We start from the raw sequence: 57671 nt of genomic DNA, 5'->3' as shown, positions 1-57671 counted from the left end.
ATGGGCAGAACGCTTTGGAAATGACCATCCAATCCATATCGAAATTGGAATGGGAAAAGGACAATTTATTACTGGAATGGCGAAGGCTCATCCTGAAATCAACTATATTGGAATCGACATGCAAGTTAGCGTGGTTTCATTTGCACTTGATAAGGTATTAGAGCAAGAACTGCCAAACGTACAACTTTTACACGTAGATGGGTCTGCATTGACGAATTATTTTGCTAAAGGAGAAGTGGATCAGATTTATTTGAATTTTTCAGATCCTTGGCCTAAAACACGTCACGAAAAACGTCGCTTAACTTCCAAAGAATTTTTAGCTGTAGATGAAGTGATTTTAAAACCCAATGGTGAAATCCATTTTAAAACAGATAATAGAGGGTTATTTGAATACTCACTAGCTAGTTTTTCTCAATATGGCATGATCTTGAAAAAAGTATGGCTAGATTTACATGCTTCGACTTATGAAGGAAATGTTATGACAGAATACGAGCAAAAGTTTTCAGCAAAAGGGCAACCGATTTATCGTGTAGAAGCTTACTTTAAAACTAAAGAAGAAAAATAGGATGAGGAATTTTCCTCGTCCTATTTTTTTGCGTATCTAGTAAGAAAGGAGGTTAGCTAGTGGAAGTAGAGGAAATCTCAAATGAATGGATTCGCTATGGATATCAACAGGGGGTTCAGGATCTTTATGTTTATCTTAGTCCTAAAGAAGGCATAGTCAAAATTCGAATGCATCAACAGGTTACGCAATACGCGACATATTCCACTCAAATCACCCAACAGTTGATTGCACGGTTTAAATATCTGGGTGCAATGGATATTGGCGAAACGCGTAAAGCACAGTTGGGTGCGATCAGTTACTTAGTGGATCAACAAGTCATTCGTTTACGATTATCCACAGTAGGTGATTATCAAGGTTTAGAATCATTAGTCATTCGTTTTTTGACCCCGCAAAAATCAGTTAGTTACAGTCAGCACGCGGCATATCATCAGCTTTTAGAACAAGTTCAACAGCAAACAGGGCTTTTTTTATTCAGTGGGGCAACTGGTTCAGGGAAAACTACACTGATGTACCATTTAGCTCAACAAGTTAGAGGTCAAGTGATCACGATTGAAGATCCAGTAGAAATTGAACACGCGACATTTTTACAACTACAAATTAATGAAAAAATTGATCAAACATATGATGAATTAATCAAGTTGGCTTTGCGTCATCGTCCAGATCTATTGATTATTGGTGAGATTAGAGACTATCTAACGGCTAAAGCCGCGATTCGTGCTGCATTAACGGGACATCAAGTTTTTGCGACGATTCATGCTAAAAGTACGACCGAAACCATCACACGATTGCTTGAATTAGGATGTAGTCAATGGGAAATCGACAATACTGTAGTTGGGATCGTGTATCAGCAATTTAAAGGAACAGATTTAAAACTAGATTATGCGATAGTAAAGCCGGATCGATTATGAAACAGCCGAAACAATCTCAAATCAAACGATTTTTATTTTCATTGACGTTATTGCTTGAGAATGGATTTGAACTCAAAGAGAGTATTCAAATTATGCAACGAAGCCAGCAAATTTCAAATGCGATCTTTATTCAATTTACGAAAGGTTTAAGTAAAGGGGCTTCTATTGCAGAAGCGTTCCGTCAATTAGGATGTAGTGAAAAAGAAGTCACACAGATCGAATTTGCTCTGATGCATGGAAATCTAGCTTCGACGTTACGCACGGTGGTCAATCAACGAACCCAACGTGAAAAACAACTGGTTCTCTTTCGTAAGGCTAGTGTGTACCCTACATTTTTATTGATTATTATTTGTTTTGTTCTTCTTGTATTGCGCCAGTATTTACTCCCTCAATTACTCGCTGCAGGATTATTGGAATCGGGATATTGGGGGGTGAGATTTATTTTACAACTCCCGATTTATTTGGGGATAAGCACATTGATAATAGGAATGATTGTTTTGGGACTTCGCTATAGCAAACGGGTGCATAGTCCACTGCAACAAGCAGTTTGGTTCAGTAAACTCCCTATTTTTGGGACATTCTATCGCTTGTACCAAACGAGTTATTTTACATTAGAGTGGGGGAATTTATATAAACAAGGACTAGAAAGCAAGCAAATTGTCGCTTGTATGTTGCGTTTATCCAATAGGACATTGATGTATGAAATTGCAAAACAAATGGAGCAACGCTTTACCAAAGGAGAGAGTTTTGCTCAAATGATCGATCAGTATCCTTTTTTAGCCCCAGAGTTAGCCGTCATTATTTATCAAGGTGAACAAGCAGGACGCTTAGGCGATGAGTTACTCCTTTATAGTCGCTTATCTTTACAAAATTTTTCGGAGCGCTTGGAACGTTTTTTTCATTGGCTACAACCAATTTTATTTTTATTAGTTGCAGCGTTAGTCATTAGTATCTATGCGGCGATGTTTATCCCGCTTTACCAAAATATGGGAGGAGATTTTTTATGAAAAAAAAGAAAAAAGCATTTACGTTGATTGAGATCTTAATTGTACTAGTAGTGATCGGTGCATTAATGATGGTGTTATTACCTGGGATGATTACAAGAGCAAAAGACGCAAATGAAAACAAAACTACGATCTCATCTGAATTGGATAAAAGTTATAAAGAAATTGGGACGTTTCCTTTGAAAAAAGGAGAATGAAAAAAACTGGCTTTACGATAGTTGAAGTCTGTATAAGTCTAGTTTTGATTTTATTATTTTTGATACTACCAATCCATGCGGCGAAGGAAGCCAAAGAAATGATCGACGCGTACCGTTTTTTGACTGAATTTGAAAAAATAGTGAAACTACATCATCAACGAGCCGTATTGTCTAGCGATGAAGCGAAATTTACAGTGAGTAAGCAGTATGTTCATTTTTATTATCAAAAAGAGAGTTTCTTAGTATATCCTAAAGGTGTTTCCTATGCAGTTAGTGAACAAATTTCGATAAAGTTTATTCAGCGTACTGGAACCAGTAATAGCACGTCGACGATTCGTTTTTTACTGCCTTCTAATCAATATGTATCGTATACCTTTAAATTAGGGAGAGGAGATTATGAAAAATCGATCAACTAAACAAGCTTTCTTCTTTTTAGAGGCCTGCGTGGCATTATTTATTTTAACGAGTTGTCTCTTGCTTTTATTAGAAGGCTATCACACGATTTTTTTATATCAAGAACAGATGTCGGAAAAACAAGCCCTGAGTCAAACGCTTTATAGAATTTGCGGGCGAGAAAACCCACTATTTTAATGGTGGGATGATAGCCCGTAGACGTACTGTAAGAATGTAGGGAAACTTGCATTTAGAGGCAATACAAATACTCGTATTGTCCAATGAAGAAACTGAATTGCTGGGAACTCGTAAAGCTAACGAAACGACAACGTAGGGATAATAAACCCAAGCGTGAACGTGGTGAAAACAGAAAAAATTCGTTAGATAGCATAAGGTTAAATCCTACGTGCCCATACAATCGAAAATCAGCAGCCAAGCCTAGAAATAGGAAGGTTCAACGACTATTCCTCTTGAGGGAAGTACACACAAGCGTGTGGAAGTGGTTTCGCCTGAACAAGTAAAGTTGAAGGATAAGATATAGTCTGTGCTTGCATGAAAGTGCAAGAAGTTCATCAGAGAACTGCATGGGGATTAGCGAACCTGTGTGAACAAACTCTACATGATAAAGTCAAAATAAGGGTTAATATTTATGCTTACATTTAGGATTCTCACACCGATTTTAGTATACTTAGGGTATACAGCAAGGAGGTGTACAGATATGAAAAAAGCCCATAAAATCAGAATCTATCCGAATTCAAGACAGGAAATCCAAATTCAAAAAACTTTTGGTTGTGTCCGATTCTACTGGAATTTTTTACTCGACCAGCGAATTACCAACTACAAGCAGAAAAAAGAAAATCCTGAATATATTGAAAACAAACTGACCTATGCTGGACTGAAAAAGCAAGAAGAATTTGCTTGGTTGAAAGAAATTGAAGCACAACCTCTAAGTCAAGTAAATATGGATTTGAATAAAGCGTACAAAAATACGTTCAACTCTAAATTTGGATTTCCTAAATTCAAGAGTAAAAAATATTCTAAGAAGTCCTATCGAACTGCCGTAGGCATGAAAGTCAACGGTCGTTACTTTTATGTGTCTAAAGTAGGTTGGGTCAAGATGGCAGAAGAATTACGTTTCAAAGGTAAATTAATGAACGTCACGATCAGTCAATCAAAATCAGGGAAATACTTTGCGACATTCTTAGTGGAAACAGAGAATGTTTTAAAAGAACCTGTAACAGATAGTATTGGATTAGATTTAGGCTTAACTCATTTCTGTATCACATCCGCAGGAGAAAAAATCGACAGTAAACGATTTTATCGTTCTCTTGAACAACGGTTGATACGTGAACAACGAAAACTTTCTAAACGTTTAGAAGTTGCGAAACAGCACAATCGAAAATTAGATGAGTGTCGTAACTACCAAAAACAAAAAGTAAAAGTGGCACGTATCCATGAGAAAATTGCCAACCAACGTATGGATTTTTTACATAAACTTTCTTCACGACTAACTGATGAGAACCAAATCATTTGTGTTGAAGAGTTGAATGTAAAAGGGTTGGTTAAAAATCATAAATTAGCGAAGTCAATTTCAGATGTATCTTGGAGTGAATTCGTTCGACAATTAGACTATAAATGCCAGTGGAAAGGTCGTACTTTAGTTAAAGTTGACCGCTTTTTTCCAAGTTCACAGCTTTGTTCTTCTTGTGGTCACAATGACGGCAAAAAAGAGCTAAATATTCGTGAATGGATATGTTCAAATTGTGGAACACTTCATGACAGAGATATTAATGCAAGCATAAATATTAAAACCGAAGGACTTTCGGGGATAGCTTAGTCAATTTGCGCCCGTTAGGGTGTATTACCTAAGAACCCCATGACTTTAGTCGTGTGGAGTGTCAGGAGAACAGTTTACGTCGTCAAATGATTGATACAAGTGAGATGACGGTCTCAAAAACACGAGCCTATATCAAGAAGGGGGCAAATGTACTTGAAATTTACGAAAAGTAACGCCACCACGATGATTGATGTCTTGCTTACTTTATCGATCAGTTTGACTTGTGTCTTTTTGATTACGAGTGCTTTACAATATGGAAAAATCATGACACTGAAATTAGATGAAACACGTGAGCAAGAGTGGGGGATTTTTTTAGCTCAATTAGAACAGCAAATGATGTATTCCAAACGAGTACGTATCGAACAAGGCAGTTTGCGTTTTGATAGCCTAGAAGATCCCTATTCGTTTACAACGCCAATCAAAGACCAAGTCTGGAAACCGATCACGTTAAAAATTGGAAACGAGGGATGGTTGAATTATTCAATCAATGGTGGAACCAATATTATCTTAACGAGTGTGGGCAGTTGCGTATATGAAATTTTTCCAAGATATGTCAAGCTCTATATTACGTTTAAAGATGGGCAAAAGAAAATGGGAGTGGTCGCACGTGGATTCGACTAAAAAAGGATCGACTATCGTAACGGTATTGGTTGGATTGGCCTTGTTGATGAGCCTATTTATGATCATGGTTAAAAGCGTTCGTTACACATCTAGTGCAAAAGAAGAGATGACAGAATATTATACATTACGGATTATGGGAGAACTCTTTTTAAATCGGTATTTAAGTGAGATTCGTACACAACCTGTCAATCCGAATTATCAAACGATCGAGTACAATGTCGGGAAGATTCGTTATAAAATCGATTCAGAAAAGATTATCTACGAAGTGTATACATCGAAACAAAAATTATACCGAAGATATCAGGTCATGAACGAAAAATGAATACAGCTTGAAGTAAAAGATAGTACAGAAATCTGGACTATCTTCTTTTTCGTTGAAATTTAGATATCTATTTATAACACTCTTTACTTTTCTGTTCGAAGTAGGGGAAGTTGGTTGATTATTTTGGATAAATCGGCTAGAATTATACAGGGAATTGTAGTGTTATAGTGATAAAGAGAGGTGTACAATGTCTCCAGAAAAAATGGAAGAACTTTTTGAATTACAACTTCAAGCAGTTCAGCTTATGCAAAATGCGTTAAAAAGTTCCTTTTATGACGCGTATATCGAACATATCGAAAATATGATCGATTCATATCAAGTTCGGGTGATCGACGGTGTGCCAGAAAAAGAAATTGCGCAACAATTGCAAGAAATTTACGATCGTTTGGCGCAGTATGAGTTAACAGCTGAAGAAAAGCGCAAATTAGTTCAATTGTTACTATTAAAAGGAATGCAAACAGAACCTTTACAACCTAATCATCAGCTTACTCCAGATGGGATTGGATTTTTGTTTGTTTATTTGATCGAACAATTGGCACCACAAAAAGATCAATCCTTGCGTTTATTGGATTTAACGGTTGGAATGGGAAATCTATTGTTGACCGCTATTGCCAATTTACGTTTAGCAAAGTACACCAATGTTCTAGGAATTGGTGTGGATAACGATGAGACGTTACTTGAAATCGCCGCGGCTAATACCGAATGGATCGAATCTTCTGTTCAACTCTTTCATCAAGATGGATTACAAGAATTATTGATCGAACCAATGGATATCGCTTTTTCTGATTTACCAATTGGGTATTACCCGAATGATGAAAAAGCACAAAATTTCATTACTGGTGTTTCAGATGAACATTCTTATGCGCATCATCTTTTAATGGAACAAAGTATGAATTATGTGAAAGAAGCAGGCTTTGGCTTGTTTTTAATCCCATCTAACTTTTTAGAATCTGAACAAAGTGACGCATTGAAAACATGGTTTAAAGAACGTGTGTATATGCAAGGGATTATCCAGTTACCAGATGATTTGTTTAAACATGAATCTGCACGAAAAAGTATTTTACTTGTGCAAAATCATGGGGAACATGCAGTTCAAGCAAAAGAAGTCTTAGTAGCGAAATTAGCAACATTGAAAAATCCAGAAAGTGTTGCATCATTCTTTAAACAATTTGAAGAATGGAAACAAGAACAAGATATCCTCTAATTTGATACTATCAAATAGAGTGAAAATATAGAAATGAGGAAAATCGATGTCAAAAACAATTGCAATTAATGCAGGTAGTTCAAGTTTAAAATGGCAATTATATACAATGCCAGAAGAAACAGTAATCGCTAAAGGAATCGTAGAACGTATTGGAATGAACGATTCAATCTTTACAATCAAACATGGTGAAGGCGAAAAATATGAAGTGATCATTGATATTCCAGATCACGAAGTGGCTGTAAAAATGTTATTGGATCAATTGATCGACTTAAATATTTTAGGTTCTTACGATGAAATCACAGGTGTGGGACACCGCGTGGTTCATGGTGGAGAATACTTCGATCGTTCTGTTGTGATTACAGACGACGTAATGGAAAAAATTGAAGAATTAGCAGATTTTGCTCCATTACACAACCCAGCAAACTTGATGGGAATTAAAGCATTTAAACACTTATTACCAGAAATTATCAGTGTAGCCGTATTTGATACAGCTTTCCATGCTACAATGCCAAAACCAGCTTACTTATATAGCTTACCAATCGAGTATTACAATGACTACAAAGTACGTAAATATGGTGCACATGGAACAAGCCATTTATACGTTTCTCAACGTGCAGCAGAAATGCTAGGCAAACCTGTTGAAGAGTTGAAAATCATCACTTGTCATTTAGGTAATGGTGGGTCAATCACAGCGGTTGACGGTGGAAAATCTGTGGATACATCAATGGGCTTCACACCACTAGCTGGAATCACAATGGGCACTCGTTCAGGTGATCTAGATGCTGCGATCTTACCTTACTTGATGCATAAATTAGATATCGATATCGATGAAATGGTTTCTATCTTAAATAAAAAATCAGGTCTTTTAGGTCTAACAGGCGGATTATCTAGCGATATGCGTGATTTACAAGACAACAAAGACAAAGAAGATGTACGTGTAGCTCTAGATGTCTTTTATGACCGTGTACGCAAATATATCGGAAGTTACGCAGCTGTAATGAACGGTGTAGACGCGATTGTCTTCACAGCGGGAATCGGTGAGAATTCTGCTATCGTGCGCTCTGAAATTATGGACGGCTTGACTTGGTTTGGTGCTGAATTAGACCCAGAACAAAATGCCAAATTTGGTGAACACGTGATTTCAACTGAAGATTCTAAAGTCAAAGTATTATTAATTCCAACAGACGAAGAATTAATGATTGCACGTGACGTAGAAGCACTACGTTAAAGATAAAAAGATCTCCTTCCTACGTTTAGGAAGGGGATCTTTTTTCTTACAAAAATGTTCGGGATAATAGTAGGATATTCATAGGAAAAATCATCGGAATGGGCGTAAACTAAAGATATATAAAATGTAAGCGGAATCACTTTAAGGAGGAGATTTAGATGACTGAAGTCTTACAATTTTTATCGCCAGTTACTGGTCAGTTATTGCCGATGGAACAAGTGGCAGATCCTATTTTTTCACAAAAAACGATGGGAGAAGGGTATGGTGTTGTCCCAATCGATGGCAAGATCGTATCACCAGTAAGTGGTGTGATCATGTTGATTGCAGAAACCAAGCATGCAATTGGCATAAAAACCAAAGAAGGCATTGAAGTATTGATCCATATGGGGATCGATACGGTCGATCTAAACGGAATCCCATTTGAAATCAATGTGTCAAAAGGTGACGAAATCCAAGCTGGCGCGTTATTGGCGACAGTCGATTTAGAAAAAGTGAAGGCGGCAGGAAAAGATACAACGATTATTGTGGCGATTACGAATACACAAACCATGGTCGATATTTTTGGTGTTAAAACGAGTCGCGAGGCTCATGCGGGTGAAACAGTGGCCACATTAACCATGAAAGCAATTGCTGAAACAAACTCAATATCAACTGATGGATCACTTGATAAAAATCAATATGCCAAGACTGCACGAATGGTTTTAAAAGCAGTAGGCGGCAAAGAAAATATCAATCAACTCATCCACTGTATTACGAGACTGCGTTTTTATTTAAAAGACGAATCGATTCCACAGGATGAGGCTATTCGAAAAATTCCAGGTGTAATCGATGTAGCTCGAGCAGGTGGTCAATATCAAGTGGTTATTGGGCAAACAGTTGAGGATGTTTTCAATGAAGCCATTGCGCAGTTGGGAGAAGGTTTTAGCTCTGAATCTGAAACACAGTCGAAAGTGTCTTTTAAAGACCAACACGGTCTATGGGCAAAAACAAAATTTGGTGCATCCAATTTGATCGGCACCATTACCGGATCAATGATGCCAGTTGTAGGATTACTTGCCGCTAGCGGGATGTTAAAAGGGATTTTAACGATTTTAACCACGTGGGGTGGCGTATCGACCAGTTCTCAAACGTATGTCATCATTAGTGCGATGGGCGATGCAACCTTTTATTTTCTACCAGTATTAGTCGGCTTTACAGCTGCTCAAAAACTTGGATCCAATCCAGTCGTTGTCGCCATTATTGGTGCTTTTTTGATCTATCCTTCGCTTGTACAAATCTATGCAACAGGTAAATTTTCATCCCATATTTTGGGAATGGGAATCAATTCAAACTTTCTAGGTATCCCGATTCATATTCCACAGTATACGTATTCGATTTTTCCAATGATTTTTGCAGCGTGGATGGCAGCGAAACTTGAACCATGGATCAAAAGTTGGATGCCGGTCGTTTTGAGAATGATCTTTACGCCGTTAGTGGAGATCTTTTTAGTTGGAATGACCGTATTAATCGTAGTAGGTCCGATCATTACATTGATTTCAACTGGGATTTCAAATGGGTTACAAGCCCTTCTTCATTTAAGTTTGCCACTATCTGGCTTGATTATTGGTGGTTTTTATCAAGTATTAGTTATTTTTGGTTTACATTGGGCAGTGATTCCAATTATTTCGGCACAATTATCTGTTCCAGGAGGGCATTCGGTTTTAAATGGAATCGTATCTGTGACCATGATTGCTCAAGGCGCGGGCGCTCTAGCTGTATACGTGAAAACACGTCATAATGAAAATCTTAAAGGATTATCTGCTTCCGCTGCAATTTCAGCATTTTGTGGAATTACCGAGCCTGCGATGTATGGGGTCAATTTAAAATACGGCCGTGTATTTATAACTGCAAGTATCGGAGCAGCCATTGGTGGATTGGTCAATGGATTATTAAAAGTCGATATGTTTGGCTTTACAGGTTCTTTGATTGGATTCCCATCATTTGCAAGTAAAACAGATCCGAATAATTTCTTGTATTTTTGGATCGTATCTGCGATTACCATCGTAGCAGCTTTTACTTTGACTTATTTATTTGGGTATAAAGAAGAAGATGGACTACATGCTAAACAAGCACCTGAAAAACGTCATCTAGGTCAATAAAAAATCCCTGTCTGTTTGTTCGAATTTCGAGCAAACAGACGGGGATTTAGCTTTGAATGAAAAATTGAGAATAGTCAGGATGGTAATAATTTTTTGAAAAATCAAAAGGTCTCCCCGACGCAGTATAATAAAGTTCTTCGATAAATAAAACGGGATCTTTAGCCGAGAGCTCTAGAAATTCAGCAATTTCTTTTTTTACACGAGCTACTTTTAAATATTTATCTGAAAATCCAATTTGAAGATTCAGTCCTTTTTCTAAATAATCAAAAATCGAATCTTCTGCAATGGCTCGATTTAAAAACGTGACGATTTCTTGATTGTAATAAGACTGTTCAAAACAAAATACCTGTCCTCGAATAGCATGCACCCGTTCAACGAAATAAACCGGATCACCGATCGTACATTGCAAGTTCGTTGCGATCTCCTCAGTTGCCGAAATTGTCTCTAATGTAATTACTTTTGACGTCTCATCGGCAGCTTTTAAATCATCGGTAAAGCCTCTATTTTGAATTAAACTGATGTATCCTCGACGTTTTTTCCTGCGAACAAAAATTCCGCTACCTTGAACTTGATAAATACTACCACGTTCTTCTAAAAGTTGTAGTGTTTTTAAAATCGTATTTTTACTTACACTATACTGCGAAGCAAGTGCAGTGATATTTGCTAATTTCGTTCCTTGCAAGAGATCTTGCGCTTTGATACGTTGCTCGATATCTTGAGCGATTTCTACATATTTTGGCATCTCTTTTCCTCCATTTTGAATTTAATCTAAGTGTAGCAAAAAAAATAATAAAATTATACCCAAACAATATTTGACTTATTGTATGGGTATAATTTATGATATAAGTAAATCAAACGTTTACAATAAGGAGGAATAGACATGGTACAAAAAAATTTTTTATGGGGTGGCGCTCTAGCCGCACATCAATTTGAAGGTGGATGGAATGCTGATGGGAAAGGACCAAGCGTTGTCGACGTGATGACAGCAGGAGCTCATGGTGTAGCACGTGAGATTACAGAAGAAATCGAAACAGATAAATTTTATCCTAATCATGAAGCAATCGATTTTTATCATCACTATAAAGAAGATATTGCACTATTTGCTGAAATGGGATTAAAATGCTTACGTACATCGATTGCTTGGAGTCGAATTTTTCCAAAAGGTGATGAAGCCACACCAAATGAAGCAGGTCTAAAATTTTATGATGATGTTTTTGATGAATTATTAAAATACGGGATCGAACCTGTAATTACCTTGTCACATTTTGAGATGCCACTCCATTTAGCTCGCGAGTATGGCGGATTTAGAAATCGTAAAGTGATTGATTTCTTTGCAAAATTTGCTGAAGTTGTATTTGAACGTTATCAAGATAAAGTAAAATATTGGATGACATTCAATGAAATCAATAATCAAATGGATGTACACAACCCAATCTTTTTATGGACCAATTCTGGTGTAATGGTAGAAGACGATGAAAATGCTAAAGAAGTCATGTATCAAGTCGCGCATAACGAATTAGTAGCAAGTGCTAAAGCGGTCATGATTGGTCGCGCTATCAATCCAGAATTTCAAATTGGATGTATGGTATCTCATGTTCCGATTTATCCTTATTCTTGTAATCCAGCTGATATTATGGCAGCTGAAGAAGCAAATCGTCAACGATTCTTCTTTGCTGATGTTCATGTTCGTGGAGAATATCCAAACTATGCATTAAAAGAATTTGAACGTGAAGGATATGAGTTAGATATTCGTTTAGAAGATTTAGCGGTGTTAAAAGAAGGAACAGTAGATTACATCGGATTTAGTTATTATATGTCGACGGTTGTCAAAGCAGACGCTGAAAATACGGTAGATAATAATGTTGTCAATGGTGGACTACCAAATGGCGTTGAAAATCCTTATATCAAATCAAGTGATTGGGGCTGGGCGATTGATCCAGAAGGGTTACGCTATAGCTTGAACCGATTATATGATCGTTACCAGTTGCCGTTATTTATCGTAGAAAATGGCTTTGGTGCTATTGATAAATTAGAAGACGGTCAAGTTCATGATCAAGCACGTATCGATTATTTAACTGCACATATCGAAGCTTTAACGAAAGCTGTAGATTACGATGGTGTTGACTTATTAGGCTATACACCATGGGGAATTATCGATCTAGTCTCATTTACTACTGGTGAAATGAAAAAACGCTATGGTATGATCTATGTGGACCGTGATAATGAAGGAAACGGCTCTATGACACGATACAAGAAAGATTCATTTGCATGGTATAAAGACGTTATCGCATCAAATGGAGATACACTTAAGTAAAAGACGACGCGTAGAAGGAGTTTCTACGCGTTTTTTTGTCTTCAAATATATATATTAAAGTAATATTTGTAATGTAATTGCAATGAAAGTATTTACAATTAAATGGATTGTGCTAAAATAAAAAAGAAGACAACTAGAAAAGGACGTGTCAGCATGAAAAAAACAATTTTAATGGGAACATTTGCAGCGTTATTGATTGCGCCAAGTTTATTTGGACAAGTTGCAGTCGCGCAAGAAGTTCAAGGACCAGTTGCAACACCAGTTCAAGAAAGTGCTATGGCCTCACGTAGTTTACGTAGTGCAAGTGATTTTGTCATTGATCCAAATGGAAAAAAAGTAACCATCACTGTAGATCCATATACGTCGACTACAATTTATGATGAAAAAGGCAATAAATTAGTTCCTTTAGGCTATGATTCTGGCAGTACAAAAATGTACGTTTGGTTTGAATTGAATCGTAAATTACAACCGAATGAACGAATCTATGCTCAATCTGTTTCACTACAAACAGGAAAAGTGACAGATAAATTATGGGCAACATTTGAGCCAGCAGCAGAAACAACTAGCATGCCAATTTATCGTGTTTATAATCCAAATAATGGTGGTCATTTGTATACAGCGAATCAAGCTGAAGCGATGCATGTGGTATCACTTGGTTGGAACGACGAAAACATTGCTTGGGATGCCCCAACAGAAGGTCAACCAATTTATCGCTTATACAATCCAAATAGTGGCGAACATTTTTACACAGTCAATGTCGCAGAATACGATGCAGTAGGTAAAGCTGGTTGGAATCAAGAAGGACAAGTTTTCTTCTCTGATTTAGCCAAACAAGTACCTGTTTACCGTGTATTTAATCCAAATGCTAAAGGACCTGGTTCTCATCACTACACAACGAGTGCAGGAGAGCGCGATAACTTAGTAAATATCGGCTGGAAAAATGAAGGTACAGCCTTTTATGGTGTAACGAACTAAATAATGACTCAAGCTAATCTAAATGAAATGATCACAGTATCTTAGTATACCTAACGTCATGGAGTGTAGATTAGCTTTTTTGATAGTATTAGTCGTACTTTTTGACGACTTGCGCTATAATAAAGCCACTTTCAAGAAAAGAGGGGATGAAGATGAATCGACATGTGTATTGTTTAACGTATAATGATGAACGCGGTGTGTGGATCGAGTCCTTAGATATTCAAGAGATACAAGAAAAATATGTAATCTTAAGTGAAGATAGTCAGGTATTCACCCAGCATAAGCTTCCGTTACACGATCAGTATCGGGTACAACAAACAGCAGATGGCTATATTACTTGGTGTATTGATCGCGAGAATATTTTAAAAATGAAAGCAAACTTTTTACATGATCTAGCAAAAGATCTAACTTATTTCAAACGACAAGCACAAGCATTGGAACTTGCGATTTCTGATGTGGAACAATTAACAGTGACAAAATGGGAAGTTCGAGAATAAGGAGTAATCAAGATGGAATTACGTGTTTTACGCTATTTTTTATATGTAGCTGAAGAAGGCTCGATTACAAAAGCAGCTGCACGATTACATTTAACTCAACCAACACTATCAAGACAGTTGAAACAATTAGAAGAAGAGCTTCACTGTCGGTTATTTGAACGAAATACCAAAGGTTTACGCCTAACTGAAGCTGGCTTATTATTGCAACAACGCGCAGTTGAAATGTTTCGTCTAGAAGAAAAAATACGAGATGAATTCCAGCAATCTGAAGAACTTTCGGGAACCATAACAATCGGTGCTGGAGAATTTAAGAGTATGGCTGAATTTGCTGCGCTTTTCCAACAATTTCAACAACGTTATCCTAATGTTAAGCTTGAATTGGTTAGCGGAAATGCGGAATTGATCCAGCAGCAATTGGCACAAGGCCTCCTAGATTTAGGTATCATTTTAGCAATCAATAAAAAAGAAGGATATACGATGCATCCTTTTTCAAAACAAGAACGTTTTGGTGTGTATGTTGATCGATCACATGTATTGGCGCATAACCAAACGCTCGATACTAGCGATCTTGAGGAGTTTCCACTTTGGATATCGAAGAATGACACGGTACAAAACTATTTGCAAACTAAACTTGGTTCAGCTTACCATCAAGCACAAATCGCCGGAGAATATACATTATTGCATAACTGTCTATACTTTATTCACGCAACTAATGCGCTATGTGTATCTCTTGAACTTCCTTTACAGCATCCAGAACTTGTATTTATACCTTTTCAAACTGAACTTGAGCTAGCTACAGCTATTGTATACCCGACACAACAATTGCGTTCTCCTTTGGTACAAACCTTTATTGCTTATCTTAATGCTATGCTTGAAAAGCATAGTTAAGGGAAAAAAGAGGTATTCGACAACTCTCTCTTTTTTTTGCATACTAAAGACACAATGATTTATCGGAGGGGTTTTGTATGAAAACTTTGTATTTAATGCGTCATGGTCAGACACTATTTAATCAATTAGGTAAAATTCAAGGAGCGTGTGATTCACCATTAACACAATTAGGCATCACACAAGCGCAACAAGCAAAAGCTTATTTTCAAATGAATCAAATTGTATTTGATGAAGTCTATGCTTCTACACAAGAACGTGCAGTCGATACAGCGAAAATTGTGGCTGAATGTGAAGAAGTGATTTCTAAAAAAGGACTGAAAGAATGGAATTTTGGTATTTTTGAAGGTGAAAGTGAACGCTTAAATCCGAAACATCAGCCAGGAGAAACATCTTATGGGAATTTTTTTGTTCCATATGGCGGTGAGGGTGCAGATGATGTGCAATTGCGCATGTATAACACAATCAAACAGATGATGGAATCTACGCCAGGCGATACGATTTTAGCCGTTAGTCACGGTGGGGCGATGTATCGCTTTATTCAAAAAATCGTTCCAGAAGAGATCGTCTCTACATTAAAATTTAGTAACTGCTGCATTTTAGTGTTTGAGTTTGAGAAAGAAACAGTTACGTTTCGTGAAATCATCCATCCGACGACATTGATTTCTTAAATTTTTCTAAAGGAATAGTAAATGATATATCGATCTATTTCGTTATTATAATGAGCATTATAAAAAGAAAACGATTTATTTAATAAATGCATATACCAAATTGAAGCTGAAACTTATACAAAGAAACAGGTGCTGCATTGTTGTAGCATCTGTTTTTTCTTGTGTCAAAAAAGGTGTTATCTAGTTAAAAAGTGACAAAATTGTCAGTGAAATCATTTATCTTGTTCGTGGAATACCAAAGTAAAGTTCGCTACACTAACTATATAAACTTAGAAAGTAGGGTGTAGGTATGACAGATAAACGAGTAGAACCATTTAGAGATTCAGATGGTAAAGGTTGGATCGATCACGGACCACGCAATCTTATGCGTGATCAAGAAAATCCGGATATTTTAGTACCACCTGCAACAGATCACGGTACGATTGAAAATTTACGTTTTAGCTATTCAGATGCACATCAACGATTGGAAGAAGGCGGATGGACACGCGAAATTACAAATCGTGAATTACCTTCATCACGCGATGTAGCAGGAGTAAATATGAGCTTGGAACCAGGTGCGTATCGCGAAATGCATTGGCACAAAGAAGCTGAATGGGGCTTGATGTTATATGGAAATGCTCGTGTAACCGCAATCGATGAGCATGGTCGCAGTTTCATTGACGACGTTAAAGAAGGCGATATTTGGAATTTTGAAGCGGGAATTCCACATTCGATTGAAGCACTAGATCAAGGATGTGAATTTTTATTAGTCTTTAGCGAACCTGACTTCTCAGAAAACAACACCTTTTTAGTTTCAGATTGGCTTGCTCACACTCCAAAAGATATTGTAGCGGCAAATTTCAAAAAACATATTAGTGATTTAGAAAGTTTTCCAAAGTCAGAAAAATATATTTTTAAAGCAAATGTTCCAGGACCAATCTCAGAAGTGGATCGTCCAAGTAGTCAAGGGACCGTGCCGTCACCGTTTACTTTCCATATCGATACATTAGATCCAATCATGTCAGAAGCTGGAAAAGTAAAAATCGTGGACCAAAGTGTGTTCCCAGCAGCAACAACGATTTCTGCTGCTTTTGTTGAAGTAGAGCCTGGTGGAATGCGCGAACTACACTGGCATCCACAAGCTGCTGAATGGCAATACTATATTCAAGGAAAAGCCAAAATGACCGTGTTTAATTCAGCAGGATTAGCTCGGACATTCAATTTTCAAGCAGGTGATGTAGGTGTTGTGCCAATCGTTGCCGGACATTATGTTCAAAATATTGGAGATGAGCCATTGCGCTTTGTGGAAGTCTTCAAAAATCCTGATTATTCAGATATTTCACTAAACAAATGGCTTGGTACCTCACCGGCTCAAATGGTGGCCGATCACTTAAATGTGACCAAGCAATTTGCTGAGTCATTGCCTGTACCAGAAACTCCACAACCTGTCATTTGGTACAAAAAACCTGAATAATTTTAACATTGTCTGGAAAAGCCTCTTTTCTGGACAATTTTTTTATAGACTAATAAGGAGGAAATCAATATGAATAACCGGCGTGTACCGACTTTTCCAGTTATGGAATTGCCGATGATCGCATTTTTATTAGCCATTGCTGCAGGATCAATGGATGGGTATACCTATTTTATTGGAAAGGCATTTAGCACGGTTCAATCTGGAAATATTATTTTGATCGGACAAACGATTGCTACAAAAAGTTGGGACCATTTAGGAACAGTTTTGATTACGATTTTATGTTTTGGATTAGGTTCGGTTGCAACTGGAATCTTAGAAGTAATTGGTGTGAAGAAAAAAGAAATTTGGGCATTTGAAATTTTGATAATTGAAGCAATCATCTTGATTTTACTTGGATTTTCTGGGATCAATGGCCTATTTGAAACGCTACATATTTGTATGATCATTTCATTTTTAGCAGGTATGCAAGGGAATGCATTTCACAAAATCGATGGGATGCTTTATGGAAACGTTGCGGTCACGCTAGTTGTCCAATTGGCATTTAACTATATCGTTCAAGCATTTGCCGGACAGAAAGGAGCATTGAAAAATAGCTGGTTGTACTTTTCTGTATTACTTGGTTTTGCTTGCGGAGGCTTGATTGGAACTTTGTTAACGGTCCAATTTGTTGAAAAATCATTATGGTTTACAGCATTATTTTTGATCGGCATTGCGATTTATTCGAAAATCATTAAAGCAGAAAATCATGCGATTGTGATCGACCCAGATTAGGAGGAGAGAAAATGTATGATGTAATTGTTATTGGGAGTGGTTTAGCAGGATTGACTGTGGCATTTGGTTTGAAAAAAGCAGGGAAAACGGTGTTAGTGATCGAAAATCGTGATTTTGGCGGTGTCGTGAACAATGCAGGAAGTACCAAGAAAAAAGAACTCGTGGCCATGGCGAAACATTATTATCAAAATCAACGTTTCGCTGATTATGGGATTACCGAACCACAACAGTTGGATTGGCAACAAGCAATGAATCGCATCAACATGATAGAAGGAAATGAATCATTACTTCATGAGCAAGCTCTTGAAAAAGCAGGAATTGATACCGTATTTGGGCAAGCTGTTTTTCAATCGCCACAAGAAGTCGTAGTGGATGGAATCATCTACCAAGGAAAACAATTTATTTTGGCAACAGGTGGACAAGATCGAACGTTTACGTTTGAAGGGGCTGACTATACATATGACAGTCGTCACTTTTTAACACAACATACCTTGCCTAAAGACATTTTATTTATTGGTGCAGGGATTATTTCATTTGCGTTCATGTCGATTGCGACAGCCTTTGGTGCGACTGTAAATGTTTGGCAACATAACGACCAAGCGTTACGTATCTTTGATCGTTCTTTTGTTCAACAATTGATTGAGATCAATAAAAAACGTGGTGTACGATTTGAATTCAATCAGACGATCAAATCGATTGAACGTTTAGAAAATGGACGATTGAACGTAACGAGTCAAACAGGAAAACAACAAGAAGTTGATGCTGTCTATCGTGTTGCAGGTCGCGTGGCACAAATAGAAGCGCTTGAACTTGAGAAAGCGGGCGTTTACTTTGATACACACGGCATCAAAGTAAACGATCATTTACAGACATCGCAGCCACATATTTTTGCTTGTGGAGATTGCAATAATCAAGCAGTTCCGAAATTAGCCACATATGCTGTTTTACAAGCTCAATATCTAGTCGAACATTTGACAGAATATCAATTAGCGCCGATACGTTATCCGATTCCAGCGATGTCAACATTTAGCCAGCCCAAACTAGCGCAAGCAGGTGTGCTCATTCACGAGGCACAAGACGATCCAGAACACTATGACATCAAAGAACTGAACATGGATGATTGGATCGATAGTCGAAAGGTTGCTGAAGAAGGTGCACGCTTAAAAATTATCAAACGAAAAAGTGATAATCATATCGTGGGGGCAACGGCCCTTGCTCAAGAAGCCGATTTATTGATCAATTATATTACCCAAAGTCTACATGCGAATTGGACAAAAGAAGAACGGCGTCATCAACTCTATGCCTATCCTTCTTTAATTAATGAGTTGGATCGTTTCTGGAGTTAACCAAACATCATCGAGTATCTGATAAAGAGATAGTCGATGATGTTTTTTTATTTTCTATGAAACATTATTAAAAATAAAGTTAATAAATGTTGAAATTTTATTTCTTAAACGGTATACTAGCATTAGAAATGAAATTTCAAAAAAATATAAAAATTATAGATTATAAGAAACAACAATAAAGGAAGGAAGATTGAGATGACTCAAATCAATTTAGACCGATTGACGACAGAAAGACGAAATGAGCGAACAACACATTTGGATGAAATGAGTATTCATGAAGCACTGGCGATCATGAATCAAGAAGATCATCAAGTCCCAGAAGCGATTGCGCTTATTTTGCCACAAATCGAGCGTGTGATTCAGGCAGTAATCGTTGCTTTTCAACAAGGTGGTCGTTTAATTTATATGGGAGCAGGTACGAGTGGTCGTTTAGGTGTCTTGGATGCAGCAGAGTGTGTGCCAACGTTTGGTGTTTCTGCTGATATGGTCATTGGATTGATTGCCGGTGGACAGCAAGCGATGACCGTTGCAGTCGAAGGAGCAGAGGATTCGACAAATCTTGGAGCAAAAGATTTAGCTGAATTAAATTTATCAGAAAAAGATGTTGTATTAGGTATTGCTGCCAGTGGGCGTACACCTTACGTGATCGGTGGTTTAGATTACGCACAAGAAATTGGTGCGACTACAGCGAGTTTGTCATGCAATCAAGATGCTGAAATCAGTCAACATGCGATGTATCCCATCGAAGTCGACGCTGGACCAGAATTTCTAACGGGTTCAACGCGTTTAAAATCAGGTAGTGCGCAAAAAATGATTCTAAATATGATTTCAACGATCAGTATGATCGGTATCGGTAAAGTATTTGGAAATTTAATGGTCGATGTCCAACCGACTAATGAAAAATTAGTCGAACGTTCAAAACGAATTATCATGCAAGCCACCGATGTATCTTATGAAGTAGCTAGCGACTATTTTGAACAAGCTGATCAAGAAGTTAAATTAGCAATTGTTATGATTTTGACAGATACTTCAAAAGAAGAAGCCAAAGAAAAATTAGCAAACGCAAAAGGATTCATTAAAGAAACACTTTAAAAAGAATACAATTGTATTCTTTTTTTTATACATAAAATAGAATATGCTATACTAATGCAGTTGTGAAAAAGAAGGAGGAATTCAGATGACATTTGAAGAGATTTTACCAGAAGTAAAAAAAGGTGCTAAAATCATTCGTAAAGGTTGGAGTGGATTTGAACTTTATGTCACGCTAGTCAGCGATGATGTATTTGATCACTGTCCCGTCACCCCTTATTTTTTGATCAAAACAAGTGATGAAGGATTTTCAAGTTTTGCACCGACTGTATGTGATATTTTAGCCGATGATTGGGCTATCGTCGAATGAACCAATATCCTTCACTGAATCAAAAAGTGGTATTGATCACAGGTGTAGCTTCAGGTATTGGGAAGGCACAAATGGACGCTTTTTTAGCTCAAGGTGCGCGGGTTTTTGGCATCGACCGTCAATCTTTAGTCATAGATCCACAGTCTAACTTAAGCTATTTTCAAGGAGATATCACGCAAAACGAAGTCCTAGAAGAAGCCGTTAGATTATGTGAAGCAACATTTGGAACGATTGATATTTTAGTGAATACTGCTGGTGTTTTAGATGCGTATAAACCCTTACTTGAAACAGATGAAACATTGTGGCAAACGATTTATGAGACGAATGTCTTGAGTTATTTTCGTCTGACGAAAACCGTATTGCCTCAGATGCTTGAAAAAAAAGCAGGTGTCATTCTCAATATGGCTTCGATTGCTGGATTAGTTGCGGGTGGCGGCGGTATCGCCTACACCACATTCAAACATGCGATTGTCGGATTTACCAAACAACTGGCACTCGATTATGCCGCTCAAGGGATATCGGTTAAAGCCATTGCACCAGGTGCCATCAAAACACCGATGAATGCGGCTGATTTTCAAGGAGATGGTGAACTGGCACAATGGGTCGCAAAAGAAACCCCAGTTCAGCGTTGGGCAGAACCTGAAGAGGTCGCAGCGTTAACCTTATTTTTGGCTAGTTCTGATTCTAATTATCTTCAAGGAGCCATCGTACCCATCGATGGTGGTTGGACATTAAAATAATTTTCCTGTATGATAGCAACTAGCGGTAAACGCCCTATAACACTTCAGTTGGAACACATTCCCGTCCTTTGGTTATAGGTAATCAGCAAGTGAAACACTTGTAAAGGAGAACTACATATGGAAAATAAACACGAAACAACAGCGAACATGTCTACAAATGAATTGGCGAAATTAGGGATTGTGACGGGATTATATGTTGCGATCACAATCGTTTTAGCCGTAATCAGCTTTGGTGCGATACAAATTCGTTTATCGGAGATGTTCAATTATTTGTCGTTATACAATAAAAAATATATTTGGGCAGTAACATTAGGTGTTTTGATCGCTAATTTATTGTCTCCTCTAGGCATGCTTGATGTTGTAGTAGGAAGTGTAAGTACATTGATCGTATTGTGGATTAATTATTATATCACGCGCCAAATCACTTCTAGAAAAATCCAAATGATCGTAACAGCCTGTGTATTTGCCTTTTCAATGTTTACGATTGCAGGACAGCTGACACTTGTTACCGGAGCACCATTCTTTTTAAACTGGTTGGTTATTGGAGTAGGTGAATTGGCTTCGATGGCAGTAGGTGGTGTGATCATCTACTGGGTAGCAAAACGCATCGATTTTACAAAATAAGTAGCTATAGGGAATGAAAAAAAGAATGACTCGCATCAGAGTTGTTCTTTTTTTGTGGATTGAGTTCGGTATAATATTCTTAGTACAGATAAAAGGAGACATTTATGAAATTTTTACATACCGCAGACTGGCACATCGGTCGCACGTTGAATGGATTTAGTTTAAAAGAAGAACAACGCTATGCATATGAACAGATCGTCGCACTTGCTAAAGCAGAAGCAGTCGATGGCATTGTGATCGCAGGAGATTTATACGATCGATCGATCCCACCTCTATCTGCTGTTGAAGAATTAAATGAGATGCTTGAGCATTTAGTCGTAGACGAACAGATTCCAGTCTATGCCATCAGCGGCAATCATGATAGTGCCAAACGACTTGGATTTGGGCAAGCTTTTTATCCAAGCCATCAATTATTTTTACATACGACACTTCTTCAAAGTATTCAGCCGATTGAAACAAAAGAGGTACAATTGTATTTGTTACCGTTTGTAGATCCAAGTGAGATACGAATCTTTTGTCAGCATGTGTTGCAAGAGACAATAGAACAAGTCAAAGAATACCGAACATTAGCACAAGGAATCACTCGGATTATTGAAGAAATGCGTCAAACCTTTGATCCAACAAAACGTCAAGTACTGGTCACGCATTTTGCAGTAACAAAAAAAGAACAAACAGAGCATGCCTTAACCAATTGGCGGACATCTGAAACAAGTTCAACAGTAGGTGGATTGGCTTCATTAACGAGTGATCTATTCCATGATTTTTCCTATGTCGCACTCGGCCATATCCATACGCATTTTGCGAGCCCGAGTAAAACGATTGTCTACAGTGGAAGTCCAGTTCATTTTGATAGTCAAGAAGCAAAAAAAGAAGATCGTAAAGGGGTCTATATCGTAGATGTGACTCAAGAGGGGATCAAAAAAAACTATCACGAACTTGATGTAAAACGTCCGATCATCACTTTAGAAGCAACTTTTGAACAATTGTGCGACCGTGAGTTTTATGCGCAGTATCCTTGTGGTGAAGCATGGTTTAGTATCAAGTTACTCGCATACGATCGCAGACAACTTGCAGGTATCAATATTCGATCGCGTCTAGAAGAGATTTATGGTACGGTCATCGAATTAACATTTGAAGAACGAGTGAAAAACGAGCGTAAAGAAGATCCGACGATTGGGCTAAAAGAAAGAGCACCAGAACAAACGATCCAAATGTTTTATGAAACGATCACGAAACAAGTACCATCTGATTATCAACGAACAGTTATCGAAGAGGTTGTAAATGAGGTATTAAAGGAGAAATAAGATGAAACCTGTACAATTAGAAATGGTCAATTTTGGTCCCTATCAACATTTGACATTAAATTTCGAATCGCTTGAAACTTCACCGTTGTTTTTGATCAGCGGAGATACAGGAGCTGGAAAAAGTACATTATTTGATGCCATGACCGTTGCGCTATTTTACCAAACAACAAATGAACGTAAAGTAGAAGAAATGCGCTCTACTTTTGCGACACTTGAAGATGAGCTTACGCAAGTGACCTTATATTTTCGACATCATGATACGTTATATAAAATCGAACGTACGATCAAGCAAATGCGAAAATCGGCTAGAGGAAAAGGTGTGACTGAGCATAAACCAACAGCAAAACTGACGATTGTCGATCAAATCGACGGAACAGAGCTTGAATTTATCGCAGGAAAACCAGTAGACGTTGCTCAGGCAATCGATGAATTATTGCAGCTCAATGCGGCTCAGTTCAAGCAGATCATGTTGTTGCCACAAAATGATGTCCAACGTTTTTTACACTCAAAAACAGAAGAAAAATTACCAATTTTAAAAACGATTTTTGGCACACAATTATTTGCGGAGTTTACGAAACAATTAGAAGCACGCTATAAAGAAGAAAAACACGCAGCAGAAAGTTTGCAACAACGTTTAGACGAACGCTATGACAGTCCAAGTTGGCCAGAAGAACTTCAAAATACATTGTCGCATACACCAACTGCAGATAAGATCACGATAATCAAAACAACGATTGGTGAATATGAGGAAAAAATCCAACAAGCAAAGGCAGAATTAAAAACTGCTGAGTCTACATATAAACTAGCAGACAAAGAGTATCAAAAAGTAGTGATTCTCGAAAACGATTTTGAAAATTTAGCACATGTGACATCGCAATATGAGAAAGAGATCGTTGGACAACACGACTACTATACGCAACTAAGTGAAAAATTAGCGAGATATCGCTTGATTCAGCCATTAGACGCTTGGCAAAAAGAACGAGAGATATTACAAGTAAAACTAAAAGAAAGCACAAAAAAACGACTACATCAGCAAGGTGTAGTCGATCAAATTCAGATAAAATGGACTGAATTTTCATCACGGTTTGATCAGCTTTCTACGTTAAAAGCATCATTAAAAAAACAGCAAGAAAAAGTTTCTCATTTTACTGAATATAGTCAACTTGCAGCTCAAATCAAAGCGGAGACCACAAAATTAGAGGTACAACATGAACTCTGTGACAGACTAACTCAAGAACAAACTACACTCACTGATCAACTCGAACAACTTGAAACATCTAAACAAGAACTTATGCTTCAACAAGCCAAGTTGCCTAATCAGGAAGAATTGACTAACCAATTAGCCATGATCACGCAAAGCTATACTAGGCTTGTGGCTTTAGCCAAAGAACTACAAAATGAAGAAGAACAAATAAATGTATGTACACAACAACTCCAACACGATCGTCAAAAAATTGAAGAATTAGAACATAAAAAACAAGAGTATGATGCAATACTTCAGGAATTAGAGTCTGATCGGCGTGCGCTTATGATTGCGCAACTTCAAACTGAATTGACGCTAGGAGAAGTCTGTATGGTTTGTGGTGAAACAGTTCATCACATTCATGAAGTACAAGCAGATGAAAAAAAATTGCTAGATAAAATGACTGCAGTCGACGAAATTCGTAGACAGTTACAAGACTGTATCGTTGAGTTGACCCAATTGAACCAGCAAAATGAATATACTACAAAACAACGTGAAGTTCATACCTCAAGATACAAAGAATATGAGCTTGAACAGCACACTCTTTATCAACAGGTTGCAACGCAATGTTCAGTAAAAACAGAGCAACTAGAAGAACTAGCTCAAGAAGTGACAAAGAAAGAGCAACACCTTGCTGAAGTTCAAGAAAAAGAAAGAAACGTGGCAGAACAGCTTGCAACACTTACAAATGAAGTTGATACTCTAACACGTAAGCAAATAAACATCCAACAAGACGATGCAACAGGCCGTGCGATTTGTCAGAGTATTAAGACACGAATCGAAGAATTGTATAAACAAGCAACTGATCTTGATACCACACAAGATTATGAAGTGCAAACAATCGAGGGTCAACAAGAGGTTCTCGCTCTTGAAACAACAATCGCAGAATTAGAAGAAACGCATCACACCCTATCAGAGGAAAAAATGAGTCATGAGTTGATGTTAAATAGCTTCATCGAGCAAGAACAAATGCAACAAAACGAATTAGCAGAAGTGGAAAGTCGTATCGAAAGCTATACGCTTGAGCATCAACTTTCGTTTACACAAGAGGAACTTTCGGTACTGTTTGAAGAAGGGTTAGCGCATGAAAGTTGGACTAAATTTATTCATGCATATGAGGAAAAATCGCGGTATTTATCCTCTGAGATCGAGCGTTTAAAGACACGCTTAGTAGATCAAACAAAACCAAATCTTATCGAAAAAGAAAGAGAAAAAGACGAAAAGTATGCCCTACAGCAAACACAAGCCGCTCATGTGACAAAGTTGGTATACACAGTTGAGCAAATGAATGAACTGACACAATCCATCGAAGCAATCCTAGAAAAACAGGGGATCAAAGGACAACAATTTAATGAGTTGAGTGAATTGTATCAAGTCATCAAGGGTGTGAAAGGAAACAAACTAAAGTTAGAGACTTATGTCATTCAAGAATATTTGATGCAAGTGTTAGACTATGCAAATCAACGCTATATTCGTCAGTTGACCAAAGGGCGCTATGAGTTTTTACTGAATACCTCACAAGAAAATGGACGTCGAGATACAGGATTAGATATCGATGTATTTGATTTTGCAACGGGAACGATTCGTTCGACTAAAACCTTATCTGGCGGCGAAACCTTTATAGCAGCCTTATCGATTGCATTATCACTATCTGATGTCGTCCAAAATACAACCAATGGTGCGATGATCGATGCATTGTTTATCGACGAAGGATTTGGTTCACTAGATAAGGATACATTAGAGCAAGCGATGGAGGCTTTAGAAAAAATTGGTGAAAATCGGATGGTTGGTGTCATCAGTCATGTGGAAGAAATGAAGGAACGAATCGGACAACAATTGATCATCAAAAAATTAGGCAATGGAAGTAGCCGATTATCCATTCGTGAAATAAAATAAAATTTAGTTATTTAATTTGTTAGTTAAGCCTATTGATGTGTAAATTTCTTCTTTTGTAAAGAGACTATATTATAGTAGAAACGATCTATAATCTTCGATAATAAAGCTAAAAAAGATCAGCTGAAATAAAGGAGTTAATCGAGTGTATGTTATAGTCTTATTCATTCGATAAGCAAGTATCTTGAAATATGTTATTTTTTGTGATAAGATAATATTAACTTAATAAAGACAAAAGGTTGAGCGTAAGCTTCAAGACATAGTTCCCAAGGGTGAGGGAACAGTCTTGTTGCGCGCTCTTTTTTTGTGTTCAAATACGAAAGGATGAGGACAGATATGCTGCATTATAAAAAAGAAAAAGAACTGATTTTAGAGGAATTCTCAGTAGATCCAAACACTGGATTATCACCAAAGCAAGTAATCAACCAACGAGAAGTATACGGAGAAAATAAATTACCGGAAGAAGCAGAAGATCCCTATTGGAAGGTCTTTTTGAAAAATTTTAAAGAACCGATCGTCATTGTATTACTTGGGGCGGTTGTGCTCTCATTTTTAAGCTCTTATTATGCCTTTCAAATTCAAAATGATCCAAAACATGGCGTTGAAGCGCTCTATGAAGCGATTGCAATCTTGATTTTGATTTTGATCAATGCTTGTTTAGGATTTTGGCAAGAGATCAGTGCGCGTAAAAGTTTAAATGCACTAAAAGAAATGAATAATCGACAAACGACCGTACTGCGAGATGGGCAGTGGCAAAAAATCGTGGCAACAGAACTCGTGGTAGGCGATATTGTTCGAGCACAAGTTGGCGATTTTGTGGAAGCAGATGTTCGTTGGATTGAAGCCAATGAATTACAAGTCATCGAATCACATTTGACTGGTGAAGCCGATGCAATCCAAAAAACAACAGAAGTCATTACAGAAACCGTTGAAGTTGGTGATCGGATCAATATGGGATTTTCTGGTTCAACCGTTTCCAATGGTCAAGGGATCGGTGTGGTTGTCGGTGTTGGAAAAGATACGGAATTAGGGAACATCGCACAATTGATTCAATCAGTTGGCTCAAAAAAATCACCGTTACAAAACACCGTTAGTCAATTAACAAAAACACTGATGTTGATTTCTGGTGGTATCGTAGTGTTAACGTTTATCGTAGGAATCATTCGTGCTGGAGAATTTAGTATCGACTCGATTACATCTGTTTTGTCGACTTCGATTGCCTTAGCTGTAGCCTCGATTCCCGATGCATTACCCGCAGTGTTGTCGATCGTGTTGACGATCGGTGCTGCGAAAATGGCGAAAAACAAAGGCTTGATCAAATCGTTAACCAGTGTGGAAACACTAGGTGGAACGTCTTATATTTGTTCTGATAAAACCGGAACCTTAACGAAAAATGAAATGACAGTAGTAAAATTTACTGCTAATGGAACTTCTTATGACGTAACGGGTCTAGGGTATGCACCAAAAGGATCGATCAAAGTATTATCTGATCAAAAAACTAATGCGCAACCGTTTTTATATGGTGCAGTTTTATGTAACGAAGCGACCGTTAAAGAAGTCGATGGCGACTATAAGCCTTTTGGTAATCCTACTGAAGTTGCCTTAACTGTATTAGGTCAAAAAGCTAACGTTCGAAAAAATGATTTATTAGAAAACGAAACGATCATACGTACGTTACCATTTACAAGTGATCGTAAAATGATGAGTGTGGTTATTCAAAACCAAGATGGCTACATGTTGTATACGAAAGGCGCTCCTGATGTAGTCCTAAATCAAAGCCAAGGCGTCTTAGTTGCAGATAAGATCGATACTCGTGATCATGCCAAACAACAATTCAATCAAACCGTTGAAGAGTATGCTGAGAAAGCATTGCGTACTTTGGCAGTGGCGTATCGTCCATTGACCAAAGAACAAGCAATGGAGGCAAGCGTTGAGGAATTAGAGCAAGAATTGATTTTAACGGGCGTAGCTGGAATTATCGATCCTGCACGCGAAGAAGTCAAAGAATCGATCAAAGTCCTTCATGAAGCAAATGTTGAAGTCGTGATGATCACAGGGGATCATGAAAAAACAGCACGTGCGATCGCTTATGAATTAGGGATCGTCAACGATAAACAAGCACCTGTTATCAAAGGTGTCGAACTTGAAGAGATGACAGACGATGAATTATTTGAAAAAGTTAAAACGACGAACGTCTATGCACGTGTATCTCCTGAGCATAAACAACGAATCGTGAAACAATTACAAGCACATGGAGAAGTTGTAGCGATGACAGGTGATGGTGTAAATGACGCACCCGCTTTACGTGTAGCAGATATCGGAATCGCGATGGGGATTGCCGGAACTGAGGTCACCAAAGATTCAGCTGATTTGATCTTACTTGATGATAAATTTACGACGATCGAAAAATCGGTTCAAAGTGGACGAACGATCTATGGCAATATCAAAAACTTTATGCGTCATGAGTTAACGACAAACGTAGCCGAGGTCTTGTCTTTACTTATTGGATTGTTCTTCTTTACGCACACGATTGGCAATGTTCCGGGATCAACGCCGGTATTAACTGCATTAATGGTGCTATGGGTCAATATGGTCAGTGATGCAGTCCCTTCATTTTCTCTAGGATATGATGTTGCAGAGTCTGATATTATGAAAGAACAACCACGTGATCCTAAAGAATCTGTTTTAGCCAATTATACGTGGTCACGTGTCTTGATTCGCGGTACTGTAATGGGATTAGTTGTATTTGCAGCTTTTTATCTTGCAGCAAAAGCTGGAATGTCATCTAATGAAGCACAAACGGTTGCCTTTTTAACTTTAGTTTACGGTCAATTGTGGCATGTATTTGATGCAAGAAGTTCAAAAACGTTGTTTAGACGAAATCCATTTGGAAATCCTCGATTGTTATTGGCAGTTGGATTTGCAGCGATTTCTTCGTTCTTAGTGACGATCATTCCATTCTTTAATACAGTCATGGGAACAGCACCATTGACATTACCAATTTATATGATGGTGATTTTTATCCCAGCATTACCAACCTTTGTCTTATCAGGAATCAAAGAAGTTTTTGGGATCAAGATTTGGTAAAATAACTTAAGAAGAAACAAGGAAACTTGTTTCTTCTTTTTTTCATCTCGTGAGTTTGGTATAGTAAGAGTATTCTAAATGACAAAGGAGTATGCTCGTGCACTCGTTACGCAAAAAACGTCGTCCCTTTCATTTTTCGCCGGCAGAGATCATTACTGGGACATTTATTGGTCTGATCTTACTTGGAACGGGTTTGCTGATGTTGCCTATTAGTAATCAACAAGATAGTCCACAATGGATCGATGCTTTATTTATTGCCACATCCGCAATTTGTGTTACCGGTCTGTCACCACTTTTAATTGATCAACAATTTAGTTTATTTGGTCAAAGCGTGATCTTGATGTTGATTGAAATAGGCGGATTAGGATTCATGTCGATTCCAATTTTTATTTATTTTGTTGGGAAAAAACGAATTCATTTAAGCACACGTCTAGTATTACGTGAATCGATGAATATGGAAAGCCGTTCTGGAGAAGTAAAGTTGGCTTTAGCGATTTTAAAGATCGCAGGTAGTATTCAATTAGTCGGGATCGGACTATTAGCGATTCGTTTTATTCCAAAGTATGGAGTTGCAACAGGTATTTGGTATAGCGTATTCCATGCTATCTCTAGTTTTTGTAATGCAGGATTTGATTTATTTGGGACAAGTATGGTGGCTTTTAAAGGAGATCCTATTATTATTTTGACCATCAGTTTCTTGATCATTTCAGGGGGGCTTGGATTTCTAGTATGGACAGATCTTTTACAAATCAGACATAAAAAATTGAGTTTACATAGTCGTTTGGCACTAAAAATGACGGGGATCTTACTGCTTGTCGGATGGGGTTTATTTTATTTGATCATGCCCAAAACATCTCTTGGAAAGAGTTTATTGGATAGTTTTTTCTTGAGTGTAACGCCTAGAACAGCTGGCTTTTTTACGTTAGACTATGCCAATATGCCACAAGCTGGATTGATGCTTACGATGATGTTGATGTTTATCGGTGGAACGTCAGGTTCGACGGCTGGAGGACTAAAAACAACGACCTTAGCCGTATTGATCGCAAAAGTTCGTTCCTTGTTCAAAGGACGAACACGTACCGAAATTTCTGGACGTACCATCCGAGAAGTTGCGGTGGCAAAGGCAATGACGTTATTTTTCTTAGCTCTAGCCATTTGTACAATCAGCTTATTTATTTTAACGATTACAGAGACAACGTCTAATGAAACACTGGTTGTGTTAGGATTTGAAGTGGTCTCAGCATTTGGAACAGTTGGATTGACAATGGGCGCAACCTCTAGTCTAAGTTTGGTTGGAAAATTGGTGATCATTAGTTTAATGTTTATTGGACGTGTCGGGATTTTGACGATTCTATATTCGTTATCTCGTAAAATTTATCAGCAAGAAGTGAAAATAAAGTATCCTGAAGAATCTGTTTTATTAGGATAGTTAGGTTTAGATTGGTAAAATTGTAAAAATTTTTTTATACTATTAGCAAGGGGTGAAAAACGATGTTAACAACTGGTGTGATTATCTTTTTTATTGGGTTATTCTTTTTAGCAGCGGCAGGAATCAGTTACCGTTGGCGGGCCTTTACCAATAAAAAAGCGTGGAACGGAATGGCTGTTCCTTTTACGGTGATTGGATTGATTGTTTTTGTTATCGGTCTTGTTATTATTTATGTGAATTATCCATAAAAAGTCGCTTAGGCGGCTTTTTTTATTTATAACCTATAAAAGTTGCGTTACATTTTATCAAAAATAATATCTAATGTTATTTTTAATTGAGACTATATTAGAATAGTTTTTACTGTTTCATTCATTAAATAAAATGAATGGAATTATTTTTTTGCTCAAATTTGTTGTTTTTAAAATGATGAATAATAGGTCTATTCTAAGAAGTATAGTATTTTTTGTTTTTTTTTATTTTTTAGCACATCGGACTTTAATTTAGAAAATTAGCACAAAATAGCTTACAAAATTGTTCGCTCATATTTATAACTTGTTCGTGTTAAGTTATTTTATTCTCTGTATACTAAAGAAAATATAACTAGATACGTTGTAGGGGATAAAAGTTAAGGAGGAACGACAATGGGAGTCAAAAAGATCGGAAAATATATGATAGCGCTATTAAGTGGAATAATCTATCTTGTACTTTCTTCAACTCCGGTTCATGCGGCAGTACAACCTTTGGGTCAGGTTTATGGTGGAGATGGTGAGCCTAAGTATGACTTTACAGTATATACACAAACTAAAAATAAACAATTACTTGATTGGGCAATTTGTGGAAACAGGTATCTAATTCCACCTGATCCAGATGATTTGGTAACTTATGACCAATACTATCTTTATGAAGGAGCTGAAAAGTTTAGGAATCGTAACGATGGTTCCAATGGTAATCCTTCATCAACGGGTAAGGGGAATAATTTATATAAAAATCTAGACCAAATTGTAGCGTCTTGGTTTGCGATTAGTGAAGATAGTGATGTGTTGATGGATTATTATCGGAATACTGTATTTAATGGAGTTACTCCAAATGATGTTATTAACCAATCTTTTTCTGATTATAAAAAAAAGAATTCAAAATTCGAAAAATATGCTGACTTGGAAGCCTTTCGATATGCAACTGCACAAAATATAGCTTGGTATTTTACAGATGGTATTACACCAGGAAAATATTATACAAATACAACATTTAGCAATAAAGTATTCGATTTTTCTAAAAATACTGCAAATAAGGCCACGCAGACTAGTGCATTTGCGTTGAATGTTCAAATTATTGATCAAAATGGGAATGCAGTCAATACGCAAAATCCATTGGTTATTGATTCAACTACACGAACTAGTGGTACCTTTGAATTGACTGGATATGATTATCCCGTTCGTGCGGATTTAACGAATATGCCTTATACACTTATTGATGCTGCAACAAATACTGAGTTAACCAATATGGCAAGTTCTGCAGATAAAAATAATGGGAAAACAATCAATTATATTTTAAAAAATAAAAAATATTATGTGAAACTAAAAGATGGAGCTTCTATTGAGAGTATTCCTAATTTAAATCTTAGTTATTTACGTTTGAAAAAGGCTTATTTTTATGTACCGGTAAAAAGTCCAACTTGGCCAGCAGCAAACTATCAGGCTCTTTTAACTTGGCAAGTAGAAAAAGTCGATCTATCGATACCTTTCAAAGTCGAAGTCAAAGAAACACAAGTCGAAGGCGAGAAAAAATGGCAAGATTACAACAACAAATTTAATACTCGACCAGATAAAATTACGATCAACTTATTAAAAGATGGTCAAGTCTACAAACAACAAGAAGTCAGTAAAGAAACCAACTGGAAATACCAATTTGATCATTTGCCATTAGGTCCTACGTATACGATTACCGAGGAACCAGTCGCAAATTATACGCCAACGATCGTAGGCAACGATATCACTAACACTTATGTCAATACCGAAAAAGTCAATAAAACGGGACATAAGATTTGGGATGACCTAGATAATCAGTACAATACGCGTCCAGATCATTTGACCTTTGTGTTGTATCAAAACAATAAGGAAATCGCTCGTCAAACAGTGAAACCAGATGAATCGGGAAATTGGAGTTATGCCTTTAACGATTTGCCTAAATATGACGAAAATGGCGATGAATACAAATACAGAGTAAGTGAAGTTCAAGTAGGTGGTTACAGTACATCTACAAAAAATGATGCGAATGGTGTCAACTTTGTCAATAAGCTAAGATTAACAGATGTAGCTGGTGAGAAAAAATGGAATGATTTAAATAACCACTATCAACTTCGTCCGGAAAAAATTACCGTTCGTTTGTATCAAAATAATAAAGAATTTGCTCATCAGGAAGTCAGTGCACAAACAAATTGGGCTTATCATTTCTCAAATCTTCCTTTACAAAATAAAAGTGGAAAAAACTACACCTATACTGTAAAAGAAGATCCAGTTCCAGGATATGAAGCTGTACTTGATGGCACAACGATCACGAATAATCTATTGCTGACTGCGATCAAAGGTGAAAAAAAGTGGGATGATCAAAATAATGCCGCTAATTTACGTCCAACACAAATCGTAGTGGAATTATTACAAAACGGTACGAAAATTCAAGAACAAGTCATCAAACCAGATAGTAACGGCAACTGGTCGTATACCTTTGATAACTTGCTAAAACAAGATCAAAATGGGAAAGATTATGTCTATACTGTAAATGAACAAAAAGTTCCTTATTATACAACAACGATCGACGGCACAACGATTACGAATACATTGAAATTAACTGAAATTAAAGGTGAAAAACAGTGGATTGACAGCGATGATCAAGCGGGAATGCGACCAAAAGAAATTACGATTTGGTTAGTTCGCGATGGAAAACGACTTGAAAAACAAGTGATCCAAGCAGGAAGTAACGGCAAATGGACGTATGCATTTACGAATCTTCCAGTAAACGATGCAGATGGAAAAGTCTATACGTACACCATTGAAGAAGAACCGGTAGACAATTATACAACGGCAATCGATGGGACAACAATCATCAATACGTTCAAACCAAATGGTGTGTTACCTGATACTGGTGGACGTTACAAACAATCGATGATCTATGTAGGACTTGCGATCGTCATTGTCGCAATTGTCAGTGGTATTGTTTATGCAATTAAATCTCGTAAAGAGTGGTAGTACAAATAAACGCAGCGGTTTGTTAACCGCTGCGTTTATTTGTACTATAAAAACGGTAAAATCCAATTTGCCCAGATCCAACTGATAGGAAAAATTAAAACCATTGCTGGAATCATATCGGCAGTAGGGAACATTTTGACTTTAATAATCCGAAAGCCTGTCGCAATCATTAACACGCCCCCGCAGGCTTTAAAATCTAAAATCATATCCGGCGTCGTCAACGGAAAAATAAATTGTGCTAACACGAATAAGATAAAAAAGATAATAAATTGCGGAATGATAATAAAAGAAACGACGATCCCTAATTGACTAGCAAAAATCGCTGCCGTAAAAAAGTCTAAAACCGATTTGGCAATCAACACCGAGTGATCACCAGACATTCCAGAATCTAAACTGCCATAAATCCCTGTACCGCTTGCACAAAATAATACAATAATCGTCACTAGGTTTTGAATGAAATCATCCTGATCTAAAGCTAGTTTATCATTTTTCATGTATTTACTGATTGGTTTTTGCATCCAGGCGGCTCCGCGATTGATTTTATCTCCAAGATGAATGGCTAAGCCAAGTGCAGTTCCAATCACTACAGCGAAAATAACAGCGGGCATGTATTTCATTGGTCCGATAGCATAGATTCCCATCGCCATTGAACAAACACCAAAAATCATAGTAAGTTCAAGTTTGAATTTTTCTGAAACCTGTTGGCCAAAAAATGCACCTAAAATACCGCCAATAAAAATTGCGGCTGAATTGATCATAATCCCTAATGGCAAATTCTTCACGTCCTTTTTCGTAGTCTTATCTATTCTAACAAGTAGATTTTAAGAAAACAATGAGTAAATATTAAGATGAGTTTTTTAGATATAGATAGTATCTAAAAATAGGTGATATCTTTTCTTGTTAAGAAGTTTTTGCTTTGTAGCGCTTAAAATATAGGCGATTATGATGGAATAGTTTTTTTATAAAGAAAACAAATGAAAGTAGTGCGAGTAAAAAGACCTGACAGAAAATTTCTGTCAGGTCTTTTAAAAGCGAATCCAGCGTGTACTCATATTGGCATCATAAGGACGTGTCACTGTGAGTTGGTCTTGGCTTAAATGACACTCCTTACAAATCAGTTCTTGTAGTTGTATTGTCGATAGAGCTACCGTTCCTTGATAGGTTGATTGATCGTAAGGTGTCCATGTTGTTAGCATTTGTAATTTTTTATTGTTTAAAAAAGTACTACTCGCTGCTTCTGAGTGAAACTTTACTAAAACATCATTGGTCGTAGTTTGATAAACGGGCGATCGATTCATTTTAAAAATAACTATAAATACAACGACTAACATTCCAATTCCAAGTAGTTGCCACATCCTGCTCACTCCTTAAGAAACCCTTTTCTTAAGTATACGCTTTTCTAACTGATTCAACAATTAATAACTGGTTTCAATTGGATAAAGCGCTAAAAATTCTTCTTCTTTTTTTGATAAAGGAACCACTTGGTAATCTAGTGTAATCCTTTTTGTAATGTAACTTTCTAATTGAGAAACAGGTACAGTAAATTGAGTTGAGATCATAAACAACACTCCTTTAGTTGGTATACAGCTAGTATAAAAGCCCAACCTTAAGTTTACCTAAACTAAATCAACACTTAACGAATAATCGGTAATTTGAAATCCTACTTTTTCATAAACATGTAAAGCACGCTGGTTATGACCAAATACATGCAATGAAAGTTTTGTAGCCCCTAACTGACTACAAAACACCTTGATTGCTTGCATGGCTTCTTGACCGTATCCTTTACCACGATAGTCTTCAACGAGTAAAAAATCATAGACAAAGGCTTCCTCTGTGTTTTCTGATTCAAAATAAATCCAAGTATAGCCAATCGCTTGATCAGCTAATGCAATAGTCAATAAATAATGTCCTTTAGTAGCTAATCCTTCCGGTAATAAAGAGCGAAAGCTAGCTTTAGAAAGCGCAAGTGCCTCTTCTTTGTTCCATGTTTTTGCTTGGACTTTATCTTCAGCAAAATCTTTGATTGCTTGTTTTAAATAAATAGGATAAATGTCTTGTGTCATTGGGAGAAGTTTCATTTGAAATCCACCTTTTTAGATGTAGTATAGCACATTGTTTATACTCAGATAACAAAATTGATAGCGTAGATCGTGATTAATCAATGGTTGAATCCCTTCGATTTTAGTAGGCTTAAAGGAAGAGTAAAGAGAAAGGACAGATCATATGCGAGTATGTAAAGAAGGGCTAAAATACGTACCAATTGTGATGATTCTCTCTTTTTTTATCGTAGCAGCGGATCGTACAGGTAAACTTGGTATTTTTGGAACATTGATTACATTGATGATCGATCCTCAAAACTTTGCTTTAAAATACGATATCCAGTTAAAAAAATCTGTACAACGAAAAGTTTATTATTTTCGTGATATCTCGCTGAGTCTCTATTGTAGTTGGTATGCAACGTATATCGTCAATCGTTTGATTCAAAATAGATATACCTTATGGATCGATTTAGTCCTTCCGAGTTGCTTTTTTCTATTGATTTGGTGGCATTTACGCTATTTGGTTCCAAAAACGATGCACTATTTAAATGAAAAAAATTAAACTGCTCTGATCTATTGATCAGAGCAGTTCTTTAGTTTTCTTTTTTCTTTTTCCCAAGTCCAAATGTTAAGAAGAAGCTTAATAACATAATGAGTGAAGAGATCCCAATTGTTTTGGCAACACTCGTTGTAAAAGTAGCATCGATCTTATCAAATACGTTTGTTTTTGTTTCTTGGGTAATCGCCAATTTTTCAGCAGGAACTTCACGTAGTCCAGGAATAGAGGAGCCTGCACTATCGATGACGGATTTCTCAACCATTGTTTGTACGGGTTGTGCAAGTTCATATTGATTTAAAGAAGAAGGGACATCGTGTTGTAGATAGCTAACAAAAATCGTACCAATGATTGCGATGCCAAGAGCGGAACCAATTTGACGAATGGTCGATTGAACAGAAGAAGCTTGACCAGATTGAGTCGTTGGCACATCTTGCAAGACGATCGAAGTCAACTGAGCTGAAGCCAATCCTAATCCAAATCCGTAAACGACTAGCCATAAAATAATGACCCATAAAGAGATTCCTGGATCAACAGTTAAAAAGAATCCTACAAAGCCTAATGTTTCAAGTAATAATCCCAATGAAACGACAAAACGTGCGGAAGTTTTTTGTACGATAAAGGAAGCTGAACCTCCAGCAAAGAACGCTCCTACACCCATCACGGCTAGAATACCACCAGATTTCATTGGAGAAAGATTTAAAATATTTTGTAAGAATAATGGAAGTAAGAACAATAAGCCAGATTCTCCGATAGCGACAACACCCGCTACAATATTTCCTAACGAGAAGCTTTGGAAAGAGAACAAACTTAAATTTAACAAAACGGACTTGTGTTGTTTACGAAGATGATTTTCCCAAAATAAGAAGATCGCCATCAAAATCAGACCGGCTGCTAATAAGAAAGGAATGATCGATAATCCTAAAAATGTTGGATGATCTCCTTTGACAGTCCACCAGCCGTAATTGCGGCCTTCGATGATTCCGAATACTAATAGCAACAAGCTAGCAGTAGATAAAAGAAATCCTAGGATATCAAAACCATTTGTCATTTTCTCACCATATGTTTCAGGTAAGACTTTAAGTGCTACTAGAATAATGAAAATCCCAATTGGCAGGTTGATATAAAAAATCCAATGCCAATTCAAATACGTTGTAAAATATCCACCTAGTAAAGGTCCTAAAGCAGCCATACCGGAAATTACAGATCCCCATACCGCAAATGCTAAGATCCGATCTTTACCGAAAAATAGAGAATTCACTGCAGATAAAGTTGTTGGCAATACAACAGCACCGCCAATTCCTTGTAAAGCACGCGCGATTAACATCGTCGTAATATCTGTTGAAAAACTAGCTAAAATAGAACCAGCAATAAAAATAATAATTCCCGTAATTAAGACTTTTTTACGTCCGACGTGGTCAGCGATTCGACCCATTGTAATCAAAAGTGCAGAAAAAATTAAAGAATAAAGAGTAATGATCCATTCTGCGTCTGTAAAATCTAAATTTAGATCTCGCATGATCACAGGTAAAGAGACATTGACGATCGTTCCATCAATGACGACTAACGAAACAGATAGTGCTAAAACCGTTAATGCCCACCACTTATGTGGAAAAGATTTCGTTGTTTTTTCCATAGTTTTCACCTCAAATTTAATGTAATTGATTGATTCGTTGTTTAGTATACCGCTAAAGTGACACTTTGTCACTTTTAAAGCAAGACAAAGACTCAAGTTTTTATTAAAAAATATTTGTTATTCGATTTTATTGATAAACGTCACTAAAATTAAGGAAAAAGCCAAGAATACAAGTGAAAGATAACGTAAAAACATACCTAGAGGAAAACACCATGCATGATGAAAAAGCATCGGTAAAGTAGGATTTAGAAGTTGATAAAGCCATTGACTACTATCTAAAAGGGTCAAAAACATTCCTATCAAAAACGAATATACAGCCAAGGCTAAATAGACAGAAAAAGAACAACGTGTACATTTTCGGTAAAGTTTTTTCATAGATATACTCCTTTATCGATTAAAGTAAGTTCTGATGTTAGTATACCTGAAATGGTGTGAATCATGTGACTAGATGACTTGAAATGAAAAAATAGCAACCGTTTTCTTTTCACATGGTATACTAAAAATAGAATTTAAGTAAAGGAGTCTCGACATGAGTGAGTTTTTAGAAATCCCAACCTGGCCGTTGTCCTTGCCTTTTCGTACATTTGAAAATGAAGGAGAAGTCGTTGTTCCTCCTCATTGGCATAAAGAAATCGAAATTATTTATGTAGTTGAAGGGACTGTTACGATTGGCTATCGTCAAAAACTATTTCAAGTACACGAAGGAGAAATTTTTGTCTTTGCTAGTGGAGAAACGCACTATTTTTTAGCTTCTCCGCACAGTAAACGCCGCGTTTTCCAATTTGATTTGAGCTTATTTCGTAATGGGATGATCCAACATTTGGAGATGCATGAGTTACCACAGCAATTTCAACAAGCACATTTTCACAGTGTGATGTGGCCAAGTCAAACACAAGAAATAATGCGTGCAACACTCGATCAATTATTCATAGAGATGATGCAGTGCCCTATTGGATATGAATATGCGATTACTAGTCTTTTATTAAAGATTGCTGTTTTGTATTATCGTGAGATTCCAAAAATCAATGAAAAGAATCAAGATAGTTTTGTTGAAGCTACAGTTAATCAAGAAGCATTAGAGCGTTTAAATGAAGTTTTTATTTATATCGAAACTCAATTTGATACGCCGATTACATTAGATGAAGTCGCCAATGTCGTTGGATTTAGTCCTTATTATTTTGCTCGTTTTTTTAAAAAACATACGGGTCAAACTTTTGTTCAATTTTTAACGGCGTACCGGATCAATCAAGCCAAATACATTCTAGCTAATGAGAAATGCCCGATGATCGAAGTAGCAGAACGTGCAGGGTTTCATAGTGTGAAAACGTTCCATCATGTCTTCAAAGAACAAGTCGGTATCTCACCACTAAAATTTCAAAAAGCAATATTCGGGAATAAATCCCATTAAATAAAGGAAGAAACCGTTCACTATATTTTGTAGGATAAGAGTATACAAAATGTAATGGAGGGTTTTTTTAATGACAGTAAAAGTAGGAATTATTGGGTGTGGTGGAATCGCAAATGGAAAACATTTACCAGCATTGAGCCAAATTTCAGAAGTCGAATTGATTGCCTTTTGCGATATTGAGATTGAGCGTGCAGTAAAAGCAAAAGAACAATATGGAATGCCAGAAGCTAACGTCTATATGGATTACAAAGAAATGATAACGGATACATCGATCGATATCATTCACGTATGTACGCCTAATAGCTCACATGCAGAAATCAGTATTGCAAGTTTAGAAGCCAATAAACATGTAATGTGTGAAAAACCAATGGCCAAAACGAGTCAAGAAGCACGCGCGATGATCGATGCTGCGAAAAAAAGTGGGAAAAAACTAACGATCGGTTACCAAAATCGATTTCGAACGGATTCACGATACTTACACGAAGTGTGCCAAGATGGCGCATTAGGTGATATCTACGTTGGAAAAGCGCACGCAATTAGAAGAAGAGCAGTCCCTACTTGGGGAGTCTTTTTAGATGAAGAGGCTCAAGGTGGAGGACCGTTGATTGATATCGGGACACATGCCTTAGATTTGACGCTTTGGATGATGAACAATTATCGACCAAAATATGTTGTCGGAAATACGTACCATCATTTATCAAAAACCGAAAATGTTGCAAATGCCTGGGGAGCTTGGGATCCTGAAAAATTCACTGTTGAAGATTCTGCTTTTGGTTTTGTAGTGATGGAAAATGGTGCAACGATCTTTCTAGAAGCGAGTTGGGCATTAAATAGCTTAGATGTAAAAGAAGCCAAAACGACTTTGATGGGCACTAAAGGCGGAGCAGATATGAACGATGGCTTGACCATAAATGGAGAAGACCATGGACTGCTCTATGAAAAACAAATCGAATTGGAAACTGGTGGAGTTGATTTTTATGAAGGAGAAGGAAATGACCCTGCAGTATTAGAAGCACGCTCGTTTATTCAGGCGGTTTTAAATGATACCGAACCAGTTATAAAACCAGAAGAAGCTTTAGTCGTCACAGAAATTTTAGAAGCGATTTATGAATCGGCACGTACGGGAGAACCTGTAATGATGAAAGGAGTAAGCGCATGATCCACGTTACGATTTGGAATGAGTATCGACATGAGAAAACTGATGAAAAAGTCAAAGAAGTCTATCCTGAAGGAATCCACGAGCAATTGAAGTCTTTTTTAAACGAAGAATTTATGGTACACACCGCTACATTAGATGAAGTCGAACACGGACTGACTGAAGCACGTTTAAATGAAACCGATGTCTTGATTTGGTGGGGACATATCGCGCATGACGAGGTGGACGATGAGATCGTCAATCGTGTGCACACTCGTGTTCTACAAGGAATGGGATTGATCGTTTTACATTCGGGACATTTTTCGAAAATCTTTAAAAAATTGATGGGAACATCTTGTGATTTAAAGTGGCGTGAAGCCAATGAACGGTGTCGAATTTGGAATATCGCACCGAGCCATCCGATTACGAAAGGGATCGGTGAATGGATCGAATTGGAGGAAGAAGAGATGTATGGCGAACATTTTGATATCCCTACACCAGATGAATTGATTTTTATTAATTGGTATCAAGGCGGCGAAGTATTTCGTGGTGGATGTACGTATACGCGAGGAAACGGAAAGATTTTTTATTTCCAACCAGGTCACGAGACATATCCATCTTATTACAATGCACAAGTCCAACGGGTCATTAAAAATGCGATTTACTGGGCAGCTCCGACAGATAGTGTCTACCCAACGTATGGGCATCATCACGCTTTGGAAAACTTCGAGGTGTAGATGAATGAAAATTAGTTTACAGTTGTGGAGTATTAAAGAAGTGTGTGAAAAAGATCTCCTTACTGCATTGAAAAATGTAAAACGCTTTGGTTATCAAGGTGTTGAATTTGCCGGGTACTTTGGTCATTCAGCAGCCCAAATCAAAGCGTGCTTAGATGAATTAGGCTTAGAAGTTTCAGGAACGCATTATCCTATTGAACAACTAGAAGAGCAATTAGAAAACGTGCTTATGTTTGAAGAAACGATTGGCAATTACAACTTGATTGTTCCTTATTTAGATGGTCATAGCATTGAAGAGTGGAAAGACTATGCGAAACGGATGGCGATGATCCAAGAAAAGTTAGTCAATACGCCATTTCGTCTAGGCTATCATAATCATGCGCATGAATTTGATGTAGTGCCACACGCATTTGATCTCTTATTAGAAGAAGTGCCCACTTTGGCATTAGAAGTCGATACGTATTGGGTAGCCTACGCCAAGGAGAGCGTCCTTGATTTCTTAGATCATTATCAACAAAATATTGGCTGGTTACACATAAAAGATATGCAAAAAGAGCCGATAGAAAGTACTGAAATTGCTTCTGGCATCTTGCCGATCAAACACTATCTAGATTGGGCAGTCCAACGTAATATTGACTGGTTGATTGTGGAGCAAGAAGCATTTCAATCATATGCTCCTTTAGAAAGTGCACAAAAAAACTATCAAGCACTTGAACGATTGCGAATAGAAAGCGAGGAAAATTAAATGAAATTAGGTGTGTTTACGCCATTATTTAACCAACTAAGTTTTGATGATATGCTTGAAGAAGTCGCAAAACGAGAACTACAAACAGTTGAAATTGGGACTGGTGGATTTCCAGGAAATGCCCATTGCGATATCGATGCACTACTAGCAAGTAGTCAAAAAAGAACAGAATATCTTCATCGTTTAGCAGATAAAAATTTAACCATCAGCGCGTTTAGTGCGCATAATAATCCATTATCACCTGACCCTAAAGAAGCAAAAATCGCAGATGAGTTGTTACAAAAAACGATTCGGCTTGCTAGTTTGATGAATGTGCCAGTCGTGAACGGATTTTCTGGTATCTCAGGTGGAAATGCAACCGATACCAGTGTCAATTGGCCAGTCTTGCCATGGCCTACGGAGTATGGAGATAATTATCACTATCAATGGGAAGAGAAATTGATTCCCTATTGGAAAATGATTAATGAGCAGTGTGAACAAGCTGGAGTTAAAATCGGGATCGAACTTCACGGTGGTTTTTTAGCGCATACGCCGTATACGATGCTAAAATTACGCGATGCAGCGGGTAAAAATATTGGCTGTAATTTAGATCCTTCTCATCTTTGGTGGCAGGGAATAGATCCTGTAGGTGCCATCAAGATTTTAGGAAAAGAACAGGCGATTCATCATTTTCATGCAAAAGATACGTATTTAGATCAAGACAATATCAATATGTACGGTCTAACGGATATGCAACCTTATGATCAAGTCCAAACACGTGCATGGACGTTTCGTTCTGTAGGTTGTGGACATTCGATGACAGAATGGTCGAATATTATCAGTGCCTTACGTTTATATGAGTATGATTATGTCCTAAGTATCGAACATGAAGATCCATTGATGTCGATTTCTGAAGGATTTGATCGGGCAGTAACAAATTTAAAATCGATTATGATTCAAGAGCAACCAACTGACCTATGGTGGGCATAAAGGAGAACGTCATGCAAAAAAAATTACGATTGGCACTGATTGGCTACGGCGGAATGGGAAGTTATCATCTCAACACGTTAGTCCCTAAAGAATTATTCGAAATAAAAGGGATTTACGATAGCGATTCCTCTAAAAGAATTAAAGCACAAGAAAATGGCTTGTTTAGCTACGATACTGTAGAAGCCTTATTTGAAGATCCCATGATCGATATCGTGTTGATTGCAACACCGAATGATAGTCACAAAGAACTTGCGATACAAGCATTAACATCAGGAAAACATGTAATTTGTGAAAAACCAGTAATGATGAACACACAAGAATTAGACCAAGTTTTGGCTGTTGCAAAAGAATGTCAAAAAGAGTTTATCGTCCATCAAAATCGCCGTTGGGATCCGGATTTTTTAGTAGTGGCTCAAGCGTATCAAACGAATCAGTTAGGAAAGGTGTTTCAGTTCGAATCGCGAGTTCAAGGTGCGAACGGTATACCAGGAGATTGGCGTCATGAAGCAAAACATGGTGGTGGGATGCTTTTAGATTGGGGCGTACATCTATTGGATCAATTGCTTTATTTGATCGATGCACCAATCACTCATGTCATGGCAGAGTTAAGTTTTGTATTAGGAAATGAAGTCGATGATGGATTTATCGCGTATCTTTATTTTGAGGATGGTACACGTGCTCTCGTTGAAGTGGGGACTACAAATTTTATCCATTTACCTCGCTGGTATGTAAAAGGGTATGATGGCACTTTAGAAATTGACGATTGGGATTTATCTGGTGAACTCGTATTGCAAACAGGAACAATCGATCACCATCAGTTAAAACCAATCCAAGCTGGGGCAGGACTGACAAAAACGATGGCACCACCATCTGAAGAGGCCACAACGAACTATCCAGTTCCAACTCCGAATCTACCAGAAACGACGTTTTATGAGAATGTCTACCAAGTGATTTGTAAAGAAGGTGAACTTCTTATTAAACATAAAGAAGTGCGTCGTGTTTTAGCTTTGATCGAACGATTATTTGACTCACATGCACAACGTCAAATCCTTCCATTTGAATAAGCCATAAACCTCCTTTTATTTTTGATGAAAGGAGGTTTATTGTATACTAAATAAAAAAGGAGTGATACATATGGATGTGATTGAAGTACACGAAATTTCCAAATATTATCACCATCAACCCGCAATCAAAAACGTTTCATTTCATGTAGAAAAAGGAGAAGTATTTGGCTTTATTGGACCAAATGGAGCTGGAAAATCGACAACTATTAAAACGATGATCGATTTTATCAAACCAGACGAGGGAAATGTCCAAATTTTTGGTTTAGATAGTCAGCGAAATGCTAAAGCCATTCGCGAGAAAACGAGTTATGTATCCAGTGATGTTCGATTTTATCCGAATCTGACGAGTCTAGATCTAATGCGCGTAGTAGCAAAATCGGCACATCTAACAAAACAAGAACAAAATCAAAAAATCACCTATTATATAGAGCTGTTCGCTATGGATGCGACGAAAAAAATGCATCAACTTTCTTTAGGGAATAAGAAAAAACTAGCTTTAGCGTGTGGATTGCTCACACAACCACAACTTTTGATTTTGGACGAACCGACAAATGGATTAGATCCGTTGATGCAACACCGTTTTTATGAAGAGTTGACACGGCAAAAACAGCAAGGAATGACGATTTTTTTATCTAGCCATGATTTAACTGAAGTACAACGACAAGCTGATCGGGCTGCATTTATAAAAGAAGGAAAGATTGTAACGATTGAGCACATGAATCAAGAAACAGTCGGACAGATCATTTCTGTCACTGGACCTTCATTACCGATGGCTGCATTTAAAAGAATTGGCGCAACAGTATTGAAACAAGAAAAACAAACGGCTCGCCTTTGGTATGGTGGCACGCGACAATTACTTTTTCCAGTACTCGAAGATGAAGGGATTGATCATTTTATGATTACCGATCCAGAACTCGAAGATCGGTTTTTAACATTATATGAACATAAAGAGGAGGGAAAATCATGATTGAGCTTGAGTGGAAACAACTGACAAAAAGTTTAGTGATTTGGATCATTCTCTTTACACTGATCATTTGGGGATTTTCTGCGATTTACCCACAAATGCATAGTGCTGCTTTTGCACAATTAGTCAACGGAAAAGTAGATAGTTTGTCGCCGACTTTACTCAAAACATTTAATATCGAAGGAAGTGGAATCGCAAGCTTTACAAATTCGCTCGGTTTTTTTGCTTATTATTTCCAATATTTATTTCTAGCTGCTTGTTGTTTTGTATTGCTCAGTAGTACTCAAGAATTGATCAAAGAAGAAACGGAAGGAACGATCGAATTCTTGTATGCACTCCCGTTGACCCGAAAAGCAATTTTTTTAAAAAAAGCAGGTTTCATACTAATCACTAGTGGTCTTTTTTGGTTAGTAACATTTTTAAATGCTATAGCAGCAACGTTATTTTTTAAATCCTCTTCAGATCAGACCGAACTGATCGTCAAACGTCTCAGTAGTCTATTTGGACAAGAGTTATTGGTATTATGGCTATTAATTGGATTGGGCTTTTTTCTTTCGAGTTGGTTAGCTTCGAGTCGTCAAAGTATCGGTGTTAGTTTAGGAATTGTATTTGGTATCTATTTACTTGGCATTCTCTCAGTATTGAGTCAATCGTTCTCTTGGTTAGAAAATTGGGCATTTATTCATCGGACTGTACCTAGTAAATTATTGACAACTCCACTTTCTATTACTTATGCTGTCGTTTTATTTGGAGTAGGGATTTTCTTTTTTTCTTTAGGATATATACGCTATGAGAAAAAAGATTTAACGAACAAGTAACACGCGATTTCGTTAGTGAAGTCGCGTGTTTTTTTGCGAACATACAAGATTCTTGCAAAAAAAGTTAAACTTCTTTATAGTGATATAGATTGTTATCGATATGGAGGATAAACCATGGAAAATGAATTGCTTTCACTAAGACTAAAGGCATTGGCCGATCCACATCGCCGAAAAATCTTATCTTTGTTACAAGAAGAAGCCAAATGCGCGTGCGATATTTTACCTTACTTTGAATTTACACAACCCACACTTTCTCATCATATGAAGATTTTGGAACAAGTTGGTTTTGTGAGCGTAGAAAAACGAAAATCTTGGCATTATTATGCAGTACATAAAGACGTGATGGCAGAAGTTTTACATGAATTGACGATGTTGATGAACAAGAACGATACAAAAGAAGGAGTACAGAAATGACATATGCATTAGAGATCCAAGGATTAAAAAAGGTCTATGCTTCAGGTGTTGAAGCATTAAAGGGAATTGATTTAACTGTTGAAGCGGGCGACTTTTATGCACTTTTAGGACCAAATGGAGCTGGAAAATCGACAACGATTGGGATTATGACATCATTAGTTAATAAAACAGCAGGAAACGTCACGATTTTTGGATACGATCTAGATAAAGATCTAGTCAAAGCCAAGCAACAAATTGGATTAGTTCCACAAGAATTTAACTTCAATCCATTTGAAACAGTCCAGCAAATTGTTGTCAATCAAGCTGGTTATTATGGTGTGCCTCGCAAAGAAGCACTAAAACGTAGTGAAAAATATTTAAAACAATCCAATCTATGGGAAAAACGCAATGAACGGGCTCGAATGCTTTCTGGTGGGATGAAGCGTCGATTAATGATTGCACGTGCATTGATGCATGAGCCAAAACTATTGATCTTAGATGAACCAACAGCCGGTGTGGATATTGAATTGCGTCGCGAGATGTGGACATTTTTACGCGAACTAAATGAACAAGGGACGACGATTATTTTAACGACCCATTATTTGGAGGAAGCCGAAATGCTTTGTCGCAATATTGGGATCATCCAATCTGGTCAAGTGATTGAAAATACGAGTATGAAAGAATTACTAGCCAAATTGCAATTTGAAACGTTTATTTTTGATTTAGAGCCGTTTGACAATGAACCTAAAATTACAGGATACAACTATCAATTCGAAGATGAGCGTACATTAGAAGTTGAAGTGGCGCGTGATCAAGGAGTCAATCATGTATTTGAGCAATTGTCGGCTCAAGGTATCAAGGTATTATCGATGCGCAATAAATCCAATCGTTTAGAAGAATTATTCTTAAAAATCACAGAAGATAAGTAAGTGGAGGCAAAACATGTTTAATCTTTATTTAACAGCACTCAAAAGTTTAGCAGCAAAAGAAACCAATCGTTACATGCGAATCTGGGTTCAAACATTAGTTCCACCAGTCATCACGACATCCTTGTATTTTATTATTTTTGGAAATCTTATTGGAGGCCGAATCGGCGAAATGGGCGGCTTTTCCTATATGGAATTTATCGTACCAGGTTTGATTATGATGTCAGTGATCACTAGTTCTTATTCCAATGTAGCCTCATCATTTTTTTCTCAAAAATTTCAAAAAAATATTGAAGAACTTTTAGTCGCGCCCGTTCCGACGCATGTGATCATTTGGGGATTTGTATTTGGTGGGCTTGGTAGAAGTATTTTAGTTGGTGCATTGGTAACGTTGATTTCGTTATTTTTTGTGCCACTACACGTTTTCTCTTGGGGAATCGTTATTGTAACAGTATTGATGACGGCAATCGTCTTTTCTTTGGCTGGTCTTTTAAATGGGATTTTTGCTCAATCTTTTGATGATGTGTCGATTGTACCGACCTTTGTGTTACAACCGTTAACGTATTTAGGTGGTGTGTTCTATTCGGTTACGATGTTGCCACCATTTTGGCAAGCTGTTTCAAAAGTCAATCCTATCGTCTATATGGTATCAGGCTTTCGCTATGGGTTTTTAGGGACGATCGATGTGAACATTTGGATCTCACTAGGGATTTTGATTGTCTTTATTCTAGTATTGTACGCGTTAAGTTGGTACTTGATTGAACGTGGACGTGGATTAAGAAGTTAAAAAAAACGTCACGAGGGGGACTCGTGACGTTTTTTTGTACCCTTTTTTTAGGGAGTTGGGTACGGGTTATATGGAGGAAGTGATAAATTAGAAAAACTAATCGTAGTTATATAAGTTGGGGGCTTATATAACGTATGCTTCAAGGGGATGAAAGCATCACTTCTATGTCTATATAATACGCCGAAGATCGTAAAAATACCACGAACAAAACTGTAAAGCGGTCTTACATAAATGTTATATTATAAAGTTTAGTTTGTTATTATTATTTGAAAAATAGCAATACTAAGCTATTTTTTATAAAGTATAGTTTAGTTTGAAAAAAATCAAGTTATTGCTTGACTGTGCCCCTACGTCACCTTGTAAAGTAAAGAAAAGGAGGGAGAATCATGTATAGTATTCATGAACTTGCGGTGCTATCGGGCGTAAGCAAACGCACCTTACGCTATTACCATGAATTGAATCTATTGCTTCCTGAACAAGTGACCGATAAAGGCTATCGGGTGTATACAACCAAGCAAGTAGATCAATTACAGCAGATTTTATTTTATAAACAGTTCGGATTTTCGCTAGAACAGATAAAACAATTACTCGTTGAAGAAGAGGAAAACAAAAATAAGATGCTCGAGCAACAATATCGACGTCTAAAAGCAGAAAAAGAGCATTTAGATACCTTGCTTCAAACATTATCTAAAACAATTGAATATCAAAAAGGAGAGATTTTTATGACAGATCAAGAAAAATTTTTAGGCCTAAAAGCGCAACGGTTACAGGACTATGAAATGCATTATGAGACAGAAAGTCGTGAACGATATGGCGATCAACTTGTCGATCAAACAAAAGAAAAATTTTCAAGATTAACACTAGAAGCATATCAGACAAGTGAAGCTATTGAAAATCAGCTCATTTTATATTTACAACAAGCAAGTCTTACGGACAAAGAAAAACAAGAAGTGGTCGCACTCCATGCAAAATGGTTAACACAATCGGCGCCTTTTTATACAACAGAGTATCATCGACAACTAGCAGAGTTGTATCGTTTAGATGACCGATTTCAATCTTACTATGATCAAAAAGCCGGAGATGGAGCAGCAAAACGCTTAAGTTCAATAATTAAGGAAATTTTAATCTAAAATAGGTACAATCTATTGCAACCGGTCACAATATGACTACCTAGTGTGATACACTCCTTTTTGTGAAGAACGAAAGGGGGAAATCATGATGCATGAAATTCAAAAAAATGAGATTTATTTTTCGAAAGTGATTGGGCAAGAAGAATCATATCATGTGCGTGTGCGTACGATTTTAGAACGGACAGCAGTGGTTGAAATCCAAGAGTTAAATGAGTTACCTGCACTAGTCTTATTAGAAGATTTAAAAGTAGCGAATCTTCAAGAAGCGTAATTGCTTAAGTACGGAAATCTTGCTATACTAAACCGAATACATACAAAAAAAACAGTAGATCCCTACTGTTTTTTTTAATCTAAATCAATCGAGGGAAAATAATGCGCAATATTAAAATGACTATTGAATATGATGGAACACGTTACCAAGGGTGGCAACGTTTAGGAAATACCGATAAAACGATCCAAGGAAAAATTGAAAATATTATCAAACAATTGACAGGTGAAACAATTGAGATTATCGGTTCAGGACGAACAGATGCAGGAACTCATGCTCGTAACCAAGTAGCAAATTTCAAAACAGAATATACAGGAAGCCTTGCAGAAATGCTAAGTTTCTTCCATAAATATTTACCGCAAGATATTGTAGTCAAACATTTAGAAGAAGTTCCAGACCGATTTCATGCACGTTATAATGCTAAAGGTAAAACGTATAGTTATTATTTATGGAATGATCCGATTCCATCAGCCTTTAAGCGTCATTACAGCTATCATTATCCAGAAACATTGAACTTAGATGCGATGCAACAAGCTGCTGAGCTGTTATGTGGAACGCATGATTTTGCTGGGTTTTCTGCTTTGAAAAAATCGAAAAAATCGACTGTTCGCACCATCGAAGCAATCACGATCACTAGAGAAGGACACGAGCTTCATTTTACGTTTAAAGGAAATGGCTTTTTACATAAAATGGTTCGTATTTTAGTTGGAACGTTAGTTGAAATTGGAAGCGGACAAATGAAAATCAAACAGATCGAGACGATTTTTGAACAAAAAATTCGTAGCGAAGCGGGTGAAACAATGCCTGCGCAAGGATTATTTTTAGATTATGTAGAATATGAGTAAATTTGGTGTGAATTTTAATTATTCTATCTAAATTTAATTGAGATGCTCCGTAAAATCGAATATTTAATATTTTATTTTACTTAAATGTTAAGATTACATTACGAAGAGGAAATAACTTCAAAACAGACTGTACAAAGACATAAAAAAGATGTATGATGAATTAGTAGTATATTTGAACATTAATCAATTGGTAATTTTAAGCAACACCGAAATTCCTCTTTTTTAATCAAGAAATTATTGCAAAAAAATGATTGTGCTCAGCACAAGGAGGAATTTTATTATGAACAACGGTACAGTAAAATGGTTTAACGCAGACAAAGGTTTTGGATTTATCACTAAAGAAGACGGACAAGATGTATTTGCTCACTTCTCAGCTATCCAAAGCGAAGGTTTCAAAACTTTAGAAGAAGGTCAAGCAGTGACTTTCGACGTTGAAGAAGGCCAACGTGGACTTCAAGCAACTAACATCCAAAAAAACTAAAACTGACTTATACAACACGATTCAAGGTTCTTGAATCGTGTTTTTTTATAAGAAAATGAATCAGAAAGAGGTCTAAACTATGGTATTTAATACTTGGAAAAAAATCGTTCCTTCTGAAAAAGGTGAAGCCTTTCATGTAGGACAGAAAGTTTCAGTAGTCGGCCAGTCTCAAGCAGCAAATGGAACAATTGATGCATTGTTAGTCAATACGGCAGTTGTCTTAATGGAAGAAGAACAAGAAAAACAAGTTATTAAATATGAACATTTAGTTACTCTTTAATATAAATCAAGATCAAATCGCTAAATTTATTTAGCGATTTTTTTATTGACAAGGAAGTTAAAAAGGATTATGATCTGTTTATGAAATCGATATCATAAAAGGAGGCCCTTATGGCGACGATCAAACAAGTTGCAGAACGTGCGGGATTATCTGTCGCAACTGTTTCGAGATATTTGAATGATCATCCATATATCTCTGAAGAAAAGCGTGAGAAGATCAAGCAAGCAATGAAAGAACTCGATTACACACCAAGCAGTATTGCTACTCAGTTACGCTCAAAAAAAAATACAATGATCGGTGTGGTCGTTTCGCGTATTACAAATCCTTTTTTCTCTTATTTGATCAATACGATCGAGAAGCAAGCAAAGCAAAAAGGCTATCAGGTTTTGATCATGCAAACCTATGATGATGAACATGCACAACTAAAAATGTTCGAGTTATTGAAACAGCAAGTTGTGAGTGGAATCATTTTATGCTCTGTAGAAGGAAAAATCGATACGATTGCCCAGTATTTGGCTTATGGTCCTATCGTATTATGCAATGAAGAGATCCAGCATGAAGGACTCCCTCAAGTCTATACGAATCAAGAAGAAGCGACCTTTTTAGCAATGGAGTATTTGATTCAAAAAAATTATCAAAAAATCGCCTATTGTACAGGCGGAACACTGGTAAATGGAGGGCATGGGAATGCACGGACAAAAGGATTCGAACGGGCACTAGCACAATACGATTTACCTATACGAAAAGAATGGATTTTTAAACAAGTCCATACCAAACAAGATGGAGAACGGATCGCCAAAGAATTATTAGCGATGCCAAAGTCTAAACGTCCGGATGCTATTTTTACAAGTAGTGATGAAGTGGCAAGTGGTGTTCTCAAAATTTATTTGGAAGAAAAACAACGAATACCTGATGATTTAGCCATCTTAGGATTTGATAATCAGCCCTACACCGATTTATTGGCGGTTCCTCTTACGACGATCGAACAGCCAGTTCAAGGATTGGGTGAAGAAGCAACAAATTTATTATTTGCAAAAATTGAAAATCAACCGTATCAAATCAATACCAATCACTTACAATTACGCTTGATCAAACGAAAGTCCACTTGATGGCTTTTGTTTTTTGCTAAATATGATATCGATACCACAAGGAGGAAATCAAATGAAAACGAATAAACAACAAGCATGGTGGAAAGAAGAAGTCGTGTATCAAATTTATCCAAAAAGTTTTTATGATACAAATGAAGATGGGATTGGTGATATTAATGGAATCATTGAAAAATTACCTTATCTCGCAGATTTAGGTATCACGACTATCTGGATCTGTCCGATTTTTACTTCACCAATGGTAGATAATGGATATGATATTAGTGATTTTCAAAATATTCAGCCGGAATTTGGTACAATGGAAGACTTTGATCGTTTACTTCATCAAGCAAAACAAAATCAAATCAAAATCATTTTAGACTTAGTGGTAAATCATACTTCAGATGAACATGAATGGTTCCAAAAAGCACTCACAGATCAAGAGAGTCCTTATCGAGATTATTATATCTTTAAAGAAGGTTCAAACAATACACCGCCAAATAATTGGCGTTCTATTTTTGGCGGAAGTGTTTGGGAAGCGGTTCCTAACGAGAAGAATATGTATTATTTTCATACATTTGATAAACGTCAGCCTGATTTAAACTGGGAAAATCCTCGGTTGCGAGAAGAAATTTATGCAATGATCAACTGGTGGTTAGAAAAAGGAATTTCTGGTTTTCGGATTGATTCGATCACATTTATAAAAAAAGATCAGGATTACCAGAGTGTACCAGCAGATGGAGCAGATGGCTTAGCAAATGTAAAACATAAAGGACGTAATCGACCTGGAATTGAATTATTTTTGAAAGAACTAAATGACGAAACCTTTAAAAAATTTGATTGTGTCACCGTTGGCGAAGCTCCCGGAGTGATGTATGAGGAATATGACCAGTTTATTGGGAAAGATGGCTATTTTAACATGATTTTTGACTTTCACTATGCGGATATCGATGTTGAAAACGGAAGTGAATGGTTTCGACAACATCACTGGGATGTTCCAGAACTAAATGGATTGATCGAAAAAAGTCAGATGGAGTTACAACGTCATGGTTGGGGAGCCAATTTTTTAGAAAACCATGATCAGCCTCGCTCTTTGTCAAAATATATTCGTGATGAAGACTATCAAAATGAAATTGGTGCTAAAGCGCTGGCTACGTTATTTTTCTTATTACGAGGGACACCATTTATTTATCAGGGACAAGAAATTGGAATGCGGAATGCTGTGAGACAATCACTTGAGGAGTTTGATGATGTGTCGAGTATTGACAACTACCATCGAGCGTTATTAGAAGGTTATTCAAAAGAAGAAGCGATGCATTTTGTCAATTCACGTTCTAGAGACAATAGCCGAACACCGTTTCAATGGGATGCAACTCAGTATGCTGGATTTTCAAAACATCGTCCTTGGTTGGATTTAGCTCAAACACCACCTCAAATCAATTTGGAAAAAGAGTATCAAAACCAACATTCTGTGTATCATTATTACAAAAAATTAATTCAATTACGCAACCATTCCGCATATTCACAAACACTGATCTATGGTGAAATCGAGTTTAAAGATGTGGCAGATGATGTAATTTGTTATCAAAGAAAAGGAGAAAAAACGGTCACGATTTATATCAATTTATCGAAAAAAACAGCTGAACTGGACCTAACAGGAAAAATGATTTTAAGCAACTATCCACTGATCGAAACAAAGACGAGTTTAGCACCTTATCAAGCATTAGTATTGGAGGAAGTATAGTATGGGGACTATCGATTATAGAGAAATTGGGGATCGCATCATTGAGGCAGTTGGTTTAGATAATATTGAATCGATGACACATTGTGCCACACGATTGCGTTTAGAAGTTCGTGATCGTGACGCTATCGACGACAGTCAAGTCGAGCTAATCGATCAAGTAAAAGGTGTATTTTTTAATGCGGGTCAATATCAAATTATTCTCGGTACAGGAATCGTCAATAAAGTATATGAAGAGATCAATCAGTATTATCAATTTACTGAGCGTAGTGCTGCAGAAATGTCAAAACAATCAGCTTCTGGTTTGCAAATCGCTATTCGTAATGTAGCCGATATTTTCGTTCCGATTATTCCGATTCTGGGTGCTACAGGTTTATTCTTAGGCTTGAAAGGTGTCGTATTAAATGAACAGGTATTAGGCTTAGTCCATATGAATACTGCCGATATTCCAGCTTGGTTTACGGCTATCTTAACTGTTTTAACGGATACTGCGTTTGGTTTTTTAACAGCATTTATTTGTTGGTCAGCGTTTAAAAAAATTGGTGGATTGCCGATTATCGGTTTCTTGATCGGGTTGATGTTGGTATCACCAGCATTACCTAATGCCTATGCTGTTGCAAATGGAACAGCTGAACCCATCATGGCATTTGGAATTATTCCGCTAGTAGGCTACCAAGGTTCGATCTTAACAGCATTGATCACAGGGATTTTAGGTGCTTTATTAGAGAAAAAGTTACGTAAAATTATGCCAAATTCAATGGATTTAATTTTTACACCATTTGTAGTGATTTTACTCTCTGTATTTTTAGCCCTCTTTATTTTAGGTCCGATCGTGCATGGTTTTGAAGCTCAAGCGATTAAAGCAATCGAATGGTTCCTACATTTACCATTTGGAATTGGTGGGTTGATCATCGGATTTTTATATCCAATCGCAGTAATGACAGGGATGCATCATATGTTTATTGCGATTGAAACCTCTTTGATTGCCTCGACTGGATTTAATCCATTGATCACAGTTTGTGCGATGTATGGATTTTCAAATGCTGCAGTATGTTTAGCGATCGCTTTAAAAAGTAAAAGCCAAGCCTTTAAGACTGCAGGTGTTTCTGCTACCGCAACTCAAATTTTAGGTGTAAGTGAACCGGCTTTATTTGGAGTCGTGATGCGTACAGGGATGAAAGCAATTGGGGTGATGGTCATAAGTTCGGCACTAGGTGGCATGGTCTTATCCTTATTTGGAATTCAAGCAAATAGTTATGGTTTAGCTGTGTTATTATCTCCTTTAATGTATATTTACAGTCCTTATCAATTGATTGTTTACTGTATTACAGGACTCGCTACATTTTGTTTAGCATTTATTTTAACGCAACTTATCGTACTAAAAAAAGAAGCAGTCGTTATGAAAAAAGAAGTACACTCAACAGAAGAACCTGTACAAAAACACGAAGTATTACCTCCAGTAGAAGGTGAAATTTTACCTTTAGCTGAAGTCAACGATCCGGTCTTTTCTAATAAATTGATTGGTGAAGGATTTGGAGTTTATCCAGAAAATGATACAATCGTAGCGCCGATTACAGGTGAAATCGTGATGATTGCACCAACGAAACATGCGTTTGGAATTCGTGATAAGAACGGCTTTGAGCTATTGATCCATATGGGGATTGAAACAGTCGAATTAAATGGTATCCCTTTTGAATTGAAGATAAAATTGGGTCAACAGGTCACACAAGGGGAAACAATTGGACGCCTGGATCGTTCCTTTATCATTAAAGAACAAAAAGATCCAACTGTAATGGTTGTGGCTACGAGTGCTCAAAATCCAATTACTACGATTGAATTTTCAACACCTTTACTCACATTTTACTAAAAAAAAGGATCGAACAGTTTTTGTAGAAACTGTTCGATCCTTTTTTTATTCACCCCAATATGCTGCGGCGATTTCTTGTCCCTGTTTGATTTTTGCCCATTGTTGTTCATGAGATAATTCATTTCCACAATCACAAGAAGCAAAACCACATTGATGTGAGAGGTAAAGACGTTCTTTTGGTAAGATGCTACTGGCTTGATCTAACAGTTGTAGCACTCGTTTTTCATCATCTAGATGATTAGTTTTACTGGATAACAATCCTAAGACGACAGTTGTGTCTGGACGGTCTTGTAATACTTTCAAAGCTTCGATATCTCCTGCGCGTTCATCGTCCCATTCTAAAAAGAAGCGATCATAGTGTTGATCACGTAAAAATTTTTCAGCAATCGCTTGGTACGTTCCATTTGCTGCATGACGACTTTGATAATTACCACGACAGTTATGTGTCCAAACTTCTAATCCTAATTCATGCGCATACGCAATGATTTCGTTATTGATGGCGACAAATTCATCTGCTAAATCCTCAAGTCCTACAGTTCCTTCAGCGAAGAAACTTTTTTCGTTGTCTTCGGCAAAAAGCTCCCATAGACAATCATCAAATTGAACGATTTGACCACCTGCTTGTGCGAATTCGCTTAAAAATTCTTTATACGCAGTTAAGACACCTTCTTTTAAGGCTTCTTTAGTTTTGTAAATGTGATCCTCACCATAGAGTTGATTGAATACCGCAAGTTCAGTAAACGCATGAGCTGCACCCCAGACTGTTAATTTAGTTTGCGTCGTATCCGCTTGCGCATTTACTTGATTAAAAATCGTAATAAAGTGATGATTTTTTCCCGATAAAGGAGCGGTAATTCGAATCCCGATATCTTTTCGAGTCTCAAAATCACCACCATCTAAATCTTCAAATGAATAGCCATTTTCAGCAATAAACCGTTCAATGCCATCAAAACCCCATAAGAAATCAAGATGCCACATTGATTTAGAAAATTCTCCATCTGTAATAATCGTGATGCCTTCATCTTTTTGTTTTTGTATAATGGCATTGATTGCCTGTGCTTCGGTTTCTTGGTAGCCATCAAATGCATCATAAAAAGGATAGTGGATATCTTCGCGGTGCTCGATTTGATGTTTATAGTGAAGTAAATCGGTTGGGCGTAGTAGTGAGCCGACTAATTGAAAGCGATCTGTTGTCATAATATAAATCCCCCTGTTTGTAAGTGTTAGAAGAAGTGTATCAGAAATTGAAAAATAAAAATAATAGCTATTTATTTAATCTAGTTATAGTTTTTATTTATATTAAAGAATAAACTTACATTATTGTAGGGTCGTTTGTAAGAATCGTTAAACTTTCTTAAGCTATGTCGATGTTTTTTTATTTGCATGTAAAGGACGATTGTTTAAGTTAAATTCATATATCTAAAGTTATTTTATATAAAAAATTAGGTTTTCTTTTGTTGAGTGGATCAAATCGCGCTATACTCCAAGTGAATTATTGATCAAGTAG

At 37.0% G+C, this 57671-nt stretch carries 58 protein-coding genes and 1 other annotated feature (1 of these 59 cut by a window edge); of the genes, 50 read left to right on the top strand and 8 right to left on the bottom strand.

What is annotated here, in order from left to right; genetic code table 11:
- From trmB to I573_RS11035, 12 genes are all read left to right on the top strand, one after another.
- A protein-coding gene (gene trmB / locus I573_RS11090) for a tRNA (guanosine(46)-N7)-methyltransferase TrmB (RefSeq protein ID WP_016186287.1) crosses the window boundary here: on the top strand, positions 1-565 show its 3' portion. Its footprint begins 89 nt before the window's first position; the window shows 565 of its 654 coding nt (coding positions 90-654); its start codon lies off the left edge, out of view; it ends in the stop codon at positions 563-565.
- 59 nt (positions 566-624) lie between these two features.
- A complete protein-coding gene (comGA, locus tag I573_RS11085) occupies positions 625-1473 on the top strand; it encodes a competence type IV pilus ATPase ComGA (RefSeq protein ID WP_016186288.1) in 849 nt (282 codons plus the stop codon).
- Entirely contained in the window at positions 1470-2480 is a 1011-nt protein-coding gene (gene comGB, locus I573_RS11080) for a competence type IV pilus assembly protein ComGB (protein ID WP_016186289.1), read from the top strand. The genes comGA and comGB overlap by 4 nt, the downstream gene beginning before the upstream one ends.
- Entirely contained in the window at positions 2477-2674 is a 198-nt protein-coding gene (locus I573_RS11075; RefSeq protein ID WP_016186290.1) for a type II secretion system protein, read from the top strand. The genes comGB and I573_RS11075 overlap by 4 nt, the downstream gene beginning before the upstream one ends.
- Positions 2671-3090: a competence type IV pilus minor pilin ComGD gene (gene comGD / locus I573_RS11070; RefSeq protein WP_016186291.1), complete on the top strand. Its 420-nt coding sequence runs from the start codon at positions 2671-2673 to the stop codon at positions 3088-3090. Before I573_RS11075 ends, comGD begins: the two co-directional genes overlap by 4 nt.
- Positions 3071-3265, top strand: a complete 195-nt coding sequence (locus tag I573_RS11065) for a hypothetical protein (RefSeq protein ID WP_016186292.1) — start codon at positions 3071-3073, stop codon at positions 3263-3265. The genes comGD and I573_RS11065 overlap by 20 nt, the downstream gene beginning before the upstream one ends.
- 520 nt (positions 3266-3785) lie before the next feature.
- A complete protein-coding gene (tnpB, locus tag I573_RS11060; protein ID WP_016252712.1) occupies positions 3786-4904 on the top strand; it encodes an IS200/IS605 family element RNA-guided endonuclease TnpB in 1119 nt (372 codons plus the stop codon).
- Between the two features lie 147 nt (positions 4905-5051).
- Entirely contained in the window at positions 5052-5525 is a 474-nt protein-coding gene (locus I573_RS11055) for a ComGF family competence protein (RefSeq protein WP_016186295.1), read from the top strand.
- On the top strand, positions 5512-5847 hold the full coding sequence (comGG, locus tag I573_RS11050) for a competence type IV pilus minor pilin ComGG (RefSeq protein WP_016186296.1): 336 nt from the start codon (positions 5512-5514) through the stop codon (positions 5845-5847). The genes I573_RS11055 and comGG overlap by 14 nt, the downstream gene beginning before the upstream one ends.
- Before the next feature lie 187 nt (positions 5848-6034).
- A complete protein-coding gene (locus I573_RS11045; RefSeq protein WP_016186297.1) occupies positions 6035-7051 on the top strand; it encodes a class I SAM-dependent methyltransferase in 1017 nt (338 codons plus the stop codon).
- 46 nt (positions 7052-7097) lie between these two features.
- Positions 7098-8279, top strand: a complete 1182-nt coding sequence (locus I573_RS11040) for an acetate/propionate family kinase (protein ID WP_016186298.1) — start codon at positions 7098-7100, stop codon at positions 8277-8279.
- Positions 8280-8437: 158 nt separating this feature from the next.
- On the top strand, positions 8438-10417 hold the full coding sequence (locus I573_RS11035; protein ID WP_016186299.1) for a PTS sugar transporter subunit IIABC: 1980 nt from the start codon (positions 8438-8440) through the stop codon (positions 10415-10417).
- A gap of 46 nt (positions 10418-10463) precedes the next feature.
- On the opposite strand, the gene I573_RS11030 is transcribed toward I573_RS11035, so the two are convergent.
- Positions 10464-11159, bottom strand: a complete 696-nt coding sequence (locus I573_RS11030) for a GntR family transcriptional regulator (protein WP_016186300.1) — start codon at positions 11157-11159, stop codon at positions 10464-10466.
- Between the two features lie 138 nt (positions 11160-11297).
- On the opposite strand from I573_RS11030, the gene I573_RS11025 reads away from it, so the two are divergent.
- The 18 genes from I573_RS11025 to I573_RS10940 all read left to right on the top strand — a co-directional run bounded on the left by I573_RS11025 (position 11298) and on the right by I573_RS10940 (position 34290).
- A complete protein-coding gene (locus tag I573_RS11025) occupies positions 11298-12731 on the top strand; it encodes a 6-phospho-beta-glucosidase (RefSeq protein ID WP_016186301.1) in 1434 nt (477 codons plus the stop codon).
- Between the two features lie 153 nt (positions 12732-12884).
- Complete coding sequence (locus I573_RS11020) at positions 12885-13706, top strand: hypothetical protein (protein WP_016186302.1); 822 nt, start codon at positions 12885-12887, stop codon at positions 13704-13706.
- Positions 13707-13858: 152 nt separating this feature from the next.
- Positions 13859-14203 (top strand): hypothetical protein, encoded by a 345-nt coding sequence (locus tag I573_RS11015; RefSeq protein ID WP_016186303.1) that lies wholly within the window; start codon positions 13859-13861, stop codon positions 14201-14203.
- Between the two features lie 12 nt (positions 14204-14215).
- On the top strand, positions 14216-15091 hold the full coding sequence (locus I573_RS11010) for a LysR family transcriptional regulator (RefSeq protein ID WP_016186304.1): 876 nt from the start codon (positions 14216-14218) through the stop codon (positions 15089-15091).
- A gap of 77 nt (positions 15092-15168) precedes the next feature.
- Positions 15169-15759 (top strand): histidine phosphatase family protein, encoded by a 591-nt coding sequence (locus I573_RS11005; protein WP_016186305.1) that lies wholly within the window; start codon positions 15169-15171, stop codon positions 15757-15759.
- A gap of 289 nt (positions 15760-16048) precedes the next feature.
- The gene (locus I573_RS11000) at positions 16049-17212 is read left to right on the top strand and encodes a cupin domain-containing protein (RefSeq protein ID WP_016186306.1); all 1164 of its coding nucleotides are present in this window, start codon (positions 16049-16051) and stop codon (positions 17210-17212) included.
- Positions 17213-17281: 69 nt separating this feature from the next.
- Positions 17282-17983 carry a YoaK family protein gene (locus tag I573_RS10995; protein WP_016186307.1) on the top strand — a complete coding sequence of 234 codons (702 nt, stop codon included), beginning with the start codon at positions 17282-17284 and terminating at the stop codon, positions 17981-17983.
- Positions 17984-17994: 11 nt separating this feature from the next.
- Positions 17995-19329, top strand: a complete 1335-nt coding sequence (locus I573_RS10990; protein WP_016186308.1) for an FAD-dependent oxidoreductase — start codon at positions 17995-17997, stop codon at positions 19327-19329.
- Positions 19330-19524: 195 nt separating this feature from the next.
- Entirely contained in the window at positions 19525-20421 is an 897-nt protein-coding gene (gene murQ, locus I573_RS10985) for an N-acetylmuramic acid 6-phosphate etherase (protein WP_016186309.1), read from the top strand.
- Between the two features lie 85 nt (positions 20422-20506).
- Positions 20507-20728 carry a DUF2829 domain-containing protein gene (locus I573_RS10980; RefSeq protein WP_016186310.1) on the top strand — a complete coding sequence of 74 codons (222 nt, stop codon included), beginning with the start codon at positions 20507-20509 and terminating at the stop codon, positions 20726-20728.
- Positions 20725-21468, top strand: a complete 744-nt coding sequence (locus tag I573_RS10975; RefSeq protein ID WP_016186311.1) for a 3-oxoacyl-ACP reductase — start codon at positions 20725-20727, stop codon at positions 21466-21468. Before I573_RS10980 ends, I573_RS10975 begins: the two co-directional genes overlap by 4 nt.
- Before the next feature lie 117 nt (positions 21469-21585).
- On the top strand, positions 21586-22092 hold the full coding sequence (locus I573_RS10970; protein ID WP_016186312.1) for a QueT transporter family protein: 507 nt from the start codon (positions 21586-21588) through the stop codon (positions 22090-22092).
- 104 nt (positions 22093-22196) lie between these two features.
- Positions 22197-23396: a metallophosphoesterase family protein gene (locus I573_RS10965; protein ID WP_016186313.1), complete on the top strand. Its 1200-nt coding sequence runs from the start codon at positions 22197-22199 to the stop codon at positions 23394-23396.
- A 1-nt stretch (position 23397) separates the two neighbouring features.
- Positions 23398-26535, top strand: coding sequence for an SbcC/MukB-like Walker B domain-containing protein (locus tag I573_RS10960; protein ID WP_016186314.1), 3138 nt, complete (start codon positions 23398-23400; stop codon positions 26533-26535).
- A 234-nt stretch (positions 26536-26769) separates the two neighbouring features.
- Positions 26770-26814, top strand: a sequence feature (sodium ion sensor (DUF1646 type); this cis-regulatory element may regulate processes involved in with the transportation of sodium ions).
- A gap of 54 nt (positions 26815-26868) precedes the next feature.
- Positions 26869-29619 (top strand): cation-translocating P-type ATPase, encoded by a 2751-nt coding sequence (locus tag I573_RS10955; protein ID WP_016186315.1) that lies wholly within the window; start codon positions 26869-26871, stop codon positions 29617-29619.
- Positions 29620-29716: 97 nt separating this feature from the next.
- Positions 29717-31048, top strand: coding sequence for a TrkH family potassium uptake protein (locus tag I573_RS10950; protein WP_016186316.1), 1332 nt, complete (start codon positions 29717-29719; stop codon positions 31046-31048).
- Positions 31049-31110: 62 nt separating this feature from the next.
- Positions 31111-31296: a hypothetical protein gene (locus I573_RS10945; protein ID WP_016186317.1), complete on the top strand. Its 186-nt coding sequence runs from the start codon at positions 31111-31113 to the stop codon at positions 31294-31296.
- 393 nt (positions 31297-31689) lie between these two features.
- Positions 31690-34290, top strand: a complete 2601-nt coding sequence (locus I573_RS10940) for a Cna B-type domain-containing protein (protein WP_016186318.1) — start codon at positions 31690-31692, stop codon at positions 34288-34290.
- A gap of 44 nt (positions 34291-34334) precedes the next feature.
- On the opposite strand, the gene I573_RS10935 is transcribed toward I573_RS10940, so the two are convergent.
- The 4 genes from I573_RS10935 to I573_RS10925 form a co-directional block, all read right to left on the bottom strand.
- Positions 34335-35063 carry a DUF554 domain-containing protein gene (locus tag I573_RS10935; RefSeq protein WP_016186319.1) on the bottom strand — a complete coding sequence of 243 codons (729 nt, stop codon included), beginning with the start codon at positions 35061-35063 and terminating at the stop codon, positions 34335-34337.
- A gap of 252 nt (positions 35064-35315) precedes the next feature.
- On the bottom strand, positions 35316-35645 hold the full coding sequence (locus I573_RS10930; protein WP_016186320.1) for a hypothetical protein: 330 nt from the start codon (positions 35643-35645) through the stop codon (positions 35316-35318).
- A 60-nt stretch (positions 35646-35705) separates the two neighbouring features.
- Positions 35706-35849 carry a hypothetical protein gene (locus tag I573_RS11535; RefSeq protein ID WP_016186321.1) on the bottom strand — a complete coding sequence of 48 codons (144 nt, stop codon included), beginning with the start codon at positions 35847-35849 and terminating at the stop codon, positions 35706-35708.
- A gap of 57 nt (positions 35850-35906) precedes the next feature.
- Positions 35907-36368 (bottom strand): GNAT family N-acetyltransferase, encoded by a 462-nt coding sequence (locus I573_RS10925; protein WP_016186322.1) that lies wholly within the window; start codon positions 36366-36368, stop codon positions 35907-35909.
- Positions 36369-36513: 145 nt separating this feature from the next.
- Between I573_RS10925 and I573_RS10920 the strand changes: the two genes are divergently transcribed.
- Positions 36514-36891 carry a hypothetical protein gene (locus tag I573_RS10920; protein WP_016186323.1) on the top strand — a complete coding sequence of 126 codons (378 nt, stop codon included), beginning with the start codon at positions 36514-36516 and terminating at the stop codon, positions 36889-36891.
- A 31-nt stretch (positions 36892-36922) separates the two neighbouring features.
- Here the strand turns inward: I573_RS10920 and I573_RS10915 are convergent, their stop codons facing one another.
- Positions 36923-38521 (bottom strand): MFS transporter, encoded by a 1599-nt coding sequence (locus I573_RS10915; protein WP_016186324.1) that lies wholly within the window; start codon positions 38519-38521, stop codon positions 36923-36925.
- Between the two features lie 117 nt (positions 38522-38638).
- Positions 38639-38896, bottom strand: coding sequence for a hypothetical protein (locus I573_RS10910; RefSeq protein WP_016186325.1), 258 nt, complete (start codon positions 38894-38896; stop codon positions 38639-38641).
- A 154-nt stretch (positions 38897-39050) separates the two neighbouring features.
- Between I573_RS10910 and I573_RS10905 the strand changes: the two genes are divergently transcribed.
- The 19 genes from I573_RS10905 (at position 39051) to I573_RS10815 (ending at position 56164) form a co-directional block, all read left to right on the top strand.
- Entirely contained in the window at positions 39051-39929 is an 879-nt protein-coding gene (locus I573_RS10905; RefSeq protein ID WP_016186326.1) for an AraC family transcriptional regulator, read from the top strand.
- Positions 39930-39999: 70 nt separating this feature from the next.
- Positions 40000-41088, top strand: coding sequence for a Gfo/Idh/MocA family protein (locus I573_RS10900; protein WP_016186327.1), 1089 nt, complete (start codon positions 40000-40002; stop codon positions 41086-41088).
- Complete coding sequence (locus I573_RS10895; protein WP_016186328.1) at positions 41085-41801, top strand: ThuA domain-containing protein; 717 nt, start codon at positions 41085-41087, stop codon at positions 41799-41801. The genes I573_RS10900 and I573_RS10895 overlap by 4 nt, the downstream gene beginning before the upstream one ends.
- Positions 41802-41805: 4 nt before the next feature.
- Positions 41806-42546 (top strand): sugar phosphate isomerase/epimerase family protein, encoded by a 741-nt coding sequence (locus tag I573_RS10890; protein ID WP_016186329.1) that lies wholly within the window; start codon positions 41806-41808, stop codon positions 42544-42546.
- Positions 42547-43515: a sugar phosphate isomerase/epimerase family protein gene (locus tag I573_RS10885; protein ID WP_016186330.1), complete on the top strand. Its 969-nt coding sequence runs from the start codon at positions 42547-42549 to the stop codon at positions 43513-43515.
- An 11-nt stretch (positions 43516-43526) separates the two neighbouring features.
- Complete coding sequence (locus I573_RS10880) at positions 43527-44579, top strand: Gfo/Idh/MocA family protein (protein WP_016186331.1); 1053 nt, start codon at positions 43527-43529, stop codon at positions 44577-44579.
- 70 nt (positions 44580-44649) lie between these two features.
- Entirely contained in the window at positions 44650-45546 is an 897-nt protein-coding gene (locus I573_RS10875; protein WP_016186332.1) for an ABC transporter ATP-binding protein, read from the top strand.
- Complete coding sequence (locus I573_RS10870) at positions 45543-46361, top strand: ABC transporter permease subunit (RefSeq protein ID WP_016186333.1); 819 nt, start codon at positions 45543-45545, stop codon at positions 46359-46361. The genes I573_RS10875 and I573_RS10870 overlap by 4 nt, the downstream gene beginning before the upstream one ends.
- Before the next feature lie 114 nt (positions 46362-46475).
- The gene (locus tag I573_RS10865; protein WP_016186334.1) at positions 46476-46775 is read left to right on the top strand and encodes an ArsR/SmtB family transcription factor; all 300 of its coding nucleotides are present in this window, start codon (positions 46476-46478) and stop codon (positions 46773-46775) included.
- A complete protein-coding gene (locus I573_RS10860) occupies positions 46772-47683 on the top strand; it encodes an ABC transporter ATP-binding protein (RefSeq protein WP_016186335.1) in 912 nt (303 codons plus the stop codon). The genes I573_RS10865 and I573_RS10860 overlap by 4 nt, the downstream gene beginning before the upstream one ends.
- Before the next feature lie 13 nt (positions 47684-47696).
- Positions 47697-48467: an ABC transporter permease gene (locus I573_RS10855; protein ID WP_016186336.1), complete on the top strand. Its 771-nt coding sequence runs from the start codon at positions 47697-47699 to the stop codon at positions 48465-48467.
- Positions 48468-48853: 386 nt separating this feature from the next.
- Positions 48854-49597, top strand: a complete 744-nt coding sequence (locus tag I573_RS10850) for a MerR family transcriptional regulator (RefSeq protein WP_016186337.1) — start codon at positions 48854-48856, stop codon at positions 49595-49597.
- 85 nt (positions 49598-49682) lie between these two features.
- Positions 49683-49868 (top strand): hypothetical protein, encoded by a 186-nt coding sequence (locus tag I573_RS10845; RefSeq protein ID WP_016186338.1) that lies wholly within the window; start codon positions 49683-49685, stop codon positions 49866-49868.
- A 101-nt stretch (positions 49869-49969) separates the two neighbouring features.
- Positions 49970-50710, top strand: coding sequence for a tRNA pseudouridine(38-40) synthase TruA (gene truA / locus I573_RS10840; protein WP_016186339.1), 741 nt, complete (start codon positions 49970-49972; stop codon positions 50708-50710).
- 280 nt (positions 50711-50990) lie between these two features.
- Positions 50991-51191: a cold-shock protein gene (locus tag I573_RS10835; RefSeq protein ID WP_016186340.1), complete on the top strand. Its 201-nt coding sequence runs from the start codon at positions 50991-50993 to the stop codon at positions 51189-51191.
- A 79-nt stretch (positions 51192-51270) separates the two neighbouring features.
- Positions 51271-51471, top strand: coding sequence for a hypothetical protein (locus I573_RS10830; protein WP_016186341.1), 201 nt, complete (start codon positions 51271-51273; stop codon positions 51469-51471).
- A 110-nt stretch (positions 51472-51581) separates the two neighbouring features.
- Complete coding sequence (locus I573_RS10825; protein WP_016186342.1) at positions 51582-52580, top strand: LacI family DNA-binding transcriptional regulator; 999 nt, start codon at positions 51582-51584, stop codon at positions 52578-52580.
- Between the two features lie 52 nt (positions 52581-52632).
- On the top strand, positions 52633-54300 hold the full coding sequence (locus tag I573_RS10820) for an alpha-glucosidase (protein WP_016186343.1): 1668 nt from the start codon (positions 52633-52635) through the stop codon (positions 54298-54300).
- 1 nt (position 54301) lies between these two features.
- Positions 54302-56164, top strand: a complete 1863-nt coding sequence (locus I573_RS10815) for a PTS sucrose transporter subunit IIABC (RefSeq protein WP_016186344.1) — start codon at positions 54302-54304, stop codon at positions 56162-56164.
- Between the two features lie 45 nt (positions 56165-56209).
- On the opposite strand, the gene I573_RS10810 is transcribed toward I573_RS10815, so the two are convergent.
- The gene (locus tag I573_RS10810) at positions 56210-57361 is read right to left on the bottom strand and encodes a cobalamin-independent methionine synthase II family protein (protein WP_016186345.1); all 1152 of its coding nucleotides are present in this window, start codon (positions 57359-57361) and stop codon (positions 56210-56212) included.
- Positions 57362-57671: the final 310 nt, after the last annotated feature.

This window comes from Enterococcus sulfureus ATCC 49903 (assembly GCF_000407605.1).
In the GTDB taxonomy this organism is placed as follows: Bacteria; Bacillota; Bacilli; order Lactobacillales; family Enterococcaceae; genus Enterococcus_G; species Enterococcus_G sulfureus.
The sequence above is the reverse complement of the archived record's forward strand: the minus strand, read 5'-3'. Positions and strand labels throughout refer to the sequence as shown.

Excerpts from the sequence above, each read along its gene's own strand:
- I573_RS10915 (WP_016186324.1), bottom strand. The coding sequence starts at position 38,521 with ATGGAAAAAACAACGAAATCTTTTCCACATAAGTGGTGGGCATTAACG.
- I573_RS10860 (WP_016186335.1), top strand. The coding sequence starts at position 46,772 with ATGACATATGCATTAGAGATCCAAGGATTAAAAAAGGTCTATGCTTCA.
- I573_RS11025 (WP_016186301.1), top strand. The coding sequence starts at position 11,298 with ATGGTACAAAAAAATTTTTTATGGGGTGGCGCTCTAGCCGCACATCAA.
- I573_RS10910 (WP_016186325.1), bottom strand. The coding sequence starts at position 38,896 with ATGAAAAAACTTTACCGAAAATGTACACGTTGTTCTTTTTCTGTCTAT.
- I573_RS10815 (WP_016186344.1), top strand. The coding sequence starts at position 54,302 with ATGGGGACTATCGATTATAGAGAAATTGGGGATCGCATCATTGAGGCA.
- I573_RS10980 (WP_016186310.1), top strand. The coding sequence starts at position 20,507 with ATGACATTTGAAGAGATTTTACCAGAAGTAAAAAAAGGTGCTAAAATC.
- comGB (WP_016186289.1), top strand. The coding sequence starts at position 1,470 with ATGAAACAGCCGAAACAATCTCAAATCAAACGATTTTTATTTTCATTG.
- I573_RS11035 (WP_016186299.1), top strand. The coding sequence starts at position 8,438 with ATGACTGAAGTCTTACAATTTTTATCGCCAGTTACTGGTCAGTTATTG.
- I573_RS10810 (WP_016186345.1), bottom strand. The coding sequence starts at position 57,361 with ATGACAACAGATCGCTTTCAATTAGTCGGCTCACTACTACGCCCAACC.
- I573_RS11045 (WP_016186297.1), top strand. The coding sequence starts at position 6,035 with ATGTCTCCAGAAAAAATGGAAGAACTTTTTGAATTACAACTTCAAGCA.
- I573_RS11005 (WP_016186305.1), top strand. The coding sequence starts at position 15,169 with ATGAAAACTTTGTATTTAATGCGTCATGGTCAGACACTATTTAATCAA.
- tnpB (WP_016252712.1), top strand. The coding sequence starts at position 3,786 with ATGAAAAAAGCCCATAAAATCAGAATCTATCCGAATTCAAGACAGGAA.
- I573_RS10885 (WP_016186330.1), top strand. The coding sequence starts at position 42,547 with ATGAAATTAGGTGTGTTTACGCCATTATTTAACCAACTAAGTTTTGAT.
- I573_RS10940 (WP_016186318.1), top strand. The coding sequence starts at position 31,690 with ATGGGAGTCAAAAAGATCGGAAAATATATGATAGCGCTATTAAGTGGA.
- I573_RS11535 (WP_016186321.1), bottom strand. The coding sequence starts at position 35,849 with ATGATCTCAACTCAATTTACTGTACCTGTTTCTCAATTAGAAAGTTAC.
- I573_RS10925 (WP_016186322.1), bottom strand. The coding sequence starts at position 36,368 with ATGAAACTTCTCCCAATGACACAAGACATTTATCCTATTTATTTAAAA.
- truA (WP_016186339.1), top strand. The coding sequence starts at position 49,970 with ATGCGCAATATTAAAATGACTATTGAATATGATGGAACACGTTACCAA.
- I573_RS10835 (WP_016186340.1), top strand. The coding sequence starts at position 50,991 with ATGAACAACGGTACAGTAAAATGGTTTAACGCAGACAAAGGTTTTGGA.
- comGD (WP_016186291.1), top strand. The coding sequence starts at position 2,671 with ATGAAAAAAACTGGCTTTACGATAGTTGAAGTCTGTATAAGTCTAGTT.
- I573_RS10865 (WP_016186334.1), top strand. The coding sequence starts at position 46,476 with ATGGAAAATGAATTGCTTTCACTAAGACTAAAGGCATTGGCCGATCCA.
- I573_RS10970 (WP_016186312.1), top strand. The coding sequence starts at position 21,586 with ATGGAAAATAAACACGAAACAACAGCGAACATGTCTACAAATGAATTG.
- I573_RS11040 (WP_016186298.1), top strand. The coding sequence starts at position 7,098 with ATGTCAAAAACAATTGCAATTAATGCAGGTAGTTCAAGTTTAAAATGG.
- I573_RS11055 (WP_016186295.1), top strand. The coding sequence starts at position 5,052 with ATGTACTTGAAATTTACGAAAAGTAACGCCACCACGATGATTGATGTC.
- I573_RS10920 (WP_016186323.1), top strand. The coding sequence starts at position 36,514 with ATGCGAGTATGTAAAGAAGGGCTAAAATACGTACCAATTGTGATGATT.
- I573_RS10830 (WP_016186341.1), top strand. The coding sequence starts at position 51,271 with ATGGTATTTAATACTTGGAAAAAAATCGTTCCTTCTGAAAAAGGTGAA.
- I573_RS10900 (WP_016186327.1), top strand. The coding sequence starts at position 40,000 with ATGACAGTAAAAGTAGGAATTATTGGGTGTGGTGGAATCGCAAATGGA.
- I573_RS10990 (WP_016186308.1), top strand. The coding sequence starts at position 17,995 with ATGTATGATGTAATTGTTATTGGGAGTGGTTTAGCAGGATTGACTGTG.
- I573_RS11020 (WP_016186302.1), top strand. The coding sequence starts at position 12,885 with ATGAAAAAAACAATTTTAATGGGAACATTTGCAGCGTTATTGATTGCG.
- I573_RS11010 (WP_016186304.1), top strand. The coding sequence starts at position 14,216 with ATGGAATTACGTGTTTTACGCTATTTTTTATATGTAGCTGAAGAAGGC.
- I573_RS10850 (WP_016186337.1), top strand. The coding sequence starts at position 48,854 with ATGTATAGTATTCATGAACTTGCGGTGCTATCGGGCGTAAGCAAACGC.
- I573_RS10965 (WP_016186313.1), top strand. The coding sequence starts at position 22,197 with ATGAAATTTTTACATACCGCAGACTGGCACATCGGTCGCACGTTGAAT.
- I573_RS10880 (WP_016186331.1), top strand. The coding sequence starts at position 43,527 with ATGCAAAAAAAATTACGATTGGCACTGATTGGCTACGGCGGAATGGGA.
- I573_RS10825 (WP_016186342.1), top strand. The coding sequence starts at position 51,582 with ATGGCGACGATCAAACAAGTTGCAGAACGTGCGGGATTATCTGTCGCA.
- I573_RS11030 (WP_016186300.1), bottom strand. The coding sequence starts at position 11,159 with ATGCCAAAATATGTAGAAATCGCTCAAGATATCGAGCAACGTATCAAA.
- I573_RS10905 (WP_016186326.1), top strand. The coding sequence starts at position 39,051 with ATGAGTGAGTTTTTAGAAATCCCAACCTGGCCGTTGTCCTTGCCTTTT.
- I573_RS10875 (WP_016186332.1), top strand. The coding sequence starts at position 44,650 with ATGGATGTGATTGAAGTACACGAAATTTCCAAATATTATCACCATCAA.
- I573_RS10820 (WP_016186343.1), top strand. The coding sequence starts at position 52,633 with ATGAAAACGAATAAACAACAAGCATGGTGGAAAGAAGAAGTCGTGTAT.
- I573_RS11015 (WP_016186303.1), top strand. The coding sequence starts at position 13,859 with ATGAATCGACATGTGTATTGTTTAACGTATAATGATGAACGCGGTGTG.
- I573_RS10995 (WP_016186307.1), top strand. The coding sequence starts at position 17,282 with ATGAATAACCGGCGTGTACCGACTTTTCCAGTTATGGAATTGCCGATG.
- I573_RS10895 (WP_016186328.1), top strand. The coding sequence starts at position 41,085 with ATGATCCACGTTACGATTTGGAATGAGTATCGACATGAGAAAACTGAT.
- I573_RS10845 (WP_016186338.1), top strand. The coding sequence starts at position 49,683 with ATGATGCATGAAATTCAAAAAAATGAGATTTATTTTTCGAAAGTGATT.
- I573_RS10960 (WP_016186314.1), top strand. The coding sequence starts at position 23,398 with ATGAAACCTGTACAATTAGAAATGGTCAATTTTGGTCCCTATCAACAT.
- I573_RS10955 (WP_016186315.1), top strand. The coding sequence starts at position 26,869 with ATGCTGCATTATAAAAAAGAAAAAGAACTGATTTTAGAGGAATTCTCA.
- I573_RS11075 (WP_016186290.1), top strand. The coding sequence starts at position 2,477 with ATGAAAAAAAAGAAAAAAGCATTTACGTTGATTGAGATCTTAATTGTA.
- murQ (WP_016186309.1), top strand. The coding sequence starts at position 19,525 with ATGACTCAAATCAATTTAGACCGATTGACGACAGAAAGACGAAATGAG.
- I573_RS10975 (WP_016186311.1), top strand. The coding sequence starts at position 20,725 with ATGAACCAATATCCTTCACTGAATCAAAAAGTGGTATTGATCACAGGT.
- I573_RS10855 (WP_016186336.1), top strand. The coding sequence starts at position 47,697 with ATGTTTAATCTTTATTTAACAGCACTCAAAAGTTTAGCAGCAAAAGAA.
- I573_RS10930 (WP_016186320.1), bottom strand. The coding sequence starts at position 35,645 with ATGTGGCAACTACTTGGAATTGGAATGTTAGTCGTTGTATTTATAGTT.
- I573_RS11065 (WP_016186292.1), top strand. The coding sequence starts at position 3,071 with ATGAAAAATCGATCAACTAAACAAGCTTTCTTCTTTTTAGAGGCCTGC.
- I573_RS10945 (WP_016186317.1), top strand. The coding sequence starts at position 31,111 with ATGTTAACAACTGGTGTGATTATCTTTTTTATTGGGTTATTCTTTTTA.
- I573_RS11000 (WP_016186306.1), top strand. The coding sequence starts at position 16,049 with ATGACAGATAAACGAGTAGAACCATTTAGAGATTCAGATGGTAAAGGT.
- I573_RS10870 (WP_016186333.1), top strand. The coding sequence starts at position 45,543 with ATGATTGAGCTTGAGTGGAAACAACTGACAAAAAGTTTAGTGATTTGG.
- I573_RS10890 (WP_016186329.1), top strand. The coding sequence starts at position 41,806 with ATGAAAATTAGTTTACAGTTGTGGAGTATTAAAGAAGTGTGTGAAAAA.